This window comes from Prauserella endophytica (assembly GCF_005146945.1).
Lineage (GTDB): Bacteria > Actinomycetota > Actinomycetes > Mycobacteriales > Pseudonocardiaceae > Prauserella_A > Prauserella_A endophytica.
Genome location: NZ_SWMS01000021.1, coordinates 57,672 through 112,852, shown reverse-complemented (window position 1 = coordinate 112,852; position 55,181 = coordinate 57,672). Strand labels below are relative to the sequence as shown.

Here is a 55,181-nt window from a genome sequence, read left to right as displayed (position 1 = left end):
CCTGCCGCGACATCGCCCGCTTCATCGTCTCCGGCAGCGCGACGTCCTTGATCTCCACGCGGTCGATGTGGATGCCCCAGCCCAGCGCGGGGCTGTCGATCATCAGCTCGAGGCCCTCGTTCAGCCGCTCGCGGTTGGACAACAGGTCATCGAGATCGCTCTTGCCGATGATCGAGCGCAGTGACGTCTGGGCGACCTGCAGCATCGCGAACCGGTAGTTCTCGACGCCGACGATCGCCTGCTTCGGGTCGATCACCTTGAAGTACACGACAGCGTCGACGCGCACGGTGACGTTGTCCCGGGTGATGCCGTCCTGCGCGGGCACGGGCAGCGTCACGATCTGCATGTTGACCTTGGTCATCCGGTCGACGATCGGGACGATCACGGTGAGCCCCGGTTCGCGCGGGGGGCTGTTCACTCTGCCGAAGCGGAACACGAGACCGCGTTCGAACTGCTTCACGACCCTTACGCTGGCCGCCAGCCCGACAGCGCCGATGGCGGCCACGGTGGTCAGGATCTCTACCAGCATGGCGGCTCCCAATGGTGAACCCCTGTCAACCGATCGTACTCCCGGCGAAAAGGGTTTGATCCTGTTCAGATGCCGCCGGTCGTGCGCGACGGGACCATCCCCCCGGCACCTTCACGAAGCAGCTCCTGAACTGCCCCCCAAGGCCACCTTTGTTGCGCTCAACGCAACAAAGGTGGCCTTGGGGGGCAGACGAAAGGCTCCGCACGGGTCGCGGCGCGTGGCCGGGCAGTGACACCGCTGACGGCATAGTCTGGCCCCATGGCTGCCGTGAACAGGGTCTTCGCAGCTCAGCTGGCACGTCTGCCGGTGTTCGGTCCCGACGGCGAGTCGATCGGAAAGGTGCGTGACCTGGTCGCCGGCCTGCGGCTGGACCAGCAGCCACCGCGCGTGCTGGGCCTCGTGGTCGAGCTGGCCACGCGCCGCCGCGTCTTCGTCCCCATGCTGCGGGTCACCGCGATCGAGCCGAACGCCGTGACGCTCGCCAGCGGCTCCGTGAACATGCGGCGGTTCACCCAGCGCCCCAACGAGGTGCTGGTGCTGGGCCAGCTGTTCGACGCGCGGGCGACGCTCGCGGCCACCGGGGTCAGGGTCACCGTCGTCGACGCCGCCATGGAGCAGGCGCGCACGCGGGACTGGGTGCTGGCCAAGCTCGCGATCCAGGAGCGGAGCGGACCGCTCGGCATCGGCCGGAGGCGCTCGGCGTTGCGGGTGCTGCCGTGGGCGGAGGTCTCCGGGCTGGGGCTCGCCGACCTCACCGGCCAGCCGCAGGGCGCGGGCCAGCTGCTGATGCTGTTCGACACGATGCGCGCGGTGGACGTCGCCGCGACCCTGCGCGACCTGCCGCTCAAGCGCAGGCAGGAGGTCGCCGACGCGATGGACGACGAGCGGCTCGCCGACGTGCTGGAGGAGCTGCCCGAGGACAACCAGAAGGAGCTGCTTTCCCACCTTGCCGAGGAGCGCGCCGCCGACATTCTCGAGGCGATGAACCCCGACGACGCCGCCGACCTGCTGTCCGAGCTGACCCCCGCCGACCAGAACCGGCTGCTCGAGCTCATGCATCCGGACGAGTCGGAGCCCGTCAAGCGGCTGCTGGAGTACTCGTCGGACACTGCGGGCGGGCTCATGACCCCGGAGCCGGTGGTGCTGACCCCGGACGCCACGGTGGCCGAGGCGCTCGCGCACATCCGCAACCCCGACCTCACCCCCGCGCTGGCCAGCATGGTTTTCGTGTGCCGCCCGCCGAGCGCGACGCCCACGGGACGGTACGTCGGCTGCGCGCACTTCCAGCAGCTGCTGCGCGAGCCGCCCGCCGACCTGGTGGCCGCCGCGGCCGACACCGACCTCCCGCCACTGCGGCCGACCGCGTCGCTGACCGAGGTCACGCGGTACTTCGCGGCGTACAACCTCACATGCGCGCCGGTCGTGGACTCCGAGGACCACCTGCTCGGCGCGGTGACCGTGGACGACGTGCTCGACCACCTGCTGCCCGAGGGCTGGCGCGAGACCGGACTGCACGACGTTGGCACCGCGACGACACAGGAGGCCGAACATGCCTGAGCTGCTGAGCCGCCGACGCCTCGACCAGCCACGGCAGCCACGGCGGCTGGCGCTCAACGTCGACGTGGAGGCGTTCGGCCGGTTCTCCGAGCGGCTCGCGCGCTTCCTCGGCACCGGGAAGTACCTGTTCTGGCAGACGCTCGTGGTGATCGTGTGGATCGCCCTGAACCTGACGGCGGTGACGCTGCGCTGGGACCCGTACCCGTTCATCCTGCTCAACCTGGCCTTCTCCACCCAGGCCGCCTACGCGGCGCCGTTGATCCTGCTGGCGCAGAACCGGCAGGACGACCGCGACCGCGTCTCGCTGGAGGAAGACCGCCTGCGGGCGGCACAGACGAAGGCCGACACCGAGTACCTCGCGCGGGAGCTGGCGGCGTTGCGGCTGGCCGTCGGCGAGGTGGCCACGCGCGACTATCTGCGCAGTGAGCTGGACAAGTTGCGGGAAGACCTCAATGGGCAGCCACGTAGCATGAGGAAAGCAACCGCAACCGCCAGCGACAGAAGGTCGGTGCCCGAGCAGTGACCACTACGCAAGAGACCCCCAGCGTCGAGGACGTCCGGACTGCGTTGAACGACGTCCACGACCCGGAGATCCGCAAACCGATCACCGAGCTCGGCATGGTCAAGGACGTCACCGTCGGCGACGACGGTGCGGTGACCGTCGCCGTGTACCTCACGGTGGCAGGCTGTCCGCTCAAGGAGACCATCACGCGCGACACCACGGCGGCCGTGTCGAAGCTGCCGGGTGTCACGGACGTCCATGTAGAGCTCGACGTGATGAGCGACGAGCAGCGCACGGAACTGCGCAAACGGTTGCGCGGCGACTCGGCGGAGCCGGTGATCCCGTTCGCCCAGCCCGGCTCGATGACCAGGGTGTACTGCGTCGCGTCCGGCAAGGGCGGCGTCGGCAAGTCGAGCGTGACGGTGAACCTCGCGGTCGCGATGGCCGAGCGCGGGCTTTCGGTCGGCGTGGTGGACGCCGACATCTACGGGCACTCGGTGCCGCGCATGCTCGGGGCGGGCGAGAAGCCCACCAAGGTCGAGCAGATGATCATGCCGCCGCAGGCGCACGGCGTGAAGGTGATCTCCATCGGCATGTTCACCCCCGGCAACACGCCGGTGGTGTGGCGTGGTCCGATGCTGCACCGCGCGCTGCAGCAGTTCCTCGCGGACGTGTTCTGGGGCGATCTGGACATCCTGCTGCTGGACCTCCCGCCGGGCACCGGTGACATCGCGATCTCGGTGGCCCAGCTGATCCCGAACGCCGAGATCCTCGTGGTCACAACGCCGCAGCAGGCCGCGGCCGAGGTGGCCGAGCGGGCTGGCGCGATCGCGCTGCAGACGCGTCAGCGGATCGCCGGTGTGATCGAGAACATGTCGTGGCTGGAGACCCCGGACGGCTCGCGGATGGAGATCTTCGGTGCCGGCGGCGGCCAGACCGTGGCCGACTCGCTGTCGAAGTCCGTCGGCTCGGAGGTCCCACTGCTGGGCCAGGTGCCGCTCGACCCGCGCCTGCGCGAGCAGGGCGACGCGGGAACTCCCCTGGTGCTCGCCGAGCCGGATGCCGCGGCGTCGCAGGTGCTCAAGGGCGCCGCCGAGAAGCTGACGGTCCGCGCCCGCGGCCTCGCCGGCATGATGCTGAACGTCAGCCCCGCCGGCCGCTAGCCGCGAGTCGCCTGCTCAGGCCCCGCGAGTTTTCTGCTCAGGCCCCGCGAGTCTCCTGCTCGTGCTTCGAACGAGGTGACACGAACGCGGAACTCGCGGGCACGAGCGGGGAACTCACACGCCCGAGCGGGGAACTCGCGCACCCGAGCGGGGAACTCGCGCACCCGAGCGGGGGACTCGCCCGCCTCAGCGGGGAACTCGCCCGCCCGAGCGGGGGACTCGCAGGCAGGCGGTTACGTGGCGTCGGGGTCCACCGGGGGCTTCTCGCCCGCCTTGAGTGGTTCCGGCGCGGGCGCGGCAGCCGCCTTGTGGCTGCCGTTCGAGCCGTTCGAGTGCCCGTTGGTGCCGTTGATGTTGTTCAGCCCGAGCGGGTCCGGGTCACCGTCGAAGAGGTGCTGGGCCACGGCGCGCTTCGGGTCGAAGTTGCGCAGCGAGCGGAGGTCCTCGATCGGTTTGCGGTACTCCTCGAACTCGGGACCCATTTCGTCGCGCAACTGCTGGCGCGCGCCGGAGGCGAAGTCCCTGACCTTGCGCACCGACCGGCCGAGCCAGGCGGCCGCCTCGGGCAACCGCTCGGGACCGAGGATGAACAACGCGGCAACGAGCAGGACGAGGATCTCGCCCCAGCCGATGTTTTCGAACACGCTGCGAACCTCCTCGGAACCGTCGCGACCAGCGTACCGCGTTAGTCTGAACCCAAGGTGACGTCGACGGTAAGGGGACGACCGTTACGGACCACCCGGATCGGCACGACCTCCCCGATGTCGTGCTCCCGGACGGCGACGGTCAGCTCGGCGGCGTTGCGCACCTGGCGGTCTCCGACCTTCGTGATCACGTCGCCTTCCTTGATACCGGCCCTCGAAGCCGGGCCGCCGTCGACCACGTTCTGGATCTGCGCGCCCTCGGAGGTGTTGGCCGCGACGGACGACGCGTTGACGCCCAGGTCGGCGTGGTTGACCTTGCCGTCGCGCACGAGAGCCTCGCTGATCCGCATGGCCTGGTCCACCGGGATCGCGAAACCGAGGCCGATGCTGCCGCCCTCACCACCGGTGCCGACGGTGCGGATCAGGGAGTTGATGCCGACGAGGGCACCGGTCGAGTCCACCAGCGCGCCGCCGGAGTTGCCGGGGTTGATCGCGGCGTCGGTCTGGATCGCGTCGTAGGTGACCGGAGGGTCGCCGTTCTCGCCCGGCGCCGTGACGGGGCGGTCCAGTGCGCTGACGATGCCCTCGGTGACGGTGTTCTCCAGGCCGAACGGCGAGCCGACGGCCACCACCGCGTCCCCTGGCGCCAGCTCGGAGGACTTGCCGATCTCGATCACCACGGGGTTCGAGACGCTCACCTTGATCACCGCGAGGTCGGTCTTGGGGTCCGTGCCGACGATCTCGGCCTTCGCCCTGGTGCCGTCGATGAACACGGCCGTGATCTCGGCCTCCTCGTCGCGCGTCGCCTGCGAGACCACGTGGTTGTTGGTGACGACGTAGCCCTGCGGGTCGATCACGACACCGGAGCCGAAGCCGCCCGACTGCCCGGACTTGACCTCGATGGAAACGACGGCGGGCGACACTCGTTTCGCTATGTCGGCGATCGAGCCGGCGGCCCGCTCCCTGCCGGCCTCGGCCTCGGCGATGTTGAGCTCGCCGGTCAGCGAGTCGCCCGCGCTCGCCAGGCCCCAGCCGACGAGCCCGCCTACCGCGCCGACCAGCAGGGCGATCACCCCGAGCAGGGCGAGCGCGGTGGGCTTGACACGGCGGCCGAACAGCACCTCGGGAAGGCTCAGCAGCGCTCCGCGCGGGCGTTCCTCGTCGTCGGGCTCGTCGTCCTCCGCGAGCACCGCGGGGCCGCCGAGCACCGCGCCGGAGCCGGGGTCGCGCCACGGGTCTCGCGACGACGACCACAGCGGCTCGTCAGGTTCCTGGCCGGGGCGGGCACCGTTGTCGTCCGGTGGCCGCTGGAGAACCACGCTCTCCGAGCCGGGCGGCTTGCCGAACGCCTCGGCCAGCGATTCGGGGGGCGGCGGCTTGGCGGCGCCGCCGTTGCGGTGGCTGGCGGTGTCGGGGGTGTAGAGCTTGTCGAAGGGACCTTCGACCCCGCGCGGCCTGCCGAACGTCGCGGCGAGTGCCGGATCAACGGAGGGACGCGCGATGGGCCGGGGCCGCAGCCGCGGGCCCTGCTCGCCGGGTTCCTCCTCGGGCGGGTTCGGTGGCTGGTTCATCATTCCCCGACAGACAGACGGCTTCAGTGCTCGGTGCGTGGTTGCTCGAGGCGACCCTACGCGCCGAGCTCAGCACTCGAATTCTGCCGCCCCCACAGTGAAGTGGGTGTTGCTCAGCGCGGACCTTCCATCGGCGCGGCGGCCTGGGTGGTGCTCAGTGCCGGTGCCGGCGCCGGTGCGGTCGTGCTGACGCTTGTGGTGGTCGGCGTCGGGGCGGGGCCGTTGCCGAACTGGGCCCGAAGGACACCAGCGGGCGCGGTGCCGCCCTGCTCGCTGTCGGGGTCGTCGGCGCCGACCGTGGCGACGAGCGCGAGCGCGCTCAGCACCAGACCGGACACGACGACGCCGGCGCCCTGCGCCGCGCGGCGCCGGGAGGAGCCGAGACGTGCGCCACTGCCCAGCACATTGGCCGAGCTGCCCAGTGGCGCCGAGCTGCCCAGCGAACCGCTGGGCAGGCCGTTACGGAGGCCGGCGACGCGCTCGGGCCGCTGAATGGCGACGAGCTGGCCGTCGTCAGTGATCGCGAGGTTGTCCGGCGTGGTGGTGATGTCGGTGTGCTCCGGTATCGAGCGCAGGCTCGCGAGGAACCCGGGCGACATCGAGGGAGCCTGTGCGTGCTGCACGGCAGAACGAGCCTGCCGCTGCGCGCGTACGTCGGCCGCGCAGCCCGGACACCGGGCGATGTGTGCCGCGGCGCGCTCGTGGGCGCCCAGCGACAGCTCCCTGTCGACGAACGCGACCACCGCGTCCGGCAACAGGTGCGACTCGGGGAGCCCCCACCCCCGGTGTTCCGTCATACCGTGGCCTCCAACTTGAGCGCGCGGCGACGCTCCAGGGAGGCCTTCAGTGCCTGGCGGCCGCGGTGAATCCTGCTGCGCACGGTGCCGAGCTTAACCCCGAGGGTCGCGCCGATCTCCTCGTACGAAAGGCCTTCGACGTCGCACAGCACGACGGCGGCGCGGAACTCCGGAGGCAGGTCGTCGAGCGCGGCCTGCAGGTCCGGGTCCAGGTGCGTCTCGGAGTAGACCTGCTCGGGGCTCGGGTCGTCACCGACGATGCGGTCGGTGTCGTCGGGCAGTCCCTCCATGCGCACGCGCGAGCGGCGCCGTGCCATGTCCAGGAACAGGTTGGTGGTGATGCGGTGCAGCCAGCCCTCGAACGTCCCGGGCTTGTACGACGCGAGCGAGCGGAACACCCGGATGAACGTCTCCTGGGTGAGGTCCTCGGCGTCGTGTGTGTTGCCCGTGAGGCGGTAGGCCAGCCGGTAGACGCGGTCGGCGTGCTCGCGCACGACCTCGTCCCACGACGGCGGCGTCCACGCGGCGTCCCCCTGATCGCCCGCGGCGCTCACCATGGCTGGCTCTGCCACCTCGGCATCGGTCGGCTTCGGCGCGGTCTGCGTGCTGTTTCGCGACAGCTGAGGCACCTCCATCGGCCTGCTCCCCCTTACTCACCCTGCCCAACGCAGCGGCTGCGTGGAGTGTTCCCATCCTTGGGACGTAGTTTTCCGTGCTTCCTTATGGTTCTAGTGAGATGCGTCTGAGAGCAGCCTGAGAAGATGGTTCAGCGTGGTTGACCGAGTCGCCGGGGCTGCCGCGCTAACCTCTGCGCGTGAACTCCGAGACGAGCATCACGGGGCCGGTGGACCTCGGCGACTTCGTCGAGAGCTACCTCCCCGACGACGAGCTTCTCGCCGCCACGCGGGCGCGCGCCGAGGAGCTCGGCTGCCTGCCGGTGTCGTGCGCGACCGGCGCCGCGCTGGGCTTCCTCGCCGCGACGCTGCAGGCCAGAGCCGTCGTGGAGATCGGGACGGGCACCGGCGTGAGCGGCCTGCACCTGCTGAGAGGCATGGCCGCGGACGGGGTGCTGACGACGATCGACCTCGAACCGGAGTTCCATCGCTCGGCGCGCAGGGTGTTCCTCGACGCGGGGTTCCCGCCGGGGCGCATGCGGCTGATCATGGGCAAAGCACTCGACGTGCTGCCGAGGCTGACCTCGGGTGGCTACGACATGGTGTTCGCCGACGCGGCCCGGGTGGAGTATCCCGGCTACTTCGACCTCGGCGTGCAGCTGCTGCGGCCGGGCGGCGTGATCGTGTTCCACAACGTGCTGGTCGGCGGCAGGCTCGGCGACCCGGCGCGACGGGACCCCGAGCTGCTGGCGCTGCGCGAGGTGGCGAGGGCGGTGCGCGAGGACGAGCGGCTGCGCCCGGCGATCATCCCGGTCGGGAACGGGCTGCTCGCGGCCGCGGTAGGCAGCTGAGCATCGCGAGCGCCAGCCACGCGGTGACGACGGCGACGAGCCAGCCCCACCCCGCGTGGCCGTAGACGACGCTGCCGAGGGTGCCGCCAACGCTGCTGCCGAGGTAGTAGGCGAGCGTGTAGATGCCGCCGGTCTGGCCGCGCGCCCCTTCGGGCGCCTCCGCGGCGGCCCACCCGTTGGCGACGGCGTGCGCCGCGAAGAACCCGGCCGTGAGCAGCAGGAATCCGGCGACGACGAGCGGCAGCGAGTCGGGCAGCGTCAGCAGGGTGCCCGCAATCGTCGCGGAGAGGCCGAGTAGCAGGGAGCGGCGGCGGCCGAGCCGGTGGACGAGCCTGCCCGCCGTCGCGGACGACACCGAGCCGAGCGCGTAGGCGAGGAAGATCAGCGAGGCGATCGCGGGGCTGAGCCCGAGCGGCTCGGCGGTGAGGCGGAACCCGGCGGCGTTGTAGAGCGCGACGAAGGACCCCATGGCGAGCAGGGCGACCGCGTACTGGGCGAGCAGCACCGGCTTCCGCAGTGCCGACCCGATCCCGGCGAACACGCTCCGCAACCTCCCCCACCCCGTCTCTTGGGGAGCAAGGGAGCTTTGCTCTCGTTTCGCGGTAGTAAAGCTCCCTTGCTCCCTACGCGAACGGGGGCTGCGCGGCAAGGTGAACACGGTGAGTAGCGCGCAGAGCAGGGCCAGTACCGCGACCGCGGCGAGTGCGCCGTGCCACCCGAGCCGGTCCGTGGTGAACCCGCTCGCCAGCCTGCCCGCCATGCCGCCGATGGTGTTGCCCGCGATCATCATCCCGACCGCCGCCGCGACGCCGGTCCTGCCGAGCTGCTCCGCCAGGTACGCGGCGGCCACGCCGGGGAAGCCCGCGATCGCGATGCCCTGCAGCACCCGCAGCGCGAGCAGGACCTCGAACGACGGCGCGAACGGCAGCGCCAGTCCGAGAGCGGCCGACGCGAGCACCGACGCGACGATGATCGGGCGCCGCCCGACCAGCTCCGAGAGCACCGCGATCGGCAGCACCGCGATCGCGAGCGCTCCCGTCGCGACGCTCACCGCCAGCGACGCCCTGCCGGGGTCGAGTCCGAACTCCGCCGCCAGCTGCGGCAGCAGCGGCTGCGGCGCGTAGAGCAGCGCGAACGAGCACACGCCCGCCGCCGCCGTCGCCAGGCTGACCCAGCGGGTCCCGACCGCGCGTTCCCGCGCCAACGTCACCACTCCGGCGACGCTAAGCACCGGCAATCAATACGTCCAATGCGCGGATGAGCGATAATCCATACCGTGCCGGATGAATCGACAGACGCCCCGCTCACGGCCGAGCTCGCCGCGCACGCGCCACTGCTGCGCGTGCTGAGGCTCACTCGCAACGTCACCCGCGCGGCACAGGAGCTCGGCATCCCGCAGCCCACGGCCAGCCGGCGCCTCGCCGCACTCGGCGAGCGCCTCGGCGCTCCGGTGATCGTCCCGGAAGGTCGCGGCATCCGGCTGACACGCGCGGGTGAGCTGCTGGCCGAAGCCGCCGACCGCGCGCTCGACGTGCTCGCGGGCGGCGTCCGCCAGGTCCGCGAGGAGATCGACCCGGAACGCGGGCACGTCGAACTCGGCTTCCTGCATCTGCTCGGCCGCTCGCTCGTGCCCGGACTGCTCCGCGACTTCCGTGCCGCGTACCCGCACGCCCGGTTCAGCCTCGTCCAGGGCTCGCGGCAGGAGATCGTCGACCGGCTCCGCGCGGGCACGATCGACCTCGCCCTTGTCGCACCGCCGCCAGAGGAGGCCGACGTCGAGGCCGTCACGCTCGCCGAGGAGGAGCTGTTCGTGTCGGTCCCGGCAGGGCACCGCCTCGCCGGCCGGCGCCTCGTGCGCATGACCGACCTCGCCGACGAGGACTTCGTGATGCTCGAACACGGCTACGGCCTGCGCACCATCACCGACGACCTGTGCCGCCGCGCCGGGTTCACGCCGACGATCGCGTTCGAGGGGCAGGAGTCGGACACCGTGCGCGGCCTGGTCGCCGCGGGACTCGGCGTGGCGCTGCTGCCGAAGTTCGAGCCGGGCACCCCGGCTGGCGTCGCCGAGGTGCCGCTCGCGCCGAGGGTCACGCGCGCGATCGGCCTCGTGTGGCCGGTCGGCTACCCGCTGCCACCCGCCGTGGCGGCGTTCCGGAACTTCGTACGCGAACGGGCTCAGGTGCCGTAGGACGCGGCCAGCTCGACCAGCGTGCGCGCCGCGAAGCCGGTGCCGCCTGGCACCACCTCGTCGTAGTTCTTCTCCGAACGCGCCGGGCCGGCGATATCCAGGTGCGCCCACGGCAGGCCCGCGGTGAACTCACGCAGGAACAGCGCGGCGGTGATCCCGCCAGGCCCGGGCGGCGCCTGCCGGACGTCGGCGATGTCGCTGCGCACGTCGGCGGCGTGGTCCTCAAGCAGCGGCATCCGCCACCACTGTTCGCCCGCCCGCTCCCCCGCGGCCCGCACGCGCTCGGCCAGCTCGTCGTCGGTGGCGAAGAGCCCGCCGGTGCGCAGGCCGAGCGCCACCTTCATCGCTCCCGTCAGCGTCGCGACGTCCACCACGGCGTCCGGCCGGTACCGCTGCACGCCGTAGGCGATCGCGTCGGCCAGCACCATCCTGCCCTCGGCGTCGGTGTTGGCGACCTCCGTGGTGCGCCCGCCGTAGTGCCGCACCACGTCGCCCGGCCGGTAGGACGAGCCCGACACGTGGTTCTCCGCTGCTGGCACGAGACCCGTCACGCGCACGCCGAGCCGGAGTGCCGCGATCGCCCGCATCGCGGCGATCACCGCGCCACCGCCGGACATGTCGGTGCGCATGAGGTGCATGCCCTCGGCCGGCTTGATCGAGATGCCGCCGGTGTCGAACGTGATGCCCTTGCCGACCAGCAGCAGGTGTGTGGTGGCCCCGCGCGGCCGGTGGCTCAGCTCGATCAGCCTCGGCGGGCTCGCCGAGCCGCCGCCCACCGCGAGCACGCCGCCAAAGCCCTGCGCCGTCAGCCACTCCTCGTCCCGCACGGTGACCGAGAGCCCGGGGACGTCGTCCGCGGCCTGCTCGGCCACGCCGGCCAGCCACGCGGGGTTCTTGACGTTCGCCGGGGTGTTGGCGAGGTCGCGGGCCAGCGCGGAGGAGGCCGCCAGCTCGCGCGCCCTGTTCACGGCGTCCTCGTGCGCGAGCACGGCGCGCTGGTCCGTGGTCAGCAGGCGCACCGCGCGCACGCTCGCCTTCGGCTCCTCGGAGCTGACCCGGTAGCGGTAACCGCCGAGCAGCGCGCCCGTCGCGAACGCCGCGTACCGCTCGGAGCCGACGTCGGCCGGGAGCTGGACCAGAACGCGCTTCGGAACCTTGCGGCCCGCGTTCGACTCCGCCTCCGCGAACGAGTTGGCCGCGCGGATGAACGCCGCCCCAGCCGCGCGGTACTGCTTCTCCGTGCCGTCGCCGACGCCGACGAGCCACCTCGGCCCCTCGTCACCGGGCACCACGTGCACCTCGCCCGCCTTGCCGGTCGCGCGCAACCGGTCGGCGACGTCGGCGTACGGGGACTCGCCGTCAGGGGTGAGCACCGCGGCGAGCGGCTCCCCCTTGCGCGCGGTGTCGCCGACCTCGACATCGAGCAGCCGGCTGGGTACGGACGGGAGCGGGGAGCGGGCCATCGGCGGCCTCCAGGCACGGTGAAGACAGCCAGCCCGAACGGAGTCGACGCTGGCGGGTACGGGCAGAGAACGTGGTTAGCTGGTGGCCTCCTGAAGGGCCGCACCGAGGTCCTTGGCCTCCTCGGCCGACAGCTCGACGACGAGTCGCCCACCGCCCTCGAGCGGTACGCGCATCACGAGGCCCCGCCCCTCCTTAGTAACTTCGAGGGGACCATCTCCGGTCCGGGGCTTCATGGCCGCCATAGCGTGCTCCCTCCGTCTTCAAGCAGTGCCCGGCTCGCGCTCCTGGGAACAACCGGGTCGTGACCATTGTCCCCCATCAGCAGCTGGCCGTGAACGCGGACCGATCTTAGCGTCGGGGCATCCATGCTGGTATGCGGCTCGCGGGGCTGTCAGACTCGCGTGGCGACTCAGACGGACGGAGGGTTTTTCGTGACCACCGATGACGTGCTGCTGCGGAGCGACAGCGACCGCGTGCGCACACTGATCCTCAACCGCCCCAAGGCATACAACTCGCTCACGGTCGAGCTGAAGGAGCGGCTGCTCGCCGAGCTGCGGGACGCCTCGGCCGACCCGGGGGTGCGGGCGATCGTGCTCACCGGGGCGGGCAAGGCGTTCTGCGCCGGGCAGGACCTCAAGGAGCACATCGGACTGCTGGAGGCGGGCGACGACGCGCCCCTGCGCACGGTCACGGAGCACTACAACCCCATCGTCAGGGCGATAATCGAGGCACCCAAGCCCGTGATCGCCGCCGTGAACGGCCCCGCCGCCGGCGCGGGCGCCGCGTTCGCCTACGCCGCCGATCTGCGGATCGCGGCGGCTTCCGCCAACTTCCTGATGGCCTTCGCCAACGTGGGCCTCGGTCCCGACTCGGGCGCATCGTGGACGCTGCAGCGGCTGATCGGCTACGGCCGCGCGGCGGAGCTGATGCTGCTCGCGCGTCCGGTCGACTCCGCCGAGGCGCTGCGCATCGGCCTGGTCGGCGAGGTCGTCGCCGACGAGGACCTCGCGGCGAGGGCGCAGGACCTGGCGGCGAAACTGGCCGGGGGCCCGACCGCCGCCTACGCCAAGATCAAGGGCACCCTCACGGCCGCCGCCGAGAGCACGCTGGAGGAGGCGCTCGCCGAGGAGGACGCCGCGCAGACCGCGCTGGGCGCCACGACCGACCACCACGAGGCGGTCGCGGCCTTCGTGGCCAAGCGCAAACCGGACTTCATCGGCAGCTGAGCCCGCTCAGCCCGCCCGGAAGCAGCCCTCGACGTGGTCGTCGACCATGCCGGTGGCCTGCATCATCGCGTAGCACGTGGTGGGGCCGACGAAGGCGAAGCCGCGCTTCTTCAGCGCGCGCGCCATCGCCTTCGACTCGGCCGTCACCGCGGGCACGTCGGCCATCGTGGCCGGCCGCAAGCGGCCTTCCGGGTCGGGCGCGAACGACCACAGCAGCTCGTCGAGCGGCACGTCGAGGCTCGCGATGGCCCGCGCGTTGGTGATGGTCGCCAGGATCTTCGCGCGGTTGCGCACGATCGAGGCGTCGCCGAGCAGGCGCGTCACGTCGTCCTCGCCGAAGGCGGCCACGCGTTCGGGATCGAAACCGTGGAACACCCGCCGGAACGCCTCGCGCTTGCGCAGGATCACCAGCCACGACAGTCCGGATTGGAACGCCTCCAGCGAGAGCCGCTCGAACAGCGCGACCTCGCCGCGCAGCGGCACACCCCACTCGGTGTCGTGATAGACGGCGTAGTCGGGCGCCGAGTTGCCCCACGAGCACCGCGCGACGCCGTCCTCACCCAGCAGCTCGCTCATCCGCCCACCACGTAGGACTCGGCGAACTTGGCGAAGTTGTGCAGGGAGCGTCGAAGGCCAAGGGAGAACACCGGCTTCACCAGCGGCCAGCCCAGCCGCCCCACGACCCCGAACGGGAGGTCGAGCTGCTCTGACCAGATGAACACCGACCGGCTCGGACCCCGGTCCTGCACGTGGAACGAGCCGGTGCCGCGCACGAGAAAGCCCAGGTGACGCACGGTGCAGCGCACGGGCGGCTCCCAGCTCGTGATCTCCATCGAGTCGGTGAAACCGACGCCGGCGACGCCGGTGAACGCCTCCAGCTTCGAACCGACGCTGCGGCCGTTGCCGGACACCACGCGCACGTCGGTGCCGAGCAACCACTCGCGCTGCCGGTGCCAGTCGGTGAGCGCGAGCCACGTGGTCCCGGCCGGTGCCGCGACGTCGACGGACAGCACCAGATCGGTCACTGGGACGCCTCGCGTTCGTTGCGCTCGACCCGCTCCGCCAGCTGGGCCTCGAGGTCGGCGACCCGTGCACGCAGCCCGTCGATCTCGCCGCCCAGCCGTCCCATCACCCAGTCGACCTCGGACATCTTGTAGCCACGCAGCACGAGCTGGTACTTCACGGCGCTCACGTCCTCGCCGGTGATGTCCTCGGCGGGCAGCCGGGTCGGCGAGCTGCCCGGGGCCAGCGGAGCCAGTTCCTCGCCCCGGCCGAACACAACGGCAGCCAGCAGGAACACCACGGCGGCCACGAGCAGCATCACGACGAGATAGATGAGCGCGGTGGTCACGTCCCGATCGTGGCACACGGCGCCGCGGTGACCGCAGTGAAGGCCACCATGCCTGCGTTCAACGCAGGCATGGTGGCCTTCACTGCGGTTGGGAGGGCCACCTCAGCGGCGGGCGGCGAGCACCTCGCACATCGGGGGGCGGTCGGTCACGGCCACCTCGGTGTGCTCGGGCAACCACTCGCCCGCCACCTGCGTGAACTGGGTCAGCCCGGCGCCGGAGGCCTCGATGTCGCAGCGGGCGAGCGCGGTGCCGAGGATCTGCCGCGCCATGACACCGAGCTGCAGCAGCGAGCGGTTGCGGTGCTTGCGCACCCCCAGGTTCACCTGGGCGAGCGCGTCGAGCCCGTACCGGGACTCCGCGTCGAGCAGCAGGCCGATCTCCACGCCGTACCCCGTGGCGAACGGCACCGACTCCAGCAGCTCCCGCGTGCCCGCGTACTCGCCACCGAGCGGCTGCACGAGGCCGGACAACGCGGGCCGCAGCGCTGCGAGCAGCGGCCTCGCCAGCAGCTCGGTGACGCGGCCGCCGCCGGTGCCCAGCTCCTCGGACTCCAGCCGCAGCGGCCTGCGGTAGAAGCCCTTGACCAGGTGGACTCCGTCCTCGCACAGCAGCGGGCCGAGCAGCGACGGCACGAACCCGGGGTCGGGGTCGACGAGGTCCGAGTCGAGGAACACCACGACGTCGCCGGTGGTGGCGGCCAGCGACCGCCACAGCACCTCGCCCTTGCCGGGCAGCGGCGTCCAGTCCGGCAGCACGTCCTCGCGGTGCACCACGCGCGCGCCCGCCCGCGCGGCGACGTCGGCCGTGCCGTCGGTCGAGCCGGAGTCGAACACCACCAGCTCGTCGACGAGCGTGCCCAGCAGCGGGCGCACCGAGGCGACGACGCCGCCGACCGTTCCGGCCTCGTCCAGGGCGGGCAGCACCACGGAGACCGTGCGCCCGCCCTTGGCGAGACGCAGCTCATCGGCCGTCCACTGTGGAGACTGCCAGGTTCGCCGGGCGAACCACTCCTCGTTCATGAGAACCGATCGTGCCATGCTGGATGGACAACGCCGCTGGAGGAGACGTGCTGCAACTGCTGATCCGCCGGGTACTCGCGCCGCTGACCAGGCTCGTGTACCGGCCGATCGTCGTCGACGCGGACAAGGTGCCACCGACCGGGCCGGTGATACTGGCCGCCAACCACCGCTCCGCCGCCGACACCTTCGTGATCCCCATCGTGACGCCGCGGCCCGTCGCGTTCCTCGGCAAGGCCGAGTACTTCACCGGCAAGGGACCGAAGGCGCGGCTGATGGCGGCGTTCCTGTCCGCGCTCGGCTACGTGCCGGTGGAGCGCGGCAACGCGGCGGCGGGGCTGGCCGCGCTCGGCGCCGCCCGCCGGGTGCTCGACGACGGCGGCGCATTCGGCATCTACCCGGAAGGCACGCGTTCGCTCGACGGCCGCCTGCACCGGGGGCACACCGGGGTCGGAGCGCTCGCGCTCGCGACTGGCGCGCCGGTGGTGCCCGTGGCGCTGACCGGCACCGACCGGCTCCTCCCGCACGGCAAGAAGATTCCGAGGCTCGTGCGGGTCACCGTGCGGTTCGGTGACCCGCTGGAGTTCTCCCGTTACGACGGGCTCAAGGACTCGCCCGCCATCCGCCGCGCGGTGACCGACGAGATCATGTACGCGATCATGGAACTGTCGAAGCAGGAGTACGTGGACGCCTACCACAAGCGCCCCAACGCCGCCTGACCGTTCACACCGCTTTCCCGCCCCCCAAGGCCACCTTTGTTGCGTTGAGCGCAACAAAGGTGGCCTTGGGGGAAGGTCAGTCCTCCGCCCATTTGTCGACGGGGACCCCGTCGTGCCGCTCGAAGGCGTCGAGCAGCGCCACGGGGTCCGCGTCGATGGTGATCAGCTCCCGGCTGGCCTTGTTGAGAAAACCCTCGGCCGACATGTGCTCGATGAACTCGGCGAGCTTGCCGAAGTAGCCGGACGCGTCGACGAGGCCGATCGGCTTGGCGTGCAGGCCGAGCTGGGCCCACGTCCACACCTCGAAGAGCTCCTCGAGCGTCCCGGCCCCGCCCGGCAGCGCGAGGAACCCGTCGGACAGCGAGGCCATCGTGGCCTTGCGCTCGTGCATGTCCTCCACGACGTGTAGCTCGGTGAGGTTGTGGTGCGCGATCTCCACCCGCATCAGATGCTTCGGGATCACGCCGATCACCTCGCCGCCCGCGGCGAGCGCACCATCGGCGACGGCGCCCATCAGGCCCACGCTCGCCCCGCCGTAGACCACGCCGAGGCCGCGTTCGGCGAGCAGGGCGCCCAGCTTGGCGGCCTCCTCCGCGTATCCGGAGCTGTTGCCTGCCGACGAACCGCAGAACACGCATACGCGTCGCACTAGTGAGTGTCCTCCCACGCCTTGTACGCCTCGAGCACGACGCCCACCGCGTCGTCGATGTCGTCGGTGACGTGCAGCAGATCGGCGTCGCGTTCCCCGATCTTGCCCTCGCCGAGCACCGTGTTGCGAACCCATTCGTAGAGCCCGCCCCAGTAGTCGCTGCCGAACAGCACCACCGGGAACTTCGTCACCTTCTTCGTCTGCACGAGCGTCAGCGCCTCGAACAGCTCGTCCAGCGTGCCGAACCCGCCCGGCAGGCAGATGAACGCCTGCGCGTACTTGATGAACATCGTCTTGCGGGTGAAGAAGTAGCGGAAGTTGACGCCGAGGTCCACCCACGGGTTCAGCCCCTGCTCGAAGGGCAGCTCGATGCCGAGCCCGATGGAGAGCCCGCCCGCCTCCGACGCGCCGCGGTTCACGGCCTCCATCGAGCCGGGGCCGCCGCCGGTGATCGCGGCGAAGCCGGCGTTGGCCAGCGCGGCGCCGATGTCGCGGCCGAGCTGGTACTCGGGGTGGTCGCGCGGCGTGCGCGCGGAGCCGAACACCGTGACGGCACGCGGAACCTCGGCCAGCGCGCCGAAGCCCTCCACGAACTCGGCCTGGATTCGCAACACGCGCCACGGGTCGGTGTGCACCCAGTCGCTGGGGCCCCTCGAGTCCAGCAGGCGCTGGTCGGTGGTCGAGTCCTCCGCCTGGCGGGACCGGCGCAACACCACCGGACCACGGTGCCGTTCCGGTGGGTGTTCCGCGTCGTCCGGGATGCTGTGTGTCACCTGGTCACTCACAGCGCCCAGCCTAGAGGTCAGGTCCCCAGGAACGACCGGAGAACCTCGGCGACGCGGTGGATCTCGGCGACGGCGACGTGCTCCTGCCGCGTGTGCGCGAGCGTCGGGTCACCGGGGCCGAAGTTCACCGCAGGCATACCGAGTGCCGCGAAGCGGGCGACGTCGGTCCAGCCGAGCTTGGCCGCGGCCTCTCCCCCGGCCGCCGCCACCAGCTCCGCCGCCGCGGGCTCACCGAGTCCCGGCAGCGCACCGGGCGAGCTGTCGACCACGTTCACGTCATGGCCGTCGAACACCTCGCGCAGGTGCTGCTCGGCCTGTTCGGGGGTGCGGTCGGGGGCGAACCGGTGGTTGACGGCGAGCACGGCCGCGTCCGGGACGACGTTGCCGGAGACCCCGCCGCCGATGCGCACGGCCTGCAGGCCCTCGCGGTAGGTGAGCCCGTCGATCTCGACGACCCTCGGCTCGTAGGCGGTGAGCGTGCGCAGCGGTTCGGCGAGCGCGTGGATGGCGTTGCTGCCCATCCACGCCCGTGCCGTGTGCGCACGTGTGCCGGCCGTGCGCAGTTCGATGCGCATCGTGCCCTGGCAGCCAGCCTCGATCACGGCGTTGGACGGCTCACCGACGATCGCGAGGTCACCGGAGAGCCAGTCGGGCAGCTCGCGCTCGATGCGGCCGAGGCCGTTGCGGACGGCTTCCACCTCCTCGCAGTCGTAGAACACGAACGTCACGTCGTGCGTCGGCTCCGGCAGGGTGGCGGCGAGGTGCAGGAACACCGCGTCGCCGCCCTTCATGTCCACGGTGCCCAGGCCGTGCAGCACCTCGTCGGAGCCGCTGCCGGTGCGCTTGCCGGGGAGGTTGTCGTTCACGGGCACCGTGTCGAGGTGCCCGGCGAGCACCACGCGCGACGGCCTGCCCAGCGACGTGCGCGCGAGCACGGCGTCGCCGTTGCGCACGACCTCCAGGTGCGGGGCCTGACGGCGCAACGCGGACTCCACGGCGTCGGCGATCACCGCCTCCTCCCCGGACACGCTGGGGATGTCCACCAGTGCGGCGGTGAGGTCGACGGGGTCGGAACGCAGGTCGAGCGAGGGCATGAGCAGCACCGTATCTCGCGGTGCGTACGGTTGACCCGTGCGTACCCGTGCTCTGCTGGTCACCGCCGCCGCTGTGGTGTTGCTGCCGCTGTCCGCCTGCGCCCGCGAGGCGGGTCCGACGCCGAAGGGCGCCGCGCCCGACCCCGGCCCCGGCGCACTGCGGGTGAAGCTCGAGGCACTGACGATGGACGTGTGCTTCACCGACCCCACGGAGATGGACCCGCCCGGCTGCCAGAAGTACGTCACCCAGCTCGGCACCGTCCCCGGCACGGCGCAGAAGTTCGCGGGCACCGAGCATCCCGAGCTGGCCGAGGCGGGGCGGGCGCTCGACAAGGCCATCAGGGGCTACCGCGACAACACGTGCGGCACGCAGGGTTCCGCCGACGCGTGCACGGAAGCACTGGTCGACATGTCGACCGCGCTGGGGCAGGTCAAGGCGCACGTGTCCAAGCTGCCCGAAGTCACGACGCAGTCGGGCTGAGCCACGGGTTACCGTTACGGCCGTGAGTGAGCAGACCCCCAATCCGGAGACCACGGGCGCGACCGGCGTCGGCCTGGCGACCATCACCACCGACGGCACGGTGCTCGACACGTGGTTCCCGCATCCGAAGCTGACCACCGACGGCGAGGCAGGCACCGCGCGACTGTCGGACGAGGAGGCCGCCGAGGTGCTCGGCGAGGCCGCTGTCGCGCTGCTCGGCACGGACACCGACCGCGGGGTCGAGGTCGTCGCCGTGCGCACCTCGATCGCCTCGCTGGCGAAGGCGCCCGCGGACGCACACGACGTGTACCTGCGCCTGCACCTGCTGTCGCACCGGCTCGTCCGGCCGCACGGGCTGAGCCTCGACGGCCAGTTCGGGCTGCTGGCCAACGTGGTGTGGACCAACCACGGCCCGTGCCCGGTGGACGGCTTCGAGGCGACGCGCCTGCGCCTGCGCGCGAGGGGCCCGGTGACCGTCTACAGCGTGGACAAGTTCCCGCGCATGGTGGACTACGTCACGCCCAGCGGCGTGCGGATCGGTGACGCCGACCGTGTCCGGCTCGGCGCCCACCTGGCGAGCGGCACCACCGTGATGCACGAGGGCTTCGTGAACTTCAACGCCGGCACGCTCGGCGCCTCCATGGTCGAGGGCCGCATCTCGGCGGGTGTCGTGGTGGGCGACGGCAGCGACGTCGGCGGTGGCGCGTCGATCATGGGCACGCTCTCCGGCGGTGGTACCGAGGTGATCTCGGTCGGCGAGCGCTGCCTCATCGGGGCCAACGGTGGCGTCGGCATCTCGCTCGGCGACGACTCCGTCGTCGAGGCCGGCCTGTACGTCACAGCGGGCACGAAGGTGGTCGTAGAGGGCAAGTCCGTCAAGGCCCGCGAGCTCTCCGGCATCTCCGGCGTGCTGTTCCGCCGCAACTCGGCGACGGGCGCCGTCGAGGTCGTTCCGCGCGAGGGCACCGGTATCGAGCTCAACGCCGCCCTGCACGCGAACGACTGACCCCTTTCGCAAACCGGCTCGCGCGCCGGCGGTGACCGGCGCGCGAGCCGTACGCTCCAGCGCGCGAGTCGTGCACCCAGGACGCCGAGCTGTGCGTACGGACCGCGAGTCCCCCGCTCAAGCACGCGAGTCCCCCGCTCAAGCACGCGAGTCCCCCGCTCAAGCACGCGAGTCCCCCGCTCAAGCACGCGAGTCCCCCGCTCAAGCACGCGAGTCCCCCGCTCGAGCACGCGAGTTGCTCACTCCGGAATGCGCGACTCACAGTCGGGAACGCACGACTCGCCGACCGGAGCGGGGAACTCGCCGACCGGAACGCACGACTCGCCGACCGGAACGCACGACTCGCCGGCCGGAGCGGGGAACTCGCCGACCGGAGCGGGGGACTCGCCGGCCGGAGCGGGGGACTCGCGCCGGGCGTCAGGCCCGCAGGCGTTCGGCGGCCGCGTTGACGCGCTCGTCGGTCGCCGTCAGTGCGACCCGGACGTGCTTGCCTCCGCGCGGGCCGTAGAAGGTACCCGGCGCGACGAGGATGCCGCGCTCGGCGAGCCAGCCGACCGTCTCGGCCGACTCCTCGTCCCTGGTCGCCCAGAGGTAAAGGCCCGCCTCGGAGTGGTCGATCCGGAAACCGCTGTCCAGCAACGCCTTGCGCAGCACCGATCGGCGCGCCGCGTACCGCTCACGCTGGGCGAGCAGGGCCTTGTCGTCGGTCAGCGCGACCGTCATGGCCTCCTGCACCGGCCTGGGCACGATCATGCCGGCGTGCTTGCGCACCTCGAGCAGCCGCCGCACCAGCGCGGGGTCGCCGGTCACGAAACCGGCCCGGTAGCTGGCGAGGTTCGCCGACTTCGACAGCGAGTGCACGGCGAGCAGGCCGTCGAGGCTGCCGCCGTGGACGTCGGGGTGCAGTACTGACACCGGCTCGCCCTCCCAGCCGAGTGCCAGGTAGCACTCGTCGGAGACGACCACGGTGCCGCGCTCCCTCGCCCACTCCACGACCTTGCGCAGGTGCTCGACGCCCAGCACACGGCCGGTCGGATTCGACGGCGAGTTGAGCCAGATCATCGCCGGTTTCTGCGGCCCGAGCTGGGTCAGCCCGTCGGCCCGCACCGGTGATGCACCGGCGAGCAGCGCGCCCACCTCGTAGGTCGGGTAGGCGAGCTCGGGAATGACCACGACGTCGCCCGCGCCGGCGCCGAGCAGCGTCGGCAGCCACGCCACCAGCTCCTTGGAGCCGATCGTGGGCAGCACGGCTTCGGGGTCGATCCCCTCGATGCCATGCCGCCTGCGCAGTGCCTCCACCGCGGCGGCGCGCAGCTGCGGCGTGCCGTGTGTCGTGGGGTAGCCGGGGATGTCCGACACCGAGGCCAGCGCCTCGCGAATGGGCTCGGGCACGGGATCCACCGGGGTGCCGACCGAGAGGTCGACGATCCCGTCGGGGTGCGCCCGCGCCTTCGCGGTGTGGTCGGCCAGCGAGTCCCAGGGAAAGCCGGGTAGAGCGGCCGGGGTCATTCGCCCTGCGGGGGCAGGTCCTTGATCCACTGCGGGTCGTGAGCGGTCTTGCCGACCTTCGACGCACCACCCGGGGAACCCAGCTCGTCGAAGAAGTCGACGTTGGCCTTGGTGTAGCCGTTCCACTCGTCCGGGACGTCGTCCTCGTAGTAGATGGCTTCCACCGGACAGACCGGCTCGCAGGCTCCGCAGTCGACACACTCGTCGGGGTGGATGTAGAGCATCCGCTCGCCCTCGTAGATGCAGTCGACGGGGCACTCGTCGATGCATGCCTTGTCGAGCACGTCGACGCAGGGCTCGGCGATCACGTAGGTCACTGCGTTCTCCTGCTGTTTTCTTTGGTCTGGCCCGCTCACGGACATTACGCGGTCCCGGCAGGCATCCTATGCTCAGGCTGCCCTAATCGGGCGATCGCGGAGGGCTCGGTCACAGCCTCTTGTCACGGCCCGGCTTGGGTGGATTGCGCATGTCCCCGGTGACGACGAAACGCGGCTTCTCGGTCTCGGCCTCCTCGCCATCCTCCGGCTTCGAACCCACGGCGCGGTTGAAGCCGTCGGCGATCTCCCGCACCAGGTCGTTGTTGTGCCGGTCGTCCCTGCGCGCGATGCTCATCGGCTCTCCTTTCAGGTCTTTTGGTACCAATCTAGTCGTGACCGACGACGCCGAGCAGATCGAACGAGCATGCGCGGACGCATGGCCTGCCCAGATCGAACGGCCACTCGGACAGTGGCGGCTGCGCGCGGCGGGCGGCTTCACCGGAAGGGCCAACAGCGCGCTGGCGATCGGCGACCCGGGCACGACGATGGGCGACGCACTGCGCTCGGTATGTGACTTCGCCCACGCCCACGGCATCGATCCGGTGGTGCAGGCGATCCAGGACGGACCGGTCGAGCGGCAGCTGCCCGAACGCGGCTGGCGGCCCTACGACGAGTACGCCAACGGCAACCAGGTGTCCGTGCTCCTCGGCGAGGTCACCGAGGGAAGCGACGACCGCGTGCGCGTGCTGGACGCCCCGACACCCGGCTGGTGGCGGCTCACGGCGGACACGACCGAGCCCACCGACGCGCAGCGCCACGTCCTCACCGGCGGTCCGCTGGTCGGCTACGGGGTCGCGGAGGTCGACGGACACACGGCGGGTGCCGTGCGCGGCGCCGTCGCCGGCGACGTGCTGCTCGTGGCCCGCCTCGCCGTCGATCCCGGCTACCGCAGGCAGGGGCTCGCGACCGCGTTGATGGCCGGTATCGGCGGCTGGGCCGTCGCCCACGGGGCTACCCGCTGTGTTCTGCAGGTCTCGGTCGGTAACACCGGTGCGCTGGCGCTCTACGAAGGGCTCGGTTTCCGTGAACACCACCGGTATCGCTACTGGGTTCCGTGGAAGGATCGGGCGTCGTGAGGGAAAGGCAGGCGCTGTGAAGGTTGTCGTTGTGGTCGGCGGGGTCGGCGGCGCCCGGTTCCTGCTGGGGATCAAGGCCGCGCTCGGACTGCCGCCGATCGGTGAGGGCGAGTCTCCGCACCAGGTGACCGCGCTGGTCAACACGGGTGACGACGTGTGGCTGCACGGGCTGCGGATCTGTCCCGACCTCGACACGTGCATGTACACGCTAGGCGGGGGCATCGACACCGCTCGCGGCTGGGGGCACGCGGGCGAGACGTGGACGGTCAAGGCGGAGCTCGAGGCGTATGGCGCGGAGCCGACGTGGTTCGGGCTCGGCGACAAGGACATCGCCACCCACCTGATCCGCTCGCGGATGTTGCGGGCAGGCTATCCGCTCTCGGCGGTCACCGAGGCGCTGTGTGACCGGTGGCGGCCGGGCGTGCGGCTGCTGCCGATGACCGACGACCGGGTGGAGACCCACGTCGTGGTGGACGACCCCGAGGACAAGGGCCAGCGCAAGGCGCTGCACTTCCAGGAGTGGTGGGTCCGGTACCGGGCCGAGCTGCCCGCCCATTCGATCGTCCCGGTCGGGGCCGACGAGTCCACGCCGTCCCCTGGCGTCGTGGAGGCCATCGAGGAGGCCGACGCGGTGTTGTTCGCGCCGTCCAACCCGGTCGTCTCGATCGGCACGGTGCTTTCGGTGCCCGGGGTCCGCGAGGCGCTGCGCAAGACCTCGGCGGGCATCGTCGGCATCTCCCCGATCATCGGCGGCAAGCCGTTGCGCGGCATGGCCGACGCATGCCTGAGCGCGATCGGCGTGGAGACCTCGGCGGAGGGCGTCGGCAGGCACTACGGCTCGCGGCAGACGTCCGACGACGGGTTGCTCGACGGCTGGCTCGTGCAGTCGGGCGAGTCGGTGGACGTGCCGGGCGTCGCCGTCCGCGCGGTCCCGCTGCTGATGTCCGATGTGGATGCGACGGCGAAGATGGCCCGCGCCGCGCTGGAGCTTTCCGGGGTGGACGTTGACTGATCACAGCGCGAGCAAGCTGGAGGTCATCCCCGTCGAGGGGCTGCCCGAGTTCCGGCCCGGCGACGACCTGACGGGGGCCATCGCGAAGGCCGCGCCGTGGCTGCGCTCGGGCGACGTCGTGGTGGTGACCAGCAAGGTCGTCTCCAAGATCGAGGGCAGGCTCGTCACGGTGCCGAGCGAGCCGGAGGCCCGCGACGCCGTGAGACGCAAGCTGGTCGAGGAGGAGTCGGTGCGCGTGATCGCCAGGATCGCGCGCACGGTGATCACCCAGAACCACCTCGGCATCGTGCAGGCGGCCTCCGGGGTCGACGCCTCCAACGTCGCGCTGAACGAGATCGCGTTGCTGCCCGCCGATCCGGACGCCTCCGCGCTGGCCCTGCGCAACGGGCTGCGTGAGCGGCTCGGCGTCGAGGTGGCCGTGGTGGTCACCGACACGATGGGCCGGGCGTGGCGGGTCGGCCAGACCGACGCGGCGATCGGCTCCTCGGGGCTGCGCGTGCTGCACTCCTACGAGGGCCAGGTGGACCCGCAGGGCAACGAGCTCGCCGTCACCGAGATCGCCGTGGCCGACGAGGTGGCCGCGGCGGCGGACCTGGTGAAGGGCAAGCTCGGCGGCACCCCGGTCGCGATCGTGCGCGGACTGGAGATCGGCGACAACGACTCGTCGGCACGTGACCTGGTACGGCCCGTCGAGGAGGACCTGTTCCGGCTCGGCACCAACGAGGCCATCGCGCAGGGCCGTCGCGAGGCGGTGCCTGCCCGGCGGTCGGTGCGCGAGTTCAGTGACGAGCCCGTGGCCGAGGAGTCGCTGCGGGCCGCGATCGGCGCCGCGCTCACCGCGCCCGCCCCGCACCACACGCACCCGATGCGCTTCGCGTGGCTGCGCAACCGGCCGGTGCGGGTGAAGCTGTTGGAGGCGATGCGCGACGCGTGGCGGGCCGATCTGGTGGCCGACGGCTTCACCGAGGACCAGGTGGCCAAGCGCCTGAAGCGCGGCGACATCCTGTTCAACGCGCCCGAGGTGGTGGTGCCGTTCCTGGTCGCGGAGGGCGCGCACACCTACCCCGACGCGCGGCGCAACGCCTGCGAGCACACGATGTTCACGGTCGCGGGCGGGGCCGCCGTGCAGGGCCTGCTGGTGGCGCTGGCGGCGGAGGGCCTCGGCTCGTGCTGGATCGGGTCGACGATCTTCGCCGCGGACATCGTGCGCGAGACGCTCGGGCTCGACGAGACGTGGGAGCCGCTCGGCGCAGTCGCGATCGGTCATCCACTGCGAGCACCTGAGCCGCGCGAACCGCGGGACCCCGGAGAGGGATTGGTGGAGTTCTAGTGCTGCACGCCGACGTCGTGACCGTGCTGGACGCCTGGCGGCCCGCGACACGGAGCCAGGAGTCGTTGCGGCAGAGCTACCTCGGTTTCCTGGCCGCGCGCGAGGACGCGTGCGCCCGCGAGTGCGCGCCCGGGCACATTACGGCGTCGGCCGTGGTGCTGGACGAGCCGGGCGAGCGCGTGCTGCTGACCCTGCACCCGAGGGTGGGCCGGTGGCTGCAGCTCGGCGGGCACTGCGAGCCCGGCGACGCGACGCTCGCCGACGCGGCGCTGCGCGAGGCCACAGAGGAGTCGGGCATGACCGGGCTCAAGCTCGACCCCGAGCCGGTGCACCTCGACGTCCACCCGATCACGTGCTCGCTCGGGGTGCCGACGCGGCACTTCGACGTGCGGTTCCTCGTGCGCGCGCCGCACGGTGCCGAGCCGGTGGCGAGCGACGAGTCAGACGACCTGCGGTGGTGGCCAGTGCACGCGTTGCCGCCGGGCAGTGAAGAGCTGACGGAGCTGATCGCCGCCGCGCTCGAACGCGCGTGACTTCCCCGCGGGAGGCGCCATGATCGTCAACGTGGACAGCACCTCGAAGGTGCCACCATACGAGCAGGTCCGTTCGGAGCTCGCCAAGCAGATCAACGACGGCACCCTGCCGGTCGGCACGAAGCTGCCGACCGTGCGGCAGCTCGCCACCGACCTCGGCATCGCGCCGAACACGATCGCCCGCTCCTACCGCGAGCTGGAGGAGGCGGGGCTCATCGAGACCAGAGGCAGGGCGGGCAGCTTCGTGGGCACCTCCGGCGACCAGAGCCGCCGCCGGGCGCGCGACGCCGCGACGAGGTACGCACAGACGGTGCGCAAGCTCGGCCTCGGCACCGAGGAGGCGCTGGCGATCGTCACCGCGGCCCTGAAGTCTCCGCAGTGAAGGCCACCTTCACTGCGTTGAACGCAGTGAAGGTGGCCTTCACTGCGGCTGGCAGCCTGCGGTCGCGTCAGGGCACCTGGAACGTCGAGTCCCGGACGTCCGTGATCGCCATGTGGCCCGGCGCGTGGCCGATCGCGAACGACGGCTTCGAGCGCATCACCGCGGCCTGCGGGGTCACGCCGCACGCCCAGAACACCGGGATCTCGCCGGGGCGCACCTCCACGGCGTCGCCGAAGTCGGGGTTGCCGAGGTCGTCGATGCCGAGCAGGCCGGGTGATCCGATGTGCACAGGGGCGCCGTGCACGGCCGGGTACCGCGACGTTACGCGCACCGCCGTCGCCACCAGGTCGGCCGGGATCGGGCGCATCGACACCACCAGCGGCCCGGACAGCGAGCCCGCGGCGCGGCACTCCCGGTTCGTCCGGTACATCGGCACGTTCGAGCCCGCGTCGATGTGCCGCACCGGAACACCGGCGTCCAGCAGCGCGGCCTCGAACGTGAAGCTGCAGCCGATGAGGAAGGACACCAGGTCGTCGCGCCAGAGGTCGGTCACCTCGACGCGCTCGTCCACCAGCTCGCCGTCGCGGTAGACGCGGTAGGCGGGAAGGTCGGTGCGCAGGTCGCCCGTGAAGATCGAAGCGCTGGTCTCCCCCGGCTCCGTCACGTCGAGCACGGGACACGACTTGGGGTTGCGCTGGGCGAACAGGAGGAAGTCGTAGGCGTCCTCCTTCGGCAGGCACAGCAGGTTGGCCTGTGTCCAACCCGGACAGTAACCGGAGGTGGGAACCCTCAGTCCGGCACGGAACTTCTCCCTGATCTCGGCTGGTGACACCATCATCGGTTTCTCCTTCTCCCCACGGCGAACCGCAGCCGCATCCCCGGCCGCGCCTGTGCCGCCTTGTCGACGTCGCCCGACACGACGACGGCGATCACCGGATAGCCGCCGGTGACCGGATGATCCGCGAGGAACAGCGTCGGCCTGCTCGACGGCGGCACCTGCAGCGCACCGACGACCATTCCCTCGCTCGGCAGTTCCTCGTCCCTGCGCCGCTTGAGCTCGGGACCGTCCAGCCTGATCCCGACGCGGTTGGCCTCGGCCGTCACCGTGTACGGCTCGGACAGCAGCGCGTCCAGCGCGCCGTCGGCGAACCAGTCGGCCCTCGGCCCCGGCACCACGGTGAGCACGACCTCGTCGGCGGGCAGCTCGGCGACCGGCGCGAAGTCGGTGACCGGGCACCGCTCGGGAGCGGGTCCGACCGGCAGAGCCGTGCCCGCGCTCAGCCGGACCGGCCCCAGCCCGGCCAGCACGTCGGTGGAGCGCGAGCCCAGCACCGGCTCGACCGCGATGCCGCCGCGCACGGCGACGTAGCTGCGCAGCCCCCGCTCGGGCGTGCCGAGCCGCAGCACCGCCCCTGCCGGAACCCGCACGAGCGCGTTGGTCGCCGCGCCCCGGCCGTCCACCGTGACCGGACACGGCGCCCCCGTGACCGCCACCGTGAGGTCGCGCCGCGCCCGCGCCGCGAACCCACCGAGGGTCACCTCCACGGCCGCGGCGCCCTCTTCGTTGCCGAGCAGCCGGTTGGCGAGCCGTAGCGAACCACGGTCGGCCGCGCCCGAGATCCCGACCCCGATACCGGCCAGCCCGGGGCGCCCCAGGTCCTGGACCGTCGACAGTGGACCGGTTTCGAGCACCTCGAGGCCGACGCTCACGATTCCGCCTCCTCGGTGTCCTGCGGGACACCCGCACCCGGTCGGCGGAACTGAGCACCGGCTCCGCGATTCTGGCTCACTCCGCCTCCTCGGTGTCCTGCGGGACACCCGCACCCGGTCGGCGGAACTGAGCACGGGCTCCGCGATTCTGGCTCACTCCGCCTCCTCGAAGCGCACTCGGACGCCGGGCCGCAGCAACGCGGGCGGATCCCGGTCTACGTCCCACATCCTCAGCTCCGTGCGCCCGATGAGCTGCCAGCCGCCCGGCGACTCCCTCGGGTAGACCCCCGAGAACGTCCCCGCCAGGCCGACGGCGCCGACCGGCACCCTCGTCCGCGACTCGGCCCGCCTGGGCACCTCCAGCCGCGGCGACCCCCCGGTCAGGTAACCGAAACCGGGCGCGAACCCGCCGAAAGCGACCGTCCACTCCGTACCGGTGTGCTCCTCGACGACCTCGCGTTCGGTGAGGCCGGTGAGTATGGCCACCTCCTCGAGGTCGGCGCCGTCGTAGACCACCGGGATCCGCAGCAGTTCACTTTCCCGCGTGCTCACCTCGCCGGGCCGGACCGACCGCACCGCCTGTTCGATCCCGGCCATGTCGGCGGCAGCGGGATCGAGCCGGAGCAGCAGTGTCCGGGCCGCGGGCACGAAGTCGGTCACGCCCTCGGGCGGATCGGCTTCGAGTGCCGCGTGCAACGCCCTGACCTGGTCGAGATCGTCGAGCTCGACCAGCAGCCCGGAGTCGGCACACGGCAGCACACGCATCGTCAGCTCCACAGATCGGCGATACCACTCAGCGAGTTCCAGCCGAGGTACAGCGTCAGCAGCCACGCCAGTACGCCGATGACCAGCAGCCAGCGCGGGTAACGGTAGCCACCCAGCAGGTCCCGGCGTCGCGCGGCGACCCACATCAGCACACCGAAACCGACCGGCAGGATCAGCCCGTTGAGCGCGCCCGCCAGGATCAGCAGCGTCGTCGGAGCCTGGTCCAACAGCAGGAACGCGACGAGCGAGATCGCGATGAACCCACCGACGAGCCAGTTCTGCCGCCGCTTCAGCGCGGGCGAGAACGTCACGAGGAACGAGACCGACGTGTAGGAGGCGCCCACCACGGACGTGATCGCGGCGGCCCACAGCACCATGCCGAACAGCCGAAGGCCGACCTCACCCGCGGCGTGGCCGAACGCGTCGGCGGCGGGGTTGTCGGCCGCGAGCGTGACGCCTCCCGCCACCACGCCGAGGATCGCGAGGAACAGCACCACGCGCATCAGGCCGGTCACCAGGAGCGCGACGACCGAGCTGCGCGAGACCTCCCTGACCTGGTCCGGTCCCGTGGTGCCCGAGTCGACGAGCCGGTGCGCGCCCGCGTAGGTGATGTAGCCGCCCACCGTGCCGCCGATGAGCGTGGTGATCACGAGGAAGTCCACGGTGTCCGGCACCACCGCCTGCGTCAGCGCCTCCCCGACTGGCGGCCCCGACACGATCGCGACGTAGGTGGTGAGGCCGATCATCAGCACGCCGAGCACCACCACGAGCCGGTCCATCGCGATGCCGGCCTTCTTGCTGAGGAAGATGCCGATGGCGATGACCGCCGAGATCGTGCCGCCGATCTTGACGTCGAGGCCGAACAGCGCGTCCATGCCCAGCGACGTGCCCGCGACGTTGCCGATGTTGAACACGAGCCCGCCGAGCACCACCAGCGCGGCCATCACGTAGCCGACGCCCGGCAGCACCTTGTTGCCGAGTTCCTGGGCCCGCATGCCCGAGATGCCGATGACGCGCCAGACGTTCAGCTGCACGGCGATGTCGATGACGATCGACAGCAGGATCGCGAACGCGAAGGCCGCGCCGAGCTGCGCCGTGAACGACGTGGTCTGCGTGATGAAGCCGGGGCCGATGGCACTGGTCGCCATCAGGAAGATCGCACCGAGCAGGGCACCGCGTTTGGTGGCGGCGCCCAGTGCGGCGCCCGCCTTCTCGCCGGCTTTCTCGCCGGCTTTCTCGCTGGTGGACGTGCTGATGTCGTCGGCCATGGGGGCCTCCCATTCCGTCAGGTTTCCGAAGACGGTACTGAGTTGTTGAACAATCCTGCAAGACCCTTGTCGAACTTCTTTTGTTAAGCTGCGATCACACGGAACGGAGGGGTCATGGCCGCCACAGACCCGTGGGTGGATCTGCTCGCGGGCGACCGCTCACTGCTCGACCGCACCAGCACGGCCGAACGCGTCGCCGACCTCCTGCGACAGCGCATCATCGAAGGCGCGCTCCCCCCGGGTACCCGGCTCTCCGAGGAAAGCGCCGGCCGCGCGCTCTCGGTTTCCCGCAACACACTGCGTGAGGCGTTCCGCCTGCTCGTCCACGAGCGACTGCTGGTGCACGAGTTCCATCGCGGCGTGTTCGTCCGGGTGCTCGACGCCGACGACATCGTGGACCTTTACCGCACCCGGCGCGTGCTGGAGACCAGCGCCATCCGCTACGGCCCACTGGCCGACACGGAGCGCATCGCCGCGATCGACGCAGAGGTCGCCATCGCCGAGGAGGCGGCGCCGCAGGAGCGCTGGGTCGACGTCGGCACCGCGAACATCCGGTTCCACCAGGCCGTCACGGGCCTGCTCGGCAGCCCGCGCGTGGACGACATCATGCGCAGGGTGGTGGCGGAGCTGCGGCTGGCCTTCCACGTGATGGCCCGCCCGCGTGAGTTCCACGAGCCCTACATCGAGCTCAACCGCGGCATCGCCGACCTGCTGACCAAGGGCGAGTTCACCGAGGCCGAGCGCAGGATGGAGTCCTACCTCGACATCGCCGAGGCGCAGCTGCTCGACGCCTACCGTCAGATCGCGCGGTAGTCGCGCACCGGGTAGCGCGGGCCGAACCTGGGCCGCGAGAACCCGGCGGCCTCCAGGTAGCGCACCGCGCGCTGCCGCTGCGGCGCATACGGCGCCAGCACGGCCCGCATGCCCTCGTCGTCGAGAGCCCTGCCGACGAGCGCGTGCCCGACGACGGTGGGAATGTGGAAGTCGCCGAAGCTCACCGCGTCCGGGTCACCCCACGCGCGCTGGGCGATCTCGGCCGCCGTCCACACGCCGATGCCAGGCACCTTCCGCAGCAGCGCGCGTCCCTCCGCGCCACGCAGCTCGACGGCCCGCTCCAGCCTCGGCGCCACGCTCGCCGCCGCGAGCAACGCCCTGCGCCTGCTCACGTCCACACCGGCCTTGTGCCAGTTCCAGTCCACTATGGAGCGGATCGCCGACGGCGTCGGCGGCACCCGCATCCCCTCGGGAGTGGGGCCGGGCGCGGGCTCGCCGAAGCGGCGGCACAGCTCCCGCCACGAGCGGCGCGCCTCGTGCCCGGTGACCTTCTGCTCCAGCACCGAGGGGATCAGCACGTCCCACACGCGGCCCGTCGCACCGAGTCGCAGCAGCGGCCGCTGCCGCCGCGCCCAGGCGACGGCGTCGTGGTGGGCGACGAAGCCGGAGTCGTCATCGTCCGCGCCGAGCAGCGCGGGCAACCCGTCGAGCAGGAGCTCGGCCCCGCCGCCCCACGCCTTGGCCTCCACCGCGCCGTCCGTGCGGCACACCAGCACGAGCGTGCCGGGGCCGCCCTCGGTGTTCGCGGTGAGCCACAACCGGCCCGCACCGTCCTGGCGCAGGCACGGGTCGCCCCGGCCGCGCCGCAGCGGCGCGATCGCCGAGGAGACGTCCACCGGGAAGTCCGGTTCCCAGCGGCGGAACAGCTCAGGCATCGCTGGAGAACCGAATCGAGCCGGGTGGCAGCACCGCGTCCGGCCACACCCGCGCCCCGTCGAGCAGTTCGCATCCGGCGCCGACCGAGGCTCCGTCGCCGAGCACCACACCCCGCAGCACGGCACCGGCGCCGACGCGGGCACCCGTGCCGAGGACCGAGTTCTCCACCACGGCACCATCTTCCACCCGCGCGCCGTCGAAGAGCACGGATCCCTTCACGCGCGCGCCCGCGCCCACGACGGACCCGGCGCCGAGCGTGGTGCCGCCGGTGACCTCCGCGTCGTCGGCCACCGTGGCGCCGTCGAGCCGCAGCACCTCGCCGACCGGTCCTGGCAGCGCCGACGTGGGGGCCAGCCCGCGCACGAGATCCGCCGATCCGCGCACGAACGCCTCGGGCGTGCCGACGTCGAGCCAGTAGGAGCTGTCGACGAAACCGTGCACGTGCGCGCCCTCGGCGAGCAGGCCGGGGAAAGTCTCGCGCTCGACCGACACCCGCCGCCCGGCGGGAATGGCCTCGACCACCTCGCGCCGGAACACGTAGCACCCGGCGTTGATCTGGTCGGTCGGCGGGTTCGGCGTCTTCTCCAGGAACGCCGTCACGCGCCCGTTCGCGTCGGTCGGCACGGAGCCGAACCGGCTCGGGTCGGCTACGCGCTGAAGGTGCAGCGTGACGTCGGCCGACGCGTCGCGGTGGGTCGCGACGAGCGCGCCGAGGTCCGCGCCGGACAGGATGTCGCCGTTGAAGATCACGACGTCGTCGGCGCGGAGGTGGCCGGCGACGTTGCGGATGGCGCCGCCGGTGTCGAGCGGCTCCTCCTCCACGACGTACTCGATCTCCAGCCCGAGCGAGGAACCGTCGCCGAAGTAGTCCTCGAACACCTCGGCGCGGTACGACGTGCCGAGCACCACGTGCGTGATCCCCGCCTCCCGGATCCGCGACAGCAGGTGCGAGAGGAACGGCGCGCCCGCGGTGGGGAGCATGGGTTTCGGCGCGGAGAGCGTGAGCGGGCGCAGGCGAGTGCCCTTGCCACCGACGAGCACGACGGCGTCGGCTCCGGTCACGGACGTCATCACGAGCACCTTTCCCTTCCTCGGCTGCGATCATCCGGCGACAAACCGGGGGAAACGCTGACGGTGAGCGGCCGGAGGGCCTACCCTAGACAGCAACGCGGCGGCCCCGGCGAGAGAGGGCCTCGGTTGAAGTATCGGGGAGGCGAGGGAATGGATCCCCGCGATCGGGCGAACGCCGTGCTGTCCCGCGCGCAGACGCGCGACGGTGTGGTGACGCCGGACAACATGACGTCGCCGATGGATGCCGCGAACACGCAGCAGATCCCGGGATCGGTCGTCCGGCGGCTCGACACCGAGCAGGACCCGGACACCACGACGAAACTGTCGGCGTCGTTCATCGAGAGCAGCGACAGCCACCTGGCCGAGTCGCAGCCGACCACGCGGCTCGACGCCGCTCAGGCGGCGAATGCCGAGCCGGAGGTCGAGCAGACGGAGATCAGCGGATTGGTCCCGACCACTCGCACCATGCCCACCCGCTCGAACGTCGCCCGCCGCCTAGAAGGACTCTGACCCGCAGCACCCGACCGCAGCCCCGACTACGGCACCCGACTGCAGTGAAGGCCACCATCACTGCGTTCAACGCAGGCATGGTGGCCTTCACTGCGGCTGCCGTCGAGCGTGGCCTCAGCCGCGGCGGGTCTCCAGCCGCAGGCGGACGGCCAGCCCCGCGCGGATCGCCAGCAGCAGCGGCTTCCACAGCAGCCCGCGGTGCCGGTCGGCGAGGTAACGGTAGGCGCTGTCGTGGTGGGCGGCGAGCATCTTCGCCGACGCCTTCGACGTGGCCTGCCCGCCGATGTGCATCACCGAGGCCGACGGCGCGTACACGTTGAGCCAGCCCGCACGCGTGAGCCGGTCGCCAAGGTCGACGTCCTCGAAGTACATGAAGTAGCGCGGATCGAACCCGTCGACGGAGTCGAACGCCTCACGCCGGACGAGCTGACACGAACCCGACAGCCAGCCCGCGGTGCGCTCCGTCGGCTCCCCGGTCTCCTGCCGATAGGCGCGGGTCCACGGGTTGCCGCGCCAGATCTTGCCGAAGATCGCGTGCCCGACACCGCGCCCGAGCGAGGGCAGCAGCCGCGCCGACGGGTACACGGTGCCGTCCGGCTCGCGGATGAGCGGACCGAACGCCCCTCCGCGCGGCCAGCGCTTGGCGACCTCGAGAAGCGCGTCGAGCGAGCCGGGGTCCCATTCGAGATCGGGGTTGGCGATGACGACCCAGCCGACGCTGTCGTCGAGCTCGGCGACGCCCCGGTTGGCGGCGGTGCCGTAGCCGAGGTTCTCGCCGGTGCGAAGCAGGTGCACGTTCTCGCGCTCGGCGGCCTTCTCGGGAGCGCCGTCGACGGAGCCGTTGTCGGCAAGGACGACCCGCACGTCGCGGTCGGTCGCCTTGGCGAGCGTGTCGAGGAACCGCTCCAGCGTTTCCCCTGGCGAGTACGTCACGGTCACCACGGCGACGCCGTCGCCGTAGGTCTTCGGCTCGGTCACGCGGCCATTGTGCACCCGGCACGGTGGGTAGTTCCCGACCGGTCCTTGTGCGCACTCCTGTCGGGGGTCGACGGCAAGATGGGCCGGATGACGGTGCACGCCTTCGTCGACGAATCCACGCGAACCGGGCTTTACCTGCTCGGAGTGACGATCGTGGAACCCGCTCAGCTCAGACCCGCTCGCCGGGAGCTGAGCAGACTGCTGCTGCCCGGAGCACGGGAGCTGCACTTCAAGAAGGAGAAACCACCGCGAAGACGTGAACTCGCCGACCGGATCGCCAGGCTCGGTGTGCCCACGAGGATCTACTCGGCCTGCTGCTCGCCGAAAGCCCAGGAAGACGCTCGCCAGCGATGCCTGGAGGAGCTGGCGGGCGACCTGCTCGACGTCGGTGCGCGACGGCTGGTGCTCGACTCGCGCGGGCACCGCGATGTCGACGACAAGCGAACGCTGCAGCGGGTACTAGGGTTCCGGCCGTCGAAGACCGACCTGACCTATGAACACTTCGAGTCGACGGCCGAGCCGTTGCTCTGGATCGCTGACGCGGTGACCTGGTGTCACGGAGCGGGCGGCGAGTACCGCAGGCGCGTCGCGGGCATCATCGCCGAGGTCGTGCGCCTATGAGGCCCGGACAGGCGAAAGGCCCGCGAGACGACCGTCCGGACGCGTCGCGGGCCCTCATACTCGGCTCCACAGGAGCTTCGCACCGACAACCATACCCCTTCCTTCTTCCCCCTGTCACCTCACATCTCACGGGTGCGGTGCCGGTGGAACGCGCGGTCGTAGGCCTCCCGATGACGCTCGGCGCTCGTGGCCCACGAGAAGTCCTTCGCCCTGCGCTGCGCGGCCTCGGCGAGCGAGGCCCTGCGCATCGGGTCATCGAGCAGCTCGCTCAGGGCCGCCGCGACATCGCCCGCGCCCACGCCGCAGTAGGCCACCGCGTCACCGCCCACCTCCGGCAGCGCGAGCCTGCGCGTGGTGAGCACGCACGCACCCGATGCCATGGCCTCCAGCACCGGCAGCCCGAAGCCCTCGCCGAGGCTCGGGTAGGCGACCAGGTCGGCGCCGCCGAGGAACCCGGCGAGCGTGCCGAACGGCAGGTACCCGGCGCGGATGACGCGCAGCCGGTGCGGCACGGCGTCGAGCGCGTTCTCCACCTGCCGGTCCCAGCCGGGCTGCCCGGCGAGCACTAGCGCGGGCGGTTCCGGCCGGTCGGCCACCGCGAGCGCGAAGCCCCTGATCAGCGCGGGAACGTTCTTACGGGGTTCGAGCGCGCCGAGGAACGCGACGTACGGGGTGTCGCCGAGGCCCACGGCGTCGCGGGCCGCGCGGATCTCCTCCGGTGACGGAGGGTGGAACCGCTCCTCGTCGACCCCGTGTTGGATGATCTCCACCTGCGCGCCCCGCACGCGCGTGACCCTGGCCAGCTCCTCCGCGGTCGCCGCGCTCGGCACCACGCACACCGATGCCCTGCTCAGGGCCGTGGCGGTCCACGCACGGAAGAAGCGGGCCTTCACCGAGGAGTGCAGCACGGCGTCCGTGAAGAAGGTCGCGTCGTGCAGTGTCACGACCGATGCCGCCCGGCTGGCGAGCGGCATCGTGTAGTGCGGGGAGTGGACCACGTCCACGCCGAGTCTCCGGACGAGCCTCGGCAGCGTGGTCTGTTCCCAGGTCAGGCGGGCCGTCCTGGTCGCGGTCGACTCGGCGGCGCCCACCACCCGCGAGCGCGGAGCCAGCTCGGCGTACAGCTGGACGTCCCTCGGCTGGCACACGACGGTGATGTCGGCACCGGCCACGTCGAGCGCGGCCACGAGGGAGTCGACGTACCGACCCACGCCGCCACGATCGGCCGGCACGGCCGTGGCGTCGATCAACACGCGTGGTTCTGCCACCCGTGCAGACTACGGCCCCGGCGACTCCGGCCGGACAGGATCCAACGAACTCGTGGTGTGGATCGTCCAGACCGCCTCGGCGGCGGCCCGCCACGAGAACGCGGCCGCTCTGGCCCGCCCGGCCTCGGCCAGCTCCTTCGCCGTCCGGGCGGAGCCGAGGACCTCGCGCAACGCCGAGCCGAGCGCCACAGCGTCACCACGCGGCACCACGCGGCCCGCTCCCCCGGCCACCTCGGCCAGCGCGGGAGCGTCGGAGTGGACCACCGGCACCCCGGCCGCCATGGCCTCGAGCACGGGCAGCCCGAACCCCTCCGCGAGGCTGGGCGCGGCCAGCACCGTCGCGCAACTCAGCACGGTCGCCAGCTCGGCGTCGGTGAGCCTGCCGAGCACGCGGACCTGACCGTCGCGCAGGCCTGCCTCCGCCGCGAGCCGCAGCGGGTCGAGCCCGCCCCAGCCGGGCTGGCCCGCGAGCAGCAGCGGCTCGTCGAGCCCGGTCATGGCGCGCACGAGCACGTCGATCCCCTTGCGCGGTTCGAGGGTGCCGATCGCGAGCACGTACCGGGGCGGCAGCTCCATCGGCACCCGATCGGGCAGCGCGGTGACCCCGTGCCCGATCACGTGCGCGCCCTCGGCCCCCGGCACATACGCGGCCAGCTCACGGGCGACCGCGTGCGTGGGCACCACGAGCGCGTCGGCCCTCGCCGCCGCCCTGGTGATCATCGACCGGTGCCACGCCACTCCCCTCGGGGTGAGCGTCTCGGGATGGGTCCAGGGCACCGTGTCGTGCACGGTCACCGACAGCGTCCGGCCCCGGCCCGCCCGCGGCGGCGCCAACGGGGTCGGCGCGTGCATCGCCGTGCCGCCGGGCCACAGCGGCAGGCCGTACTGCCACGCCGCCACCAGCGCCTTCCTCGGCAACGGCAGCCGCAGGGGGCCCCGCACGCCCTCGACGCGGGCGGGCTCGACGTCGCCGTGCCTCGCCACGGCGCTGGAAAGCGTCCAGCCCTCGGGCACCGTCTCCGCCAGCGCGCGCAGCAGCTCGGCGGTGTAGCGGCCCGTACCTCCTGGAACGGGCGCCAGCAGCTGCTCTGCGAGCACGACGAGTTCACCCACGCCGCTATTCTGCCCGCGTGCCCGCAACCACCGTCGTCGTCGTCACCTGGCGTGGCGCCGCGCACCTGACCGACTGCCTCGACGCGCTCGCGGCACAGGATCGTCCACACCGGACGCTGGTCGTGGACAACGCCTCCGACGACGGTTCGGCCCGGCTGCTCGCGGAACATCCCTCCCGTCCGGAGGTGCTGCGCCTGCCCCGCAACGCCGGTTACGCGGGCGGGCTCGCGGCCGCGCTGTCCGCTGTGGACACCGAGTACGTGGCGTGGCTGAACGACGACGCCGCGCCGGAACCGGGCTGGCTGGCCGCGCTGGAGGACGCAATGCGGCCGGGCGTCGCCGCCGTCGCCTCCCGGCTGGAGTACCCCGACGGGACCCCGCAGTCGCTCGGTGTGCGCCTCACCGCCGACGGGCACGGCGCCGACCTGGTCACGCCGGGTGAGCCCTTCGGCTTCTGCGGCGGCGCCGCGCTGCTGCGCACCGACGCGCTCCGGGCCGAGGGCTCGGTCCCGGCCGCCTTCTTCTGCTACTACGAGGACACCGACACGGCGTGGCGGCTGCGGCTCGCCGGGTGGGACGTCGCCGTGGCGCCGGACGCCGTCGCGCGGCACCGGCACGGCGCGAGCACCCGGCCGGGCTCGCCCCTGTTTCACCGGTGGAACGAACGCAACCGGCTGCTCATGCTCGTGCGCTGCGCCCCGGCGATCGTGGCGGCGCGGGAGCTGGCGCGGTTCGCCGCCATCACGGCGCTGCTGCCCCTGCGCCACGACGTGCCCTCCGCGGCCAACTTCCGGACGAGGCTCCGCTGCCGGGTACTCGCCGAGGTCGCGGCGCGACTGCCCGCGACGCTGTGGGCCCGCGCCGGGATCGGCGGACGCGCGAGCGTCCGCCGAGGCGTCCTCTGGCGGCGGTGGGCGGGCCGATAAGCTCTGACCAAGCAGACAAAGGGGAGCGCGACCTTGGTACAACCGCTGGTCTCGGTGATCGTGGTCAACTACCGCGGCGCCGACGACACCATCACGTGCCTGCGCGCGCTCGCCGAGCACGACTACCCCCGGCTCGAGGTCATCTGCGTCGACAACGCCTCCCCCGGCGGCGACGCCGCCCGCATCCGGGCCGCCGCACCGGGCGTGCGGGTGATCGAGTCGGACCGCAACCTCGGCTTCGCAGGGGGCTGCAACCTCGGCGCGAAGCACGCCGGGGGCACCGTGCTCGCGTTCCTCAACAACGACGCCCGCCCCGGCCCGCACTGGGTCGAGGCCGCCGTCGCCACGCTGCGCGACGACCCGGCCGTCGGCGCCGTCGCGAGCAAGGTCCTCGACTGGGACGGCACCGGCACCGACTTCGTCGACGGCGGGCTCACGTGGTTCGGCATGGGCTACAAGCGGCACGCGGGCACACCCATCGCCGACGTACCGGCCGGCGAGCACGACTCCGCCAAGGACGTGCTCTTCGCCACCGGGTCCGCCATGTTCGTCCGGGCGAGCGTCTTCGCCGAGCTGGACGGGTTCGACGAGCGGTTCTTCATGTTCTACGAGGACGTCGATCTCGGCTGGCGGCTGAACCTGCGCGGCTGGCGGGTGCGCTACGTCCCCGAGTCGCTCGCCTACCACCGCCACCACGCCACGATGTCCGAAGTGGACACACCAGACAGCGGTCGGGAGACGTTCCTGCTGGAGCGCAACGCGTTGTGCACGCTCTACAAGAACCTCTCCGACGAGACTCTGGCGAAGGCGCTGCCGGCCGCGCTCGCCCTGAGCGTGCGCCGCGCCACGGCAAGGGGCGAGCTCGACCCCACGCAGCTGGACCTCGAACGCGGCGTCGGCCCCGCCGAGACCGGCCCGGTGCCTGTGCCGAGGAGCACGCTCGCCGGGGTGCTCGCCGTCGACCAGTTCGTGGAGCTGCTGCCCTCGCTCGCCGAGGCCCGCGAGGCAGAGCAGGCCGCGCGCGTGCGCACCGATGCCGACCTGCTTCCGTTGCTGCGCAACGCATTGGAGCCCGCCTATCCGCTGCCGCGCTACCTCGCCGCGCACGACATCCTCGTGTCGGCGTTCGGCATCGAGCAGGCGTTCGGCAAGCGCCGCAGAGTCCTCGTGATCACCGGCGACGCGATCACCGAGCGCATGGCAGGCCCCGCCATCAGGGCATGGAACATCGCCGAGGTGCTCTCGGGCGAGCACGAGGTCCGGCTGGTGACCGTGAACCCACTCGCCGATCCGCCGCCCGCGCCGTTCCAGGTCAGCGCGGCCCGCAGGCGTGACCTGAGCGAGCCGCTCGCGTGGGCGGACATCGTGATCCTGCAGGGGCACGTGCTGGAACTGGCCCCGGCGCTGAAGAAGGAGTACGCGCACAAGATCGTGGTGTGCGACCTCTACGACCCGATGCACCTCGAGCTGCTCGAACAGGGCAAGGACGCGCCCGACGACAAGCGGGCCGCCGACCTGGCCGGCGTCACGAAGGTGCTCGACGCGCAGCTGGAGCGCGGTGACTTCTTCCTGTGCGCCTCGCAGCGTCAGCGGCACTTCTGGCTCGGGCACCTCGCCGCGCTGGGCAGGCTGACGCCCCGGCTCTACGACGCCGACCCCACCACACAGTCGCTGCTGTCGGTGGTGCCGTTCGGCCTCTCGCCGAGGGCGCCGCGCCGCACCGGCCCCGGCCTGCGCGCGAACCTCGACGGGATCGTCGAGACCGACCACGTCGTGCTGTGGGCGGGCGGCGTCTACAGCTGGTTCGACCCGCTGACACTCGTGCGCGCGATCGAGCGGCTGAGCACCCGCCGCGCCGACGTGCGCCTGGTCTTCCTTGGCATGCGGCACCCGAACCCCGAGGTCGCAGAGATGGACATCGGCGCGCGGACCGTCCGCCTCTCGGACTCGCTCGGGCTCACCGGCAAGCACGTCTTCTTCAACGAGCAGTGGGTGCCCTACGACGAGCGGCAGAACTGGCTGCTCGACGCCGACTGCGGCGTCACCACGCACTTCGAGCACGTCGAGACCACGTTCGCCTTCCGCACGCGGGTGCTCGACTACCTGTGGTCGGGGCTGCCGATCGTCACCACCGACGGCGACGCCTTCGCCGACCTCGTGCGCGAGGAACGGCTGGGCGTCGTCGTCCCGGCCGAGGACACCGAGGCGCTGGCCGACGCGCTGGAACGCTGCCTCTACGACACCGAGTTCGCGAAGGCGTGCCGCGAGCGCATCGAACGGGTCGCTCAGCGCTACACGTGGCCGGTGGTGCTGGAGCCGCTCGTGGAGTTCTGCCGGGACCCCCGGCCCGCCGCCGACCGGCTGCCCGGCGCGGCCGACCTCGCACCGGGGGAACCGGTGCGAGGCAAGGAACTCGTCCGCCGCGACCTCGCGCTGGTGAAGGAGTACCTCGCCGAGGGAGGGCCGGTCGAGCTCGCGCGGCGTGCGGGCGGCCGGGTCAAGAAGCTCGCCAGGCGTGGGCTGCGCCGTGGCTAGGCGGGAACTGCGGGTGCTGCTCGACGGCACTCCCCTGCTCGGCGACCGGACCGGCATCGGCCGCTACACCGCCTCGCTGTCCGAGGAGCTGGCCTCACTGTCCGGTGTGGACACCCGCGCCGTGGCGTTCACGTTGCGGGGCTGGCGCAAGCTCCGTTCGGTGCTGCCGCACGGCGTGCGGGCGCGTGGCATGCCGGTGGCGGCGCGGCTGCTGCGCAAGACGTGGCTGCGCTCGACGTTCCCTCCGGTGGAGCTGTTCGCAGGCGCCACCGACGTGGTGCACGGCACCAACTTCGTGCTGCCCGGCACGTTCCGCGCCGCCGGTGTGCTCACCATCCACGACCTCGCGTTCTTCGACGCACCCGGCGAGCTGGCACCCGGTGACGCCGAGCTGCCGGAGCTGGTGCGGCGCGGAGCGGCGCGCGCCGACGTGATCTGCACGCCGACCGCCGCCGTCGCCGACGCCGTGGCAGAGCGACTCGACGTCGACCGCGCGAAGATCGACGTGACCCCGCTCGGTGTCGACGCGGGCTGGTTCACGGGCAGGCCACCGGGCCAGCAGATCCGCGACCGGCTCGGCCTGCCGCGCGATTACCTGCTGTTCGCCGGGGCGGCGGGCCCTCGCAAGGGTCTCGACTGGCTGCTCAAGGCGCACACGGCTGACGCTGACCTGCCGCCGCTCGTGTTCGCGGGCCCCGGCACCTTCCCGGCGACCGAACGCACCCAACACGTCGGCTATCTGTCCGATCTGGACCTGCAGCGCGTGGTCGCCGGTGCGTCGGCGCTCGTGCTGCCCTCGCGCGACGAGGGCTTCGGGCTGCCCGTGCTGGAGGCCATGGCGTGCGACGTGCCCGTGGTGTGCACCGACGTGCCCGCGCTGCGCGAGGTGTCGGGCGGGTTCGCCCACCTCGTCGAGTACGGCGACGTCGACGGGCTCACCACCGAGCTGCGGGCCGCGGTGTCGGAGCCCAACGCCGCGTCGACGGCGGCCACGCGCAGGGCGCACGCGGCGAGCTTCACGTGGCGGCGTTGCGCCGAGACCACGGTCGCCGCGTACCGCCGTGCCGTCGAGGGTTAACCGAGCTTTCGCACTACCCGGTCCTTGGCCCGCTCGTGCGCGTCGCGCAGGAGGTCGAGCACCTGCGCCGACGTCCGCTCACCGGGGTTGACCACCGCGATCCATCCCTGCCTGCCGTAGACGGGATGCGGCAGCACCACGTCGGGCTCCGCGGGGTCCGTGACGCCCTGCCCAGTGAGCCGCTCTAGCGCGGTTCGGCCGACGTGGATGTTCACCCTCCACCGGTCCTCCGCCTCGAGGTCGGACTCGGTGTCACCGGGGTAGTTCTTCGTCACGATCGTTCCGTAGGGTTGCACGTTCGCCGGGACCCGGCCGTCCGGGGCGTAGTAGAAGAAGTAGTCACCCCACGCGATCTCGGGAGCGCCGCTGGACGCGTCCGGCGCGAGCACCAGTACGCCGTCGAACGAAGTGACCGTGTCGAGGATCTGCTGGATCATCATGGTTCAAGTGTGAGGTTGAAGTGCTTATGGAGGGTTTCGTGAGCCACTACCGGACGGCGCAGCTCGCGACGGCCTCGGGATACTCCGTCCAGCAGGTGCGCGACCTGGAACGCCTCGGCGTCATCACTCCAGCCGGCCGAGGAGCGAACGGCTACCGGCAGTTCACCGACGAGCACCTGCTGGCGCTGCGTGCCTACCGTTCCCTGGCGACGGCCGTCGGCCCGGTCGTCGCCCGCCAGACCCTGCGCGACGTGCGGGCGTTACCGCTCGCGGAGGCGGCCGCGCGCGTGTCCGAGCTGCACGTCCTCCTCGCGAAGGAACGCCGGGACGTGCTGGCGGCCCTCTCAGCGGTGCGCGCGATCCAGGCCGAGGCTCCGGTGGAGGCGGACGAGGAGCCCATGTCCATCACCCAGCTCTCCGACGCGCTCGGAGTCCGCTCCTCCACGCTGCGCTTCTGGGAGCAGGAGGGGCTCGTCGTGCCCGAGCGGGTCACCTCGCAGGCAGCGCGGCGCTATCCGCCCGCCGCCATCCGAGAGGCACGGATCGCCGCGGCGCTGCGGGCCGCAGGCTACCGGATCCCGGACGTGCGCCGGACGATCGAGGCGGTACGCAGGCATGCCGATCTCGACGACCTAGCCGAAACTCTGCACGACCGGCTGACGACCATCGCCCAACGCACCGTTTCGCTACTCACCGCAGGCACCGCCATCACCCACCTGATCGCCCCCTAACGCTCCCCAAGGCCACCTTTGTCGCATTGATCGAACACTGCGACGCGCAGCGTCTCCGTTCGGGTGGTGGCGGGAGACGGGTGGGCGCAACAAAGGTGGCCTTGGGGGCAGTGGGGGCGCGCTACTTCAGTGACGCCGCGTGATCGGCGAAGAAGGCGCGCAGGGCGTCGCGCCACGGGCGCAGCGGCGTGAGACCCGCGTCGCTCCACGCGGCGTTGGACAGCACCGAGTAGGCGGGCCGCGGCGCCGGGCGCGGGAACTCTTCCGTGGTGCACGGCTTCACGCGCTCCGGGTCGGCGCCGAGCTCCTCGAAGATCGCCCGCGCGAACCCGCACCACGTCGTGTCACCGGCACCGGTACAGTGCAGCACCTTCCGCGAGGGGCCGTCGCCCTCGGCGATCCGGCCCGCCAGCTCGAGCAGGCCGGCGGCGAGGTCGGCCGACCACGTCGGCGACCCACGCTGGTCGTCCACAACGGACAGCGTGTCGCGCTCTTTTTCCAGGCGCGCCATGGTCTTCACGAAGTTGGCACCGTTCGCGCCGTACACCCACGCCGTGCGCACGATCCACGCCTGCGCGCCGGAGCCGAGCACGGCGTCCTCGCCTGCTGCCTTGGTACGGCCGTAGGCGGTGCGGGGCCCGAGCGGCGCGTCCGGTTCGTACGGAGCATCGGCGTCGCCTGCGAAGACGTAGTCTGTGGAGACGTGCACCAGCGGCACGCGGCGAGACGAGCACACGGCCGCGAGCACCCTCGGCCCGTCGGCGTTCACCGCGAACGCCCTCGCCTCGTCCTCCTCGGCCCTGTCCACCGCGGTGTAGGCGGCGGCGTTGACCACGACGGGGAACCGGCCCGACTCGCGGGCCGAGGCCGCCAGCTCCGTGACGGCCTCCACCACCGCGCCCGGTTGCGTCACGTCCAGCTCGGCCGAGCCGGGGGCGCGCACGTCGACGTCGTCGTTCGCGAGCGCGGCGAGGTCACGGCCGAGCTGCCCGCTGCCCCCGGGTACGAACAAGGCCAGTTTCGCCAAGACTGATCACCCTTCCGTGAGCGCGGCCCGCCCCTTGAGGGGCTCCCACCACGCCCGGTTCTCCGTGTACCAGCGCACGGTGTCGGCCAGACCGCTGGTGAAGTCGACCCTGGGCTCGTAGCCCAGTTCGGTACTGATCTTCGTGATGTCGACGGAATAGCGGCGGTCGTGACCCTTGCGGTCCTCCACCGGCCGCACCATCTCCCAGCCGACGCCGACAGCGGCGAGCAGCCGCTCGGTCAGCTCGCGGTTGGTGAGTTCCGTGCCACCGCCGATGTTGTAGATCTCGCCGGCCCTTCCCTTCTCGGCGACCAGCTGGATGCCGTGGCAGTGGTCGTCCACGTGCAGCCAGTCGCGAACGTTGAGGCCGTCACCGTAGAGCGGCACGGGCTGCCCGTCGAGCAGGTTCGTCACGAAGAGGGGGATGACCTTCTCGGGGAACTGGTACGGGCCGTAGTTGTTCGAGCACCGCGTGACGCACACCGGCAGGCCGTAGGTGCGGTGGAAGGACCGGGCGAGCAGGTCCGACGACGCCTTCGACGCCGAGTACGGGGAGTTCGGCTCGAGGATGTGGTCCTCGGCCCAGGAGCCCTCGTCGATCGAGCCGTACACCTCGTCGGTCGAGACGTGCACGAACTTGCCGACGCCCGCGTCGTACGCCGCCTGCAACAGGGTCTGCGTGCCGAGGACGTTGGTGAGCACGAAGTCCGCTGCACCGAGGATCGAACGGTCCACATGGGACTCCGCGGCGAAGTGCACGACCAGGTCGACGTCGCGCATCACCTCGGTGACCACGGTCGGGTCGCAGATGTCGCCGCGGACGAAACGCAGCCGGGGGCTGTCGGCGACGGGCGTGAGATTGGTCTCGCTGCCCGCGTAGGTCAGCTTGTCCAGCACGACGATCTCGGCGTCCCGCAGTGCCGGATACTCCCCGCAGAGCGCCTGCCGCACGTAGTGCGAACCGATGAACCCGGCACCTCCGGTCACCAGGACCCGCATGTCTGTTTCCTCCCGTGGTCGTCCGCGCAGTCTGCCACGACGCTCCGTCCGGCATACGCAACATCCAGGCAACGTTTCGCGATCAGGCAACGTTTCGCGATCGAACGGCCGTCTCACAAGTACATCAGTAATGTGAATCCTGGGACCGACTGGGAGGAGCGCACGTGACCGGCTGGCGTCGGGGACCGGTCGAGGCGCCCACGGTGGCCCGCAGGGGACGTGTGGGCACGTTCGCCCTGCGCGGAGGCAAGGTCGTCATCTCGCTGCTCTCCGTCACCGTACTGGCCCTGACCTGGTACGTCTGGCAGTTCATCGGCAACGTCAACGACGGCGTCACCACCACGGACGTGTTCGACGGCGACGAGAACCTCCGGGCCGAGCCGCTCGACGGGGCGATCGACATCCTCCTCGTCGGTCAGGACAGCCGCACCGACGCACAGGGCAACCCGCTGCCGCAGGAGGTGCTCGACCGGCTGCACGCGGGCGAGGCGAACGGCGAGCGCCAGACCGACACGATGATCCTCGTGCACATCCCCCAGGACGGCACGCGCGCCTCGGCGATCTCGTTCCCCCGCGACTCCTGGGTGGAGCTGGCGGGCGGCTACGGCACGCACAAGCTCAACAGCGCGTTCGTCTACGCCTACAACGACACCTTCCAGACCCTGCAGGAACAGGGCCGCACCGATCTGGAGCAGATCGACGAGGAGGCCAAGGTCGCGGGGCGCAGGAACCTGATCGCCACCATCGAGCAACTGCTGGGCAAGCCGGGCCTCATCGACCGTTACGCCGAGGTGAACCTGGCGAGCTTCTACGAGGTGACCAGGGCGCTCGGCGGCGTCGAGGTGTGCCTGCGCGAAGCGGTCCGCGAGCGCAACTCCGGCATCAACCTCCCCGCGGGCAGGCAGACCATCCAGGGTGTGCAGGCGCTCGCGTTCGTCCGGCAGCGTTACGAACTGCCCAACGGCGACCTCGACCGCATCGCGCGGCAGCAGGCGTTCCTCTCCGGCCTGGTCCGCAAGATGCTCTCCACCGACGTATTGTTCGACCCGGGCAAGATCGGCGAGGTCGTCGGCGCCGTGCAGAAGTCCGTGGTGCTCTCCGAGGACTGGGACCTGCTGCAGTTCGCCGCCCAGATGCGCAACCTCAGCGGCGACAACGTCGAGTTCCGCACCATCCCCGTCGTCGGCAACACCTGGATCGGCGGCGCCTCGGTGCTCGAAATCGACGTCCAGGAGGTGCGGCGGTTCGTCGACGGGCTCATCTCCCACGAGACGGAGACGGAGACGGAGACGGAAACACCGTCGGACGGGTCTGCCGCCCCCGCGACCATCCCCGGCGCCGAGGCCTACACGGTGGAGATCTACAACGCCTCGGGAGCCGACGAGCTCGGCCAGCAGATGCGGGAACAGTTGCGGCAGCACGGTTTCCTCGGCGAGAGTTCGGCCACAATGGACCCACAGGCGAGCACCGTGGTGCGGTACGCGCCCGGCGACGAGGCGGGGGTGGAGCTACTGCGGCAGGCGCTCGGCACCGAACTGGCCGCCGAGCCCGACGCGACCGTGCCCGCCGGCCAGCTCCAGGTGCTGTTCGGCACCGACTTCGAGCCGGCCACCACCGGGACCACGCCCGCGAACCACGCGGGCCAGGAGCCGCAGTTCTTCGCGCCCCCGCACCGCACGCAGACGCCGCAGGACGAGGGCAAGGATGACCCGCCCGACGAGCCGATAACCGCCGGTGACGTGCCCTGCGTCAACTAAGCTGACCGTCCGGATCGCACGCGGGGTGGGGAGGAGCCAGCGTGGACGAGCGCGAGGCCGGAGAACGGGGTGAAGCGGAGCCTGCCGAGGTTCCCGCGCGCCCGGTTCCGACGCCGTACCCGCGACCCCGTCCCGCGCCGGAGCCGTCGCCTCCGCGCGGCAGGGTTCGTTCGGTGCTGCGGGGCACCAACCGCACGGTGGTGACGCTGCTGTCGGTGATCGCGCTGGTCGCCACCGGCTATGCCTACCTGGCCCTGGACGACCTGCAGGACAACGTGCAGACCACGGACGCGCTGCAGCAGAACCTCGGCGACGACCCGGGGGCGCCCCCGCCACCCCCGCAGGACGACGGCGCCACCGACATCCTGCTCGTCGGCGCCGACTCCCGCACCGACATGCAGGGCAACCCGCTGCCGCTCGGCATGCTCAGGGAACTGCGCACGGAGGACAAGGCGGGCGTCAACACCGACACCCTGATCATCCTGCGCATCCCGAAGGACGGGGGGAAACCGACCGGCGTCTCGATCCCGAGGGACACGTGGGTAGACGTCCCACAGGGCGGCAAGGCCAAGATCAACTCGGCGTACGGCGCCGCGAAGGTCGAGGAGGCCGACCGGCTGCGTGCCGACGGCATGACCGACGGGGCGCGGATCGAACGCGACTCGAACCAGGCCGGGCGCAGGGCGCTCGTGCGGACCGTCCAGGACTTCACCCAGATCCGCATCGACCACTACGCCGAGATCAGCCTGCTCGGGTTCTACCTGCTCACCGACGCCCTCGGCGGGATCGAGGTCTGCCTCAACAGCGCCACCGCCGACAAGGACTCCGGCGCCGACTTCGCGGCGGGCCCGCAGGTGGTGTCCGGCGGCGAGGCGCTGTCGTTCGTCCGCCAGCGCAAGAACCTGCCGAGGGGCGACCTCGACCGCATCGTCCGCCAGCAGGTGTTCCTCTCGTCCGCGCTGAACCAGGTGCTCTCGGCGGGCACGCTGACCAACGCCGAGCGGCTGAACCAGCTCACCGAAACCGTGCGCCGTTCGCTCGTGCTCGACCCCGGGCTCGACCTGCTGCAGTTCGCCGAGCAGGCCAAGGGCATCGCCACGGGCGACATGGAGTTCGTGACCATCCCCGTGAAGCAGGTCGGCGCCCGCAGCAAGGACGGGCAGAGCATCATCACCGTCGACGTGGGCGAGGTGCGCCGGTTCGTCAAGAACCTGGTCAGTGGCGGGCAGCAGCAGCCGTCGGGCGGAGGCTCGGCGCCCGTGGGTTCGCCGGTGCGCGCGGCCGTGCCGTGCGTGAACTAGTGTCCTCCGCCGGAAGTCTGTTGCTTGAGTCGGTGGATCCAGGTTTCCGCTGGTAAGGCGCCGGTTCGCCCTCGTACTGGGCCGTACTCGGGTCTTCGCCAACGCATGCCTCGGGCTCGGTGTCCCGCAGGAACCCGGCGGCGGGTGTCCCGCACGGACCGAGCGCCACCCTGGCCCCGCGCACCCACCACCCAACGGGAAGGCAGTTACATTCATGTCGTGAGCCTCACCGAGAATCTCCTCCGTCCCCTGCTGAAGTCCTCGGCCCGGCCGCTGGTGACGCACTACGACGACGCGCTGGGCAGCCGGATCGAGTTGTCGGTCGCGACGGTCGCCAACTGGGCAGCCAAGACGGCGAACTGGCTGGTCGAGGAGTTCGACGTGGAGGAGGGTGACGAGGTGGCCGTGGAGCTGCCCGCCCACTGGCAGACGGCAGGCGTGCTGCTCGGCGCGTGGTGGTGCGGGGCGCACGTGGTCGCGGACGCGGCGGGAGCACGAATCGCCTTCGTCGGCCCCGAGGGGATCGCGGGCAAGGCGGAGGCCACCGCGGTGGTCGCGCTCGACCCGCTCGGCCGAGGTCTCGGCGGGTCCGTGCCCTCCGGGGCGCTGGACTACCTCTCGGAGGCGCGCCTCGCCGGCGACGACTTCTCGCCGCTCGTGCCCATCGCCGGCGACACGCCCGCGCTGCTGGGCTCGACCGTGGACGACGTGCTCGCGCGGGCGCGCGCGAGGGCGGGTGAGCTGGGAATCGGTGAGGGCGCCCGGGTGCTCTCGACGAGGGACTGGACGTTGCCGGACGGGGTGCTCGAAGCCCTGCTGGCACCGCTCGTGGTGGGAGCGCATCTGGTTCAGGTCACCGGCTCCACGCCCGAAAGGCTCGTCGCGCACCGCGAAGCCGAGCGCACGACGGTGGACCTGACCTGAGCGGTCCCCCTCGGCGCTGAGGGAGACCGGGGTTCGGCCGCCGCTACGCGGCCTGCAGCTCGGCGTCCTGAGTTTTGGCCGCTTTCCTGCGGCCGACGATCAGGTGGTCGAGCGAGAGCCGTCCGCCGTTGAATCCCAGCGCCAGACCCGCCAGCGCGAGCACCAGCACCAGCTCGTAGCCGCCCTGACCGGTGAGCCCGGCGTCGAGGTGGACGAAGAACACAGCGCCGAGTCCCGTGATGGCGTAGCCCAGACCCACGAGCGGCAGCGCGAAGCCGACGATGAACAGGATCGAGCCGATCACCTCGACGGCGATGACGAACAGCGCGCTCAGCGCCGGCAGCGGGATACCGGTCGCGGACATCATGTCGGTGGTGCCGCCGACGCCCATCTCCCACTTGTCGAGCCCGTGCGCGAGGAACACCACCGCGACGCCGATGCGCCCGATGAGCGCCGCGACGTCCTGAACCCTGGTGAACATTGTCCGAACCAACCCCTATACCGTCTTAGCTGAACTTTCAACTAACGGTCTCCAGGGTAGCCAGGGCAGGTAAAGCGGATGGAAAGAACCTCACCGCGACGGTGACGCGTCAGGAAAGCTTCTTCTCGAACCAGTGCTCGGCGTACGGCTCGGCGTTGTAGGCCGGAATCTCCCGGTAGCCGTGTTTCGCGTAGAGTCTGCGGGCCTCGACCAGATCGGCGCGCGTGTCCAGGCGGATGACGGAAACGCCCAGCTCACGCGCGGCGCGCTCGATCGCGGCCAGCAGCAGCGCGGCGATGCCACGACCCCGGAACCCCGGCAACACGAACATGCGCTTGAGCTCGGCGAAGCCGTCCCGGTGCCGTCGCAGGCCCGCGCACGCGACGGCGGCGCCATCGAGCCGCGCAAGCAGCAGCGTGCCGTGTGGTGGCGCCAGCTCGTCGCTGGGATCCTCCGCCATCGCCTCGTCGAGCTCGGCCTCCGTCGCGGGGCGGCCGTAGTAGCGGCTCGCCACGTCGGCGAAGTACGTGCGCAGCAGCGTTTCGGCCTCCGCGTCGTGGACGGAGACCGGGGTGACCTCAAGAGGTCCGGACCAAGTCGTCACGAGGAGATCCTGTCACGCGCCGCAAACGGAATCCGTTGGTCGCAGGTGGTTCACGGCGACTACGGTGCGATTCGTGAGCGAACCGGACTTCCTCGCCCGTACCCGCGCGTCCTACGACACGATCGCCGCCGACTTCGCCGGGTGGATCGAGGACGAGCTGGCGGCGAAGCCGCTGGACCGCGCCGTGCTCAGCGGGTTCGCGGAGCTCGCCGGCTCCGGCCTGGTCGCCGACGTCGGCTGCGGCACCGGCCGCGTGACCGCACACCTGCACGGGCTGGGGCTACGGGTGTTCGGCATCGACCTCTCGCCGGGCATGGTCGCACAGGCCCGCGGCAGGCATCCGGATCTGCGGTTCGAGGTGGGCTCGATGACCGAGCTGGAGGCCGGGGACGGCTCGCTCGGTGCGATCGTGGCCTGGTACTCGATCATGCACGTCCCACCGGATCGGCTACCGGCCGTCTTCGCCGAGTTCCACCGCGTCCTGGCCGAGGGCGGTCACCTGCAGCTCGCGTTCCCGGCAGGTGAGGGCCTGCTGCACCGGACCGACGCGGGCGGCCACGAGGTGTCGCTCGACTTCCACCAGCGGCACCCGGACGAGGTGGCCGGCCTGCTGCGTGAGGCCGGCTTCGAGGAACGCGCCCGGCTGGTGAGGGAACCGGACGAGGAGGGCAAGTACGCGGAGACCACACCGCAGGCCTTCCTGCTGGCCCGCAAGCGCCACACTGTGTAGTTCCGCCCTAGGCTGGCAGGACATGAGCGACCCCCACGTGCACGTCGGCCGAGACGTGGTCCACGGCGATGCCGCGGCCCGGAACCTGGTCGCGTCCACGTTCGGACTGGTCGGTGAGCTGCCGAGCACGCTCACCACGGGCTGCGGTAGCACGGTGCCGTATGTGATGACGTCCCCTCGCCCGGAGACCGTCACCTGCCTGCCCTGCCGGGACTACACCCGCGCGCAGCGGCTGCGGTTCGCCACGGCTCGCCACCGCAACCTCGCTGACCGGTTCGGCGGGCTCACATGACCGCGGTGACCCGTCTCGTGACGTCCGTCGACGCCGACGACCAAGGCGATGGCACCGTCTCGGTGTCGGCGCTGCACGAGGTCGAGCTCGCCGACGGACGCCGCGTGGTGCTGCTGGCCGACCGCGGCTGGGGCACCACCCAGAGCTGGGCAGAGGCGTCGGCCCAGGACCTGCGCGCGACCGCACGCGTCGTCGTCGGCCCCGACGAGCCGTTCGACGACCGCACGCGGGAAGACATGGAATCCGACCACTGGAACGCACTGGCCCACGCCGCCAAGCGACAAGGCGTCGACGTCACGGGGGCCGGGCTCAAGCGGTTGCCGCACGACGTGGTGCTCAGCGAGCAGGTACTCGCCCGCCTTGGCGCCGACCCGGGCCGGTCCGGCCAATCCGGCTAGCGCGCCGGATCCGCGGTAAGGCCTGTCGGAGCAGCGCGCAGTGACGCTCATGGCGTTCGGGCGGCCGCGAGACAACCGCGGCAGCCCGAAGAACCATCAGGTCGAGACCACTCAGCCCTTGAGCAGGCTCCTCGCCATCACCATGCGCTGGATCTGGTTGGTGCCCTCATAGATCTGGGTGATCTTCGCGTCGCGCATCATGCGCTCCACCGGGAAGTCACGGGTGTAGCCTGCGCCGCCGAAGAGCTGCACCGCGTCGGTGGTGACCTCCATGGCGATGTCGGACGCGTAGGACTTCGCCGCGCTGGCCATGAACCCCGCACGTGCGTCGCCGCGTTCGCTCGCCGCCGCGCTGGCGTACACGAGGTGCCTGGCCGCCTCGATCTTCGTGCCCATGTCGGCGAGCATGAATTGCACGCCCTGGAACTCGCCGATCGCCTTGCCGAACTGCTTGCGCTCCTTGACATAGGCTACCGCCGCGTCCAGCGCGCCCTGTGCGATACCCAGCGCCTGCGCCCCGATGGTCGGCCGCGTGTGGTCGAGCGTGCGCAGCGCGGTCTTCAGCCCGGTACCCGGCTCGCCGATGATCCGGTCGGCGGGGATGGTGCAGTTCTCGAAGTAGATCTCCCGCGTCGGCGAGCCCTTGATGCCCAGCTTCTTCTCCTTGGGCCCCACCGAGAAGCCGGGGTCGTCCTTGTGCACCACGAACGCCGAGATGCCGTTGGACTTCCTCTCCGCGTCGGGGTCGCTGACGGCCATCACCGTGTACCAGGACGACTCGCCCGCGTTGGTGATCCAGCACTTGGTGCCGTTGAGCACCCAGTGGTCGCCGTCCAGCCGGGCACGGGTGCGCATCGACGCGGTGTCCGACCCGGCCTCGCGCTCCGAGAGCGCGTAGGACGCGGACGCCTCACCGGAGGCGATCGAGGGCAGCACGAGCTTCTTCAGCTCGCTGGAGGCCGAGAGCAGGATGGGTTGCGTGCCCAGCTTGTTCACGGCGGGGATCAGCGAGGCCGACGCGTCGACCCGCGCCACCTCCTCGATCACGATGCACGCCGCGATGGCGTCGGCGCCCTGCCCCTCGTACTCCTCGGGGATGTGCACCGCGTTGAACCCGGCCTTGACCAGCGCCTCGCTCGCCTCGACGGGGTAGCGCTCCTGTTCGTCCACCTCGGCGGCGTAGGGCGCGATCTCCTTTTCGGCGAGCGCACGCACAGCCGCGCGCAGTTCTTCGTGCTCCTCAGCGAGCTGGTAAAGCCCAGGGCCTTCGGTCACCTGCGCCACCTTTCGATCGGGACAAGTCGGCTACCACCAGTCGATGTTAGTGACGGTTTACTAGGTCATCCTTGTGTTCTTGGCCGCACCCTCCCTACTGTCGAGTGATGTCGATCACAACGACGTTGCGACCTCCTGGGCTCCCCTCCTCTCTCACCTACCCCGATGCCCCGGTCGGCGCCCTGCTCGCGGGCGCGGCGGCTCGATACGGCGACCGGACCGCCTTCCAGCACGGCGAGCAGCACCTCACGTTCACCGGTCTCTGGGACCAGGCGTGCCGGTTCGCCAACGCACTGCGGGACCGCGGCATCGGGCCAGGCGACACCGTGGCCCTGCACCTGCCGAACTGCCTCGCCTTCCCGGTCGCCTACTACGGCACGCTGCTCTGGGTGCAACGTTCAGCCCCGCCAACCCGTTGCTCCCGCCGCAGGACCTCGCCGCGCAACTCGCCGACTGCGGCGCCGTCGCGGTGGTGACCTACGGCCCAGTTGCCAAGGCGCTGGACGGCACAGGCATCGGCACCGTCCTCGTGTACCAGCCAGTGGAGCAGGGGCAGGCCGACTTCGACGCCTTCCACGCCCACGCCGACGCCACCCCACCCGACGTCCGCATCGACCCGGCGAGCGACCTCGCACATCTCGCGTACACGGGCGGCACCACGGGCCGGTCGAAGGGGGTTCGGCTCACGCACCGCAACGTCGTCGTCAACACGCTGCAGTACGCGTGCTGGGGCTCCGGTTGCGTGCCGACAGTGGACGACGAGGGCAACCCCGGCCTCGACCAGATCGGCTCCGAGGAGGAGTGGCCGATCCGGCTCGGCACCGGCATCGGCATCAACCTCACGCCGTGGTTCCACGCCATGGGCACCATCGGCGCGCTGAACGTCAGCGTGCTGAACGGCGGCACGGCGGTAGTGCATCAGCGGTTCGACCCACCGTCCTATGTGGTCGATGCCGAGCGGCTGCGCGTCACCACGATGGGTGGCGCGCCCGCGCTGTTCGCCGCCCTGCTCGCGTGCCCGGAGTTCCACGCGAGCGACCTGTCGTCGGTGCGCACCATCACCTCGGGCGCCGCACCGATGCCCCACGAGATGATCAACGCGTTGCGCGAGCGGTTCCCCGACGCGGTGATCGCCGAGGGCTACGGGCTCACGGAGGTGACGATGGGCGCGACGCTCTCGCCGACGTGGCGTTCCGGCGTCCGCAAGGTCGGCGCGGTCGGGGTGCCGACGTTCGACACGGAGGTCAAGATCGTCGCTGCCGAGGGCGGCGAGGAGGCCGTCGGGCCGAACCTGCCCGGCGAGGTGTGCATCCGGGGACCACAGGTCATGCAGGGCTACCACAACCGGCCCGAGGAGACGGCCGCCGTGCTCGTCGACGGCTGGCTGCACACCGGCGACATCGGAGTGCTCGACGACGACGGCTATCTATCCATTGTGGACCGCAAGAAGGACATGCTGCTTTACAAGGGCTACAACGTCTACCCGAGGGAGCTCGAGGAGCTGCTCATCTCGTTGCCGCAGGTCGCCGCGGCGGCGGTGGTCGGCAAGCGGAGCCAAGAGGCGGGCGAGCTGCCGGTCGCGTTCGTCGTGCGCGCCCCGGGGCACGAGCAGGCGGAAGCGGAGGCGCTGCTGGAGGCCGTGAACAGGCGGGTCGTGCCGTACAAGCGGCTGCGGGAGCTGCACTTCGTCGAGGCGATTCCGGTGTCGGCGGCCGGCAAGGTGCTCAAACGCGAGCTCCGAAAGCAACTCACCTGACACCCGGTCCGCGAGTTCCGCACTCCCGACCGCGAGTTGCGCACTCCCGACCGCGAGTTCCGCACTCCCGACCGCGAGTTCCGCACTCCCGACCGCGAGTTGCGCACTCCCGCACATCCGGCGCCGTGCCTGCAGTCCCGAACGCAGAACTCGGCGTCCCGAACGCACAACTCGGCGTCGTGAGTGCGCGACTCGCGCGCTGGAGCGGAGGACTCGCGGCGGCGTCAGTGGGTCAGCTTCTCGCGGAGGGCGGCGTCCTTGTCGAGGACGAGCTGCTCCAGGTCGGCCTGGAAGGCCGACATGCGGGCGCACAGCGCCTCGTCGCCTGCCGCGAGGATCCGTACCGCCAGCAGGCCCGCGTTGCGGGCACCGCCGACCGACACCGTCGCGACCGGTACCCCGGCGGGCATCTGCACGATCGAGAGGAGGGAGTCCAGGCCGTCGAGGTACTTCAGCGGCACCGGGACCCCGATCACGGGCAACGGCGTCGCCGAGGCCACCATCCCCGGCAGGTGAGCGGCACCCCCCGCACCCGCGATGATC

At 71.4% G+C, this 55,181-nt stretch carries 61 protein-coding genes and 1 pseudogene (2 of these 62 cut by a window edge); 28 read left to right on the top strand and 34 right to left on the bottom strand.

Annotated features, from left to right (window positions below; all coding sequences use genetic code 11):
- On the bottom strand, window positions 1-529 hold the 5' portion of the coding sequence (locus tag FCN18_RS29415; protein ID WP_137096624.1) for a slipin family protein. 335 nt of this gene lie to the left of the window's left edge; 529 of the gene's 864 nt are visible here — the first part of the coding sequence; the start codon lies at window positions 527-529; its stop codon lies off the left edge, out of view.
- Between the two features lie 258 nt (window positions 530-787).
- Here FCN18_RS29415 and FCN18_RS29410 point away from each other — a divergent pair, with 258 nt between their 5' ends.
- From FCN18_RS29410 to FCN18_RS29400, 3 genes are read left to right on the top strand one after another with little or no spacing between them, the layout of a single operon-like run.
- A complete protein-coding gene (locus FCN18_RS29410) occupies window positions 788-2,086 on the top strand; it encodes a magnesium transporter MgtE N-terminal domain-containing protein (protein ID WP_112275993.1) in 1,299 nt (432 codons plus the stop codon).
- Entirely contained in the window at window positions 2,079-2,609 is a 531-nt protein-coding gene (locus FCN18_RS29405) for a DUF1003 domain-containing protein (RefSeq protein WP_112275991.1), read from the top strand. The genes FCN18_RS29410 and FCN18_RS29405 overlap by 8 nt, the downstream gene beginning before the upstream one ends.
- Window positions 2,606-3,751, top strand: a complete 1,146-nt coding sequence (locus FCN18_RS29400) for an Mrp/NBP35 family ATP-binding protein (protein WP_112275989.1) — start codon at window positions 2,606-2,608, stop codon at window positions 3,749-3,751. Before FCN18_RS29405 ends, FCN18_RS29400 begins: the two co-directional genes overlap by 4 nt.
- Window positions 3,752-3,984: 233 nt before the next feature.
- On the opposite strand, the gene tatB is transcribed toward FCN18_RS29400, so the two are convergent.
- From tatB to sigE, 4 genes are all read right to left on the bottom strand, one after another.
- A complete protein-coding gene (gene tatB, locus FCN18_RS29395; protein WP_112275987.1) occupies window positions 3,985-4,395 on the bottom strand; it encodes a Sec-independent protein translocase protein TatB in 411 nt (136 codons plus the stop codon).
- Between the two features lie 41 nt (window positions 4,396-4,436).
- Window positions 4,437-5,966, bottom strand: coding sequence for a S1C family serine protease (locus FCN18_RS29390; RefSeq protein WP_137096623.1), 1,530 nt, complete (start codon window positions 5,964-5,966; stop codon window positions 4,437-4,439).
- A gap of 113 nt (window positions 5,967-6,079) precedes the next feature.
- Entirely contained in the window at window positions 6,080-6,763 is a 684-nt protein-coding gene (locus FCN18_RS29385; protein ID WP_137096622.1) for a zf-HC2 domain-containing protein, read from the bottom strand.
- Window positions 6,760-7,398, bottom strand: coding sequence for an RNA polymerase sigma factor SigE (gene sigE / locus FCN18_RS29380; protein WP_112275983.1), 639 nt, complete (start codon window positions 7,396-7,398; stop codon window positions 6,760-6,762). The genes FCN18_RS29385 and sigE overlap by 4 nt, the downstream gene beginning before the upstream one ends.
- A 179-nt stretch (window positions 7,399-7,577) precedes the next feature.
- Between sigE and FCN18_RS29375 the strand changes: the two genes are divergently transcribed.
- Window positions 7,578-8,228 (top strand): O-methyltransferase, encoded by a 651-nt coding sequence (locus FCN18_RS29375; protein WP_112275981.1) that lies wholly within the window; start codon window positions 7,578-7,580, stop codon window positions 8,226-8,228.
- Here FCN18_RS29375 and FCN18_RS29370 read toward each other — a convergent pair.
- Window positions 8,182-9,441 (bottom strand): MFS transporter, encoded by a 1,260-nt coding sequence (locus tag FCN18_RS29370; protein ID WP_228714183.1) that lies wholly within the window; start codon window positions 9,439-9,441, stop codon window positions 8,182-8,184. The genes FCN18_RS29375 and FCN18_RS29370 overlap by 47 nt on opposite strands.
- Before the next feature lie 63 nt (window positions 9,442-9,504).
- Here FCN18_RS29370 and FCN18_RS29365 point away from each other — a divergent pair, with 63 nt between their 5' ends.
- On the top strand, window positions 9,505-10,419 hold the full coding sequence (locus FCN18_RS29365) for a LysR family transcriptional regulator (RefSeq protein ID WP_112275979.1): 915 nt from the start codon (window positions 9,505-9,507) through the stop codon (window positions 10,417-10,419).
- On the opposite strand, the gene FCN18_RS29360 is transcribed toward FCN18_RS29365, so the two are convergent.
- A complete protein-coding gene (locus tag FCN18_RS29360) occupies window positions 10,407-11,882 on the bottom strand; it encodes a leucyl aminopeptidase (protein ID WP_112275977.1) in 1,476 nt (491 codons plus the stop codon). The genes FCN18_RS29365 and FCN18_RS29360 overlap by 13 nt on opposite strands.
- Before the next feature lie 75 nt (window positions 11,883-11,957).
- Window positions 11,958-12,125 carry a DUF3117 domain-containing protein gene (locus FCN18_RS29355; RefSeq protein WP_009152618.1) on the bottom strand — a complete coding sequence of 56 codons (168 nt, stop codon included), beginning with the start codon at window positions 12,123-12,125 and terminating at the stop codon, window positions 11,958-11,960.
- 189 nt (window positions 12,126-12,314) lie between these two features.
- Here FCN18_RS29355 and FCN18_RS29350 point away from each other — a divergent pair, with 189 nt between their 5' ends.
- Window positions 12,315-13,109, top strand: coding sequence for an enoyl-CoA hydratase-related protein (locus tag FCN18_RS29350; RefSeq protein ID WP_112275976.1), 795 nt, complete (start codon window positions 12,315-12,317; stop codon window positions 13,107-13,109).
- Window positions 13,110-13,115: 6 nt separating this feature from the next.
- On the opposite strand, the gene FCN18_RS29345 is transcribed toward FCN18_RS29350, so the two are convergent.
- From FCN18_RS29345 to FCN18_RS29330, 4 genes are all read right to left on the bottom strand, one after another.
- A complete protein-coding gene (locus tag FCN18_RS29345; protein WP_112275974.1) occupies window positions 13,116-13,685 on the bottom strand; it encodes a DNA-3-methyladenine glycosylase I in 570 nt (189 codons plus the stop codon).
- Entirely contained in the window at window positions 13,682-14,134 is a 453-nt protein-coding gene (locus FCN18_RS29340; protein ID WP_113641233.1) for an SRPBCC family protein, read from the bottom strand. The genes FCN18_RS29345 and FCN18_RS29340 overlap by 4 nt, the downstream gene beginning before the upstream one ends.
- Window positions 14,131-14,460, bottom strand: coding sequence for a DivIVA domain-containing protein (locus tag FCN18_RS29335; RefSeq protein ID WP_112275970.1), 330 nt, complete (start codon window positions 14,458-14,460; stop codon window positions 14,131-14,133). The genes FCN18_RS29340 and FCN18_RS29335 overlap by 4 nt, the downstream gene beginning before the upstream one ends.
- Before the next feature lie 102 nt (window positions 14,461-14,562).
- On the bottom strand, window positions 14,563-15,480 hold the full coding sequence (locus FCN18_RS29330; RefSeq protein WP_112275968.1) for a glucosyl-3-phosphoglycerate synthase: 918 nt from the start codon (window positions 15,478-15,480) through the stop codon (window positions 14,563-14,565).
- 47 nt (window positions 15,481-15,527) lie between these two features.
- On the opposite strand from FCN18_RS29330, the gene FCN18_RS29325 reads away from it, so the two are divergent.
- The gene (locus FCN18_RS29325) at window positions 15,528-16,196 is read left to right on the top strand and encodes a lysophospholipid acyltransferase family protein (protein ID WP_112276192.1); all 669 of its coding nucleotides are present in this window, start codon (window positions 15,528-15,530) and stop codon (window positions 16,194-16,196) included.
- A 76-nt stretch (window positions 16,197-16,272) separates the two neighbouring features.
- Here FCN18_RS29325 and FCN18_RS29320 read toward each other — a convergent pair whose 3' ends face one another.
- The 3 genes from FCN18_RS29320 to dapE are packed head-to-tail and all read right to left on the bottom strand — an operon-like array spanning window position 16,273 to window position 18,724.
- Window positions 16,273-16,845 carry an LOG family protein gene (locus FCN18_RS29320; protein ID WP_112275966.1) on the bottom strand — a complete coding sequence of 191 codons (573 nt, stop codon included), beginning with the start codon at window positions 16,843-16,845 and terminating at the stop codon, window positions 16,273-16,275.
- Window positions 16,845-17,630 carry an LOG family protein gene (locus tag FCN18_RS29315; protein WP_228714182.1) on the bottom strand — a complete coding sequence of 262 codons (786 nt, stop codon included), beginning with the start codon at window positions 17,628-17,630 and terminating at the stop codon, window positions 16,845-16,847. The genes FCN18_RS29320 and FCN18_RS29315 overlap by 1 nt, the downstream gene beginning before the upstream one ends.
- Window positions 17,631-17,647: 17 nt before the next feature.
- A complete protein-coding gene (gene dapE / locus FCN18_RS29310) occupies window positions 17,648-18,724 on the bottom strand; it encodes a succinyl-diaminopimelate desuccinylase (RefSeq protein WP_137096621.1) in 1,077 nt (358 codons plus the stop codon).
- A gap of 37 nt (window positions 18,725-18,761) precedes the next feature.
- Between dapE and FCN18_RS29305 the strand changes: the two genes are divergently transcribed.
- Window positions 18,762-19,205 (top strand): hypothetical protein, encoded by a 444-nt coding sequence (locus FCN18_RS29305; RefSeq protein ID WP_112275965.1) that lies wholly within the window; start codon window positions 18,762-18,764, stop codon window positions 19,203-19,205.
- Window positions 19,206-19,227: 22 nt separating this feature from the next.
- Window positions 19,228-20,211 (top strand): 2,3,4,5-tetrahydropyridine-2,6-dicarboxylate N-succinyltransferase, encoded by a 984-nt coding sequence (gene dapD / locus FCN18_RS29300; RefSeq protein WP_112275963.1) that lies wholly within the window; start codon window positions 19,228-19,230, stop codon window positions 20,209-20,211.
- 417 nt (window positions 20,212-20,628) lie between these two features.
- On the opposite strand, the gene dapC is transcribed toward dapD, so the two are convergent.
- The 3 genes from dapC to FCN18_RS29285 form a co-directional block, all read right to left on the bottom strand.
- The gene (dapC, locus tag FCN18_RS29295; protein WP_137096620.1) at window positions 20,629-21,720 is read right to left on the bottom strand and encodes a succinyldiaminopimelate transaminase; all 1,092 of its coding nucleotides are present in this window, start codon (window positions 21,718-21,720) and stop codon (window positions 20,629-20,631) included.
- Window positions 21,717-22,037, bottom strand: coding sequence for a ferredoxin (gene fdxA, locus FCN18_RS29290; protein ID WP_110335128.1), 321 nt, complete (start codon window positions 22,035-22,037; stop codon window positions 21,717-21,719). Before fdxA ends, dapC begins: the two co-directional genes overlap by 4 nt.
- A 109-nt stretch (window positions 22,038-22,146) precedes the next feature.
- Window positions 22,147-22,332 (bottom strand): hypothetical protein, encoded by a 186-nt coding sequence (locus tag FCN18_RS29285; RefSeq protein ID WP_112275958.1) that lies wholly within the window; start codon window positions 22,330-22,332, stop codon window positions 22,147-22,149.
- A 37-nt stretch (window positions 22,333-22,369) separates the two neighbouring features.
- On the opposite strand from FCN18_RS29285, the gene FCN18_RS29280 reads away from it, so the two are divergent.
- Genes FCN18_RS29280 through FCN18_RS29260 form a run of 5 tightly spaced genes read left to right on the top strand, consistent with a single transcriptional unit; the run spans window position 22,370 to window position 26,370 of the window.
- A complete protein-coding gene (locus tag FCN18_RS29280) occupies window positions 22,370-23,113 on the top strand; it encodes a GNAT family N-acetyltransferase (protein ID WP_228714181.1) in 744 nt (247 codons plus the stop codon).
- Window positions 23,114-23,129: 16 nt separating this feature from the next.
- Window positions 23,130-24,125 carry a 2-phospho-L-lactate transferase gene (cofD, locus tag FCN18_RS29275; protein ID WP_112275954.1) on the top strand — a complete coding sequence of 332 codons (996 nt, stop codon included), beginning with the start codon at window positions 23,130-23,132 and terminating at the stop codon, window positions 24,123-24,125.
- Window positions 24,118-25,455, top strand: a complete 1,338-nt coding sequence (locus FCN18_RS29270; RefSeq protein WP_170200617.1) for a coenzyme F420-0:L-glutamate ligase — start codon at window positions 24,118-24,120, stop codon at window positions 25,453-25,455. Before cofD ends, FCN18_RS29270 begins: the two co-directional genes overlap by 8 nt.
- Window positions 25,455-25,988 carry an NUDIX hydrolase gene (locus FCN18_RS29265; protein WP_228714180.1) on the top strand — a complete coding sequence of 178 codons (534 nt, stop codon included), beginning with the start codon at window positions 25,455-25,457 and terminating at the stop codon, window positions 25,986-25,988. The genes FCN18_RS29270 and FCN18_RS29265 overlap by 1 nt, the downstream gene beginning before the upstream one ends.
- A 19-nt stretch (window positions 25,989-26,007) precedes the next feature.
- Window positions 26,008-26,370, top strand: coding sequence for a GntR family transcriptional regulator (locus FCN18_RS29260; RefSeq protein ID WP_112275949.1), 363 nt, complete (start codon window positions 26,008-26,010; stop codon window positions 26,368-26,370).
- A gap of 67 nt (window positions 26,371-26,437) precedes the next feature.
- Here the strand turns inward: FCN18_RS29260 and FCN18_RS29255 are convergent, their stop codons facing one another.
- From FCN18_RS29255 to FCN18_RS29240, 4 genes are all read right to left on the bottom strand, one after another.
- Window positions 26,438-27,202: a putative hydro-lyase gene (locus FCN18_RS29255; RefSeq protein WP_199542971.1), complete on the bottom strand. Its 765-nt coding sequence runs from the start codon at window positions 27,200-27,202 to the stop codon at window positions 26,438-26,440.
- Window positions 27,203-27,204: 2 nt separating this feature from the next.
- On the bottom strand, window positions 27,205-28,080 hold the full coding sequence (locus tag FCN18_RS29250) for a 5-oxoprolinase subunit C family protein (protein ID WP_137096617.1): 876 nt from the start codon (window positions 28,078-28,080) through the stop codon (window positions 27,205-27,207).
- Between the two features lie 153 nt (window positions 28,081-28,233).
- A complete protein-coding gene (locus FCN18_RS29245; RefSeq protein ID WP_112276184.1) occupies window positions 28,234-28,845 on the bottom strand; it encodes a 5-oxoprolinase subunit B family protein in 612 nt (203 codons plus the stop codon).
- Between the two features lie 2 nt (window positions 28,846-28,847).
- On the bottom strand, window positions 28,848-30,113 hold the full coding sequence (locus tag FCN18_RS29240) for an NRAMP family divalent metal transporter (RefSeq protein WP_137096616.1): 1,266 nt from the start codon (window positions 30,111-30,113) through the stop codon (window positions 28,848-28,850).
- 114 nt (window positions 30,114-30,227) lie between these two features.
- On the opposite strand from FCN18_RS29240, the gene FCN18_RS29235 reads away from it, so the two are divergent.
- The gene (locus tag FCN18_RS29235; protein ID WP_112275943.1) at window positions 30,228-30,926 is read left to right on the top strand and encodes a GntR family transcriptional regulator; all 699 of its coding nucleotides are present in this window, start codon (window positions 30,228-30,230) and stop codon (window positions 30,924-30,926) included.
- On the opposite strand, the gene FCN18_RS29230 is transcribed toward FCN18_RS29235, so the two are convergent.
- Complete coding sequence (locus tag FCN18_RS29230) at window positions 30,911-31,822, bottom strand: DNA-3-methyladenine glycosylase family protein (protein ID WP_112275941.1); 912 nt, start codon at window positions 31,820-31,822, stop codon at window positions 30,911-30,913. The genes FCN18_RS29235 and FCN18_RS29230 overlap by 16 nt on opposite strands.
- Window positions 31,815-32,894, bottom strand: a complete 1,080-nt coding sequence (gene manB / locus FCN18_RS29225; RefSeq protein WP_112276182.1) for a mannose-1-phosphate guanylyltransferase — start codon at window positions 32,892-32,894, stop codon at window positions 31,815-31,817. Before manB ends, FCN18_RS29230 begins: the two co-directional genes overlap by 8 nt.
- Before the next feature lie 150 nt (window positions 32,895-33,044).
- On the opposite strand from manB, the gene FCN18_RS29220 reads away from it, so the two are divergent.
- Window positions 33,045-33,404 (top strand): hypothetical protein, encoded by a 360-nt coding sequence (locus tag FCN18_RS29220; RefSeq protein ID WP_112275939.1) that lies wholly within the window; start codon window positions 33,045-33,047, stop codon window positions 33,402-33,404.
- 114 nt (window positions 33,405-33,518) lie between these two features.
- On the opposite strand, the gene FCN18_RS29215 is transcribed toward FCN18_RS29220, so the two are convergent.
- Window positions 33,519-34,382 carry a glycosyltransferase family 2 protein gene (locus FCN18_RS29215; RefSeq protein ID WP_199542968.1) on the bottom strand — a complete coding sequence of 288 codons (864 nt, stop codon included), beginning with the start codon at window positions 34,380-34,382 and terminating at the stop codon, window positions 33,519-33,521.
- 87 nt (window positions 34,383-34,469) lie between these two features.
- Between FCN18_RS29215 and FCN18_RS29210 the strand changes: the two genes are divergently transcribed.
- Window positions 34,470-35,003 (top strand): hypothetical protein, encoded by a 534-nt coding sequence (locus tag FCN18_RS29210; RefSeq protein ID WP_112276180.1) that lies wholly within the window; start codon window positions 34,470-34,472, stop codon window positions 35,001-35,003.
- A 119-nt stretch (window positions 35,004-35,122) separates the two neighbouring features.
- Here the strand turns inward: FCN18_RS29210 and FCN18_RS29205 are convergent, their stop codons facing one another.
- Together FCN18_RS29205 and FCN18_RS29200 are read right to left on the bottom strand one after the other, a co-directional pair.
- Window positions 35,123-36,256 carry a glycosyltransferase family 4 protein gene (locus tag FCN18_RS29205; RefSeq protein WP_112276178.1) on the bottom strand — a complete coding sequence of 378 codons (1,134 nt, stop codon included), beginning with the start codon at window positions 36,254-36,256 and terminating at the stop codon, window positions 35,123-35,125.
- A 24-nt stretch (window positions 36,257-36,280) separates the two neighbouring features.
- Window positions 36,281-37,384 (bottom strand): glycosyltransferase family 4 protein, encoded by a 1,104-nt coding sequence (locus tag FCN18_RS29200; protein ID WP_137096615.1) that lies wholly within the window; start codon window positions 37,382-37,384, stop codon window positions 36,281-36,283.
- 17 nt (window positions 37,385-37,401) lie between these two features.
- Between FCN18_RS29200 and FCN18_RS29195 the strand changes: the two genes are divergently transcribed.
- The 3 genes from FCN18_RS29195 to FCN18_RS29185 are packed head-to-tail and all read left to right on the top strand — an operon-like array spanning window position 37,402 to window position 41,923.
- The gene (locus FCN18_RS29195) at window positions 37,402-38,310 is read left to right on the top strand and encodes a glycosyltransferase family 2 protein (protein ID WP_137096614.1); all 909 of its coding nucleotides are present in this window, start codon (window positions 37,402-37,404) and stop codon (window positions 38,308-38,310) included.
- Between the two features lie 33 nt (window positions 38,311-38,343).
- Entirely contained in the window at window positions 38,344-40,845 is a 2,502-nt protein-coding gene (locus FCN18_RS29190) for a glycosyltransferase (protein WP_137096613.1), read from the top strand.
- Window positions 40,838-41,923: a glycosyltransferase family 4 protein gene (locus tag FCN18_RS29185; RefSeq protein WP_199542965.1), complete on the top strand. Its 1,086-nt coding sequence runs from the start codon at window positions 40,838-40,840 to the stop codon at window positions 41,921-41,923. The genes FCN18_RS29190 and FCN18_RS29185 overlap by 8 nt, the downstream gene beginning before the upstream one ends.
- Here FCN18_RS29185 and FCN18_RS29180 read toward each other — a convergent pair.
- A complete protein-coding gene (locus FCN18_RS29180; protein WP_206078002.1) occupies window positions 41,920-42,363 on the bottom strand; it encodes a DUF6194 family protein in 444 nt (147 codons plus the stop codon). The genes FCN18_RS29185 and FCN18_RS29180 overlap by 4 nt on opposite strands.
- 38 nt (window positions 42,364-42,401) lie before the next feature.
- Here FCN18_RS29180 and FCN18_RS29175 point away from each other — a divergent pair, with 38 nt between their 5' ends.
- Entirely contained in the window at window positions 42,402-43,094 is a 693-nt protein-coding gene (locus FCN18_RS29175) for a MerR family transcriptional regulator (RefSeq protein WP_228714179.1), read from the top strand.
- A 121-nt stretch (window positions 43,095-43,215) separates the two neighbouring features.
- Here FCN18_RS29175 and rfbD read toward each other — a convergent pair whose 3' ends face one another.
- Together rfbD and rfbB are read right to left on the bottom strand one after the other, a co-directional pair.
- A complete protein-coding gene (gene rfbD / locus FCN18_RS29170; RefSeq protein WP_137096611.1) occupies window positions 43,216-44,121 on the bottom strand; it encodes a dTDP-4-dehydrorhamnose reductase in 906 nt (301 codons plus the stop codon).
- Window positions 44,122-44,127: 6 nt separating this feature from the next.
- A complete protein-coding gene (rfbB, locus tag FCN18_RS29165; protein WP_112275923.1) occupies window positions 44,128-45,120 on the bottom strand; it encodes a dTDP-glucose 4,6-dehydratase in 993 nt (330 codons plus the stop codon).
- Window positions 45,121-45,284: 164 nt separating this feature from the next.
- Between rfbB and FCN18_RS29160 the strand changes: the two genes are divergently transcribed.
- The 3 genes from FCN18_RS29160 to FCN18_RS29150 all read left to right on the top strand — a co-directional run bounded on the left by FCN18_RS29160 (window position 45,285) and on the right by FCN18_RS29150 (window position 49,102).
- Complete coding sequence (locus FCN18_RS29160) at window positions 45,285-46,877, top strand: LCP family protein (protein ID WP_137096610.1); 1,593 nt, start codon at window positions 45,285-45,287, stop codon at window positions 46,875-46,877.
- Between the two features lie 41 nt (window positions 46,878-46,918).
- Entirely contained in the window at window positions 46,919-48,178 is a 1,260-nt protein-coding gene (locus tag FCN18_RS29155; protein WP_137096609.1) for an LCP family protein, read from the top strand.
- 219 nt (window positions 48,179-48,397) lie between these two features.
- Window positions 48,398-49,102, top strand: a complete 705-nt coding sequence (locus FCN18_RS29150; protein WP_137096608.1) for a TIGR03089 family protein — start codon at window positions 48,398-48,400, stop codon at window positions 49,100-49,102.
- Between the two features lie 43 nt (window positions 49,103-49,145).
- Here FCN18_RS29150 and FCN18_RS29145 read toward each other — a convergent pair whose 3' ends face one another.
- The gene (locus FCN18_RS29145; protein ID WP_113642946.1) at window positions 49,146-49,583 is read right to left on the bottom strand and encodes a DoxX family protein; all 438 of its coding nucleotides are present in this window, start codon (window positions 49,581-49,583) and stop codon (window positions 49,146-49,148) included.
- A 109-nt stretch (window positions 49,584-49,692) separates the two neighbouring features.
- A complete protein-coding gene (locus tag FCN18_RS29140; RefSeq protein ID WP_112275913.1) occupies window positions 49,693-50,187 on the bottom strand; it encodes a GNAT family N-acetyltransferase in 495 nt (164 codons plus the stop codon).
- Between the two features lie 73 nt (window positions 50,188-50,260).
- Here FCN18_RS29140 and FCN18_RS29135 point away from each other — a divergent pair, with 73 nt between their 5' ends.
- Genes FCN18_RS29135 through FCN18_RS29125 form a run of 3 tightly spaced genes read left to right on the top strand, consistent with a single transcriptional unit; the run spans window position 50,261 to window position 51,607 of the window.
- Window positions 50,261-50,917 carry a class I SAM-dependent DNA methyltransferase gene (locus FCN18_RS29135; protein ID WP_113642966.1) on the top strand — a complete coding sequence of 219 codons (657 nt, stop codon included), beginning with the start codon at window positions 50,261-50,263 and terminating at the stop codon, window positions 50,915-50,917.
- A gap of 22 nt (window positions 50,918-50,939) precedes the next feature.
- Window positions 50,940-51,209 carry a hypothetical protein gene (locus tag FCN18_RS29130; RefSeq protein ID WP_112275911.1) on the top strand — a complete coding sequence of 90 codons (270 nt, stop codon included), beginning with the start codon at window positions 50,940-50,942 and terminating at the stop codon, window positions 51,207-51,209.
- Window positions 51,206-51,607: a hypothetical protein gene (locus tag FCN18_RS29125; RefSeq protein ID WP_137096607.1), complete on the top strand. Its 402-nt coding sequence runs from the start codon at window positions 51,206-51,208 to the stop codon at window positions 51,605-51,607. The genes FCN18_RS29130 and FCN18_RS29125 overlap by 4 nt, the downstream gene beginning before the upstream one ends.
- A 111-nt stretch (window positions 51,608-51,718) precedes the next feature.
- On the opposite strand, the gene FCN18_RS29120 is transcribed toward FCN18_RS29125, so the two are convergent.
- Complete coding sequence (locus FCN18_RS29120) at window positions 51,719-52,882, bottom strand: acyl-CoA dehydrogenase family protein (RefSeq protein ID WP_112275909.1); 1,164 nt, start codon at window positions 52,880-52,882, stop codon at window positions 51,719-51,721.
- 107 nt (window positions 52,883-52,989) lie between these two features.
- Here FCN18_RS29120 and FCN18_RS29115 point away from each other — a divergent pair.
- A pseudogene (locus FCN18_RS29115) lies at window positions 52,990-54,638 on the top strand (class I adenylate-forming enzyme family protein).
- Between the two features lie 224 nt (window positions 54,639-54,862).
- Here the strand turns inward: FCN18_RS29115 and purE are convergent.
- Window positions 54,863-55,181, bottom strand: partial view of a 5-(carboxyamino)imidazole ribonucleotide mutase gene (gene purE, locus FCN18_RS29110; RefSeq protein WP_228714178.1) — the 3' portion only. The gene runs 182 nt beyond the window's last position; only the last 319 of its 501 coding nucleotides appear in the window; its start codon lies beyond the right edge, outside the window — the gene reads right to left on this strand; its stop codon occupies window positions 54,863-54,865.

Excerpts from the sequence above, each read along its gene's own strand:
- FCN18_RS29285 (WP_112275958.1), bottom strand. The coding sequence starts at position 22,332 with ATGAGCATCGCGCGCAGGGACGACCGGCACAACAACGACCTGGTGCGG.
- FCN18_RS29230 (WP_112275941.1), bottom strand. The coding sequence starts at position 31,822 with ATGCCTGAGCTGTTCCGCCGCTGGGAACCGGACTTCCCGGTGGACGTC.
- FCN18_RS29240 (WP_137096616.1), bottom strand. The coding sequence starts at position 30,113 with ATGGCCGACGACATCAGCACGTCCACCAGCGAGAAAGCCGGCGAGAAA.
- FCN18_RS29330 (WP_112275968.1), bottom strand. The coding sequence starts at position 15,480 with ATGAACGAGGAGTGGTTCGCCCGGCGAACCTGGCAGTCTCCACAGTGG.
- FCN18_RS29355 (WP_009152618.1), bottom strand. The coding sequence starts at position 12,125 with ATGGCGGCCATGAAGCCCCGGACCGGAGATGGTCCCCTCGAAGTTACT.
- FCN18_RS29220 (WP_112275939.1), top strand. The coding sequence starts at position 33,045 with ATGGATCCCCGCGATCGGGCGAACGCCGTGCTGTCCCGCGCGCAGACG.
- FCN18_RS29260 (WP_112275949.1), top strand. The coding sequence starts at position 26,008 with ATGATCGTCAACGTGGACAGCACCTCGAAGGTGCCACCATACGAGCAG.
- FCN18_RS29125 (WP_137096607.1), top strand. The coding sequence starts at position 51,206 with ATGACCGCGGTGACCCGTCTCGTGACGTCCGTCGACGCCGACGACCAA.
- FCN18_RS29405 (WP_112275991.1), top strand. The coding sequence starts at position 2,079 with ATGCCTGAGCTGCTGAGCCGCCGACGCCTCGACCAGCCACGGCAGCCA.
- FCN18_RS29235 (WP_112275943.1), top strand. The coding sequence starts at position 30,228 with ATGGCCGCCACAGACCCGTGGGTGGATCTGCTCGCGGGCGACCGCTCA.
- FCN18_RS29390 (WP_137096623.1), bottom strand. The coding sequence starts at position 5,966 with ATGAACCAGCCACCGAACCCGCCCGAGGAGGAACCCGGCGAGCAGGGC.
- dapC (WP_137096620.1), bottom strand. The coding sequence starts at position 21,720 with ATGACCCCGGCCGCTCTACCCGGCTTTCCCTGGGACTCGCTGGCCGAC.
- FCN18_RS29410 (WP_112275993.1), top strand. The coding sequence starts at position 788 with ATGGCTGCCGTGAACAGGGTCTTCGCAGCTCAGCTGGCACGTCTGCCG.
- dapE (WP_137096621.1), bottom strand. The coding sequence starts at position 18,724 with ATGCCCTCGCTCGACCTGCGTTCCGACCCCGTCGACCTCACCGCCGCA.
- FCN18_RS29345 (WP_112275974.1), bottom strand. The coding sequence starts at position 13,685 with ATGAGCGAGCTGCTGGGTGAGGACGGCGTCGCGCGGTGCTCGTGGGGC.
- manB (WP_112276182.1), bottom strand. The coding sequence starts at position 32,894 with ATGACGTCCGTGACCGGAGCCGACGCCGTCGTGCTCGTCGGTGGCAAG.
- FCN18_RS29385 (WP_137096622.1), bottom strand. The coding sequence starts at position 6,763 with ATGACGGAACACCGGGGGTGGGGGCTCCCCGAGTCGCACCTGTTGCCG.
- FCN18_RS29360 (WP_112275977.1), bottom strand. The coding sequence starts at position 11,882 with ATGGCCCGCTCCCCGCTCCCGTCCGTACCCAGCCGGCTGCTCGATGTC.
- sigE (WP_112275983.1), bottom strand. The coding sequence starts at position 7,398 with ATGGAGGTGCCTCAGCTGTCGCGAAACAGCACGCAGACCGCGCCGAAG.
- rfbB (WP_112275923.1), bottom strand. The coding sequence starts at position 45,120 with ATGCGGGTCCTGGTGACCGGAGGTGCCGGGTTCATCGGTTCGCACTAC.
- FCN18_RS29245 (WP_112276184.1), bottom strand. The coding sequence starts at position 28,845 with ATGCGTGTGCTGCCGTGTGCCGACTCCGGGCTGCTGGTCGAGCTCGAC.
- FCN18_RS29130 (WP_112275911.1), top strand. The coding sequence starts at position 50,940 with ATGAGCGACCCCCACGTGCACGTCGGCCGAGACGTGGTCCACGGCGAT.
- FCN18_RS29210 (WP_112276180.1), top strand. The coding sequence starts at position 34,470 with ATGACGGTGCACGCCTTCGTCGACGAATCCACGCGAACCGGGCTTTAC.
- FCN18_RS29180 (WP_206078002.1), bottom strand. The coding sequence starts at position 42,363 with ATGATGATCCAGCAGATCCTCGACACGGTCACTTCGTTCGACGGCGTA.
- FCN18_RS29145 (WP_113642946.1), bottom strand. The coding sequence starts at position 49,583 with ATGTTCACCAGGGTTCAGGACGTCGCGGCGCTCATCGGGCGCATCGGC.